This window comes from Streptomyces sp. NPDC036815 (genome assembly GCF_055609205.1).
Window position 1 is genome coordinate 283,236 of the sequence record NZ_JBVJPW010000002.1, and the last position, 55,883, is coordinate 339,118.

A 55,883-nucleotide genomic window follows, 5' to 3' on the forward strand; every position below is an offset into this window, starting at 1 on the left:
GCGCCATTTCATCGGCCAGATATGCGTGGTCGAAGTGCCGGATCCACACCGGGTCGTCGCCCGAAGCGGCCTGTGTGGACGCCCGGTCCATCGCCTCGACCGCCCGGCCCGCCACCACCTGCGTGGCGCGCGCGTCACCGAGCAGCGCGTGCCCGCGTGCCTCCGCCGCGTAGAACATCGCCTGCGCGCGGGGCGTGACCCGGCCGCGCGTCCCCTCCTGGGCGGCCCGCGCCAACTGGGCGATCTCGCGCGGGTTCCCGAGCTGGGCGGCGAGGTGGCTCATGGACGCGGCGAGCACGTATCCGCCGTACCCGCGGTCGCCCGCCGCCTGGGCGAGCCGGAGCGCCTGGATGTAGTAGCGCTGGGCGAGGCCCGGCTGCCCCGTGTCGACGGCCATGTATCCGGCGAGTTCGGTCAGCCGCGCCACCGCGGCGAAGAGCTCGCGCCCGACCGCTTCCCGGTAGGAGCCCGCGAGGAGCCCGGAGACCACGGAGTTGAGGTAGTGCACGACGACCGGTCGCACGTGGCCGCTGCCGAACTGGTGGTCCAGCTGCGTCAGCGCCTCCGTCATCGCCTTGACCGCCGCCACGTCCGACATGCCGACGCGCGGCCCCGCGGACCGCCCGACCTGCGAGTCCGGCGAGGAGATCAGCCAGTCGCGGCTGGGCTCGACGAGCGCGGACGCGGCCACGGACGAGCCGGAGAGGAAGTCGCGCCGGCCCACGTCGCTGCGCCACAGCTCGCAGACCTGCTCGATGGCGCCGAGAACGGTCGGCGAGAACTGCAGTCCCACGCCGGAGGCGAGGTTCTTGCCGTTCGCCATGCCGATCTCGTCGATGGTGACGGTGCGGCCCAGCTTGCGGCCGAGCGCCTCAGCGATGATGCCGGGCGCCCGCCCGCGCGGCTGCTGACCGCGCAGCCAGCGGGCCACGGACGTCTTGTCGTAGCGCAGGTCGAGACCGTGCTCCGCGCCGCACATGTTGACCCGGCGGGCGAGTCCGGCGTTGGAGCAGCCGGCCTCCTGGATGAGCGCCTGCAGCCTTTCGTTGGGCTGTCGCGCGACGAGCGGCCTTGCGGCCATGGCGTACCCCCTGTGTGCACCGTGGACCATCGGGACGGGCGGCCGCCGTGGACCGCCTCAGGATGATCAATGCCCTTGGGGCAAGGCGAAGATGCGCCACAAAAGAAGCAAAAGAAGCCATTAAGAACGACAAATGCGAATCTGTACGGACCTCCGTGCGGACCTGCCGGCCCGCGGGCTTCCTCCGAGGCGTCCTCTGATTGCCCTTGACCTGGCTACCCGCCCCCGGAAGCCAATCCCCATGCGCGCCCCCACCCGTGCACCCATGCGCCCCACTCGCAGGATCGATGCTCCTCCCCCGCCCTCGCGTGCGCCCGTAACCCGAGGTGGCACGGGGAGTTGAGAACTCCGTGGAAGAGACCATCGGAGTCACGTCAGCCGCGCAGATCCCGAAGCAGCGCGGAGAGGCCTTGCTGGACACGGCCGTGCGATACGCGGAGGAGCGGCACTGGGACGTGGTCCCCGGGACCTGGCTCGAGTCCGTCGACGGCGTCGAGCGGTGCTCCTGCGGGGAGACCACGTGTGACGCGCCCGGCGCGCACCCCGCCCGCGAGGACTGGGCGACCCAGGCGACCGGCAGCGCGACCGTGGCCCGACGGCTCTGGCAGAAGCAGGGCAACGCCTCGATCCTGCTCCCCACCGGGCGCACCTTCGACGCGATCGACGTGCCCGAGACCGCCGGGTTCCTCGCGCTCGCCCGCATGGAGCGGATGGAGCTCACGCTCGGCCCGGTGACCTGCACCCCCAACCGGCGCATGCAGTTCTTCGTGCTGCCCGGCGCCACCGCCAAGGTGCCCGACCTCGTCCGCAAGCTGGGCTGGCCCCCGGCCGCCATCGACCTGGTCTCCTTCGGCGAGGGCACCTACGTCGCCGCTCCCCCGACCCGCTTCGGCGCCATCGGCGCCGTCCAGTGGGCCTGCCGCCCCACCGCCGCCAACCGCTGGCTGCCGGACGCCGAGGAGATCATCTCGCCGCTGGCCTACGCGTGCGGCAGGGAAGCGCGCCGCTGAGAGCCCGTCCGGACCACGCCGTCGTATCGTGCGGAGACGACGAGAGCGGTGGAGGGCGGCACGGTGACCGAGGCGGCGGTACGGGTCCAGGGACTCTGGAAGAGATTCGGCGAACAGGTCGCGGTGGCCGGGATCGACCTCACCCTCCCCGCGGGCAAGTTCATCGGCCTGGTCGGCCCCAACGGCGCGGGCAAGACCACCACGCTCTCCATGGTCACCGGCCTGCTCAGGCCCGATCAGGGCACCGTCGAGGTCGTCGGCCACGACGTGTGGCGCGACCCCGTGGAGGTCAAGGCCCGCATCGGCGTGCTCCCCGAGGGCCTGCGCCTCTTCGAGCGGCTCTCCGGCCGCGAACTCCTCGCGTACACCGGCAGGCTGCGCGGACTGCCCGGCGCCGAGGTCGACAAGCGCGCCACCCAGCTCCTCGACGTACTCGGCCTCGCGGGCGCCCAGCACAAACTCGTCGTCGACTACTCGACCGGCATGCGCAAGAAGACCGGCCTCGCCGCAGCGCTCCTCCACAACCCCGAAGTCCTCTTCCTCGACGAGCCGTTCGAAGGCGTGGACCCCGTCTCCGCGCAGACCATCCGCGGCGTCCTGGAGCGCTACACCGCGTCCGGCGCCACCGTCGTCTTCTCCTCCCATGTCATGGAGCTCGTCGAGTCGCTCTGCGACTGGGTCGCCGTCATGGCCGCGGGCCGCATCCGCGCGCAGGGCACGCTCGCGGAGGTACGGGGTGCGGCGCCCTCCCTGCAGCAGGCGTTCCTCGAACTCGTCGGCGCCGGACGCCGCGACCCGGGCTCCCACCTCGACTGGCTGGGCGGCGGCGCCCGATGACCGCGCCCCTGCCGCTGCCGGGCACCCGGGCCACGTCGGCTTCGCCCGTTCCCCCGCCGACGGGCGTCACCCGGGTCTTCGTACGCCTGAAGCTGTCCCTCCTGCGCAACGGCCTGCGCCAGTCCGCGGGCCGCCGCGCCGCGTACATCGCCTCCGTCGTCCTCGCGCTCCTCCTCGCCGCGCTCCAGCTCCTCGGCCTCATCGCGCTGCGCGGCAACACCCACGCCGCGACCGTCTGCGTCCTGCTCACCGCGGTGCTCGCCCTCGGCTGGGCCGTCATGCCGCTCTTCTTCCCCAGCGGCGACGAGACCCTCGACGCGACGCGCCTGGTGATGCTGCCGCTGCGCCCCCGCCCCCTCGTCCGGGCCCTGCTCGTCGCCTCCCTCGTGGGCATCGGGCCGCTGTTCACGCTCTGCCTCGCGGCCGGCGCGGCGGTCGCGCTGGCCCACGGCGCGGCGGCGGCCGTCACCGGCGTCGTCGCCGTCGCCCTCACCCTCCTGGTCTGCGTGGCGCTGGCCCGCGCGGTCGCCGCCGCCAACATCCGCCTCCTCACCAGCCGCAAGGGGCGCGACCTCGCGGTCCTGAGCGGCCTGGTCATCGCCATCGGCGCGCAGGTCGTCAACTTCGGGGCGCAGCGGCTCGGTTCGGCCGGGCTCGGCACGCTCGACCCGGCGGCGGACGTGGTCCGCTGGATTCCGCCCGCCGCGGCGCTGGGCGCGGTGGACTCGGTGAGTGACGGCGCGTACGCCCGGGGCGCGGCCCAACTCGCGCTCTGCGCCGGGGTGCTCGCGGCCCTCCTCGCGCTCTGGCAGCGCAGCCTGACCCGCCTGATGACGACGCCGGACGGCTCGACGCTCGCGGCGGCCGCGCCGGACAAGGGCACCTCCCGCACCTCCGGCGCCCTCGCCGGTGTGCTGCCCGCCGGGCGCACCGGCACGGTCATGGAGCGCAGCCTGCGGTACGTCTGGCGCGACCCGAAGACCAAGGCGGCCTGGGTGACCTCGCTGGCCATCGGCCTGATCGTGCCGGTCTTCAACGCACTGCAGGGCACCGGGTCCGTGTACTTCGCGTGCTTCGCGGCGGGGATGCTCGGGGTCCTGATGTACAACCAGTTCGGTCAGGACACGTCGGCGTTCTGGATGGTGGCGATGACGATCTCGTCGCCGCGCGACGCGTACGTGGAGCTGCGCGGCCGGGCCCTGGCGCTGCTGCTCATCACCCTCCCGTACGCCACGCTGGTCACCGTCCTGACGACGGCGATGCTCGGTGACTGGCCCGCCCTGCCGGAGGTCCTCGGCCTCTCCTTCGCGCTGCTCGGCGCGATGCTGGCGACCGGCGCGTGGTCCTCGACCCGCTTCCCGTACTCGATCCCGCAGGAGGGCTACAAGAACGTGGCCCCCGGTCAGGCGGGGCTCGCCTGGATCTCGATCTTCGGCGGCATGGTCGCCGCGGCCCTGCTGTGCGCCCCGGTCCTGGCCGTCACGATCTGGCTGCACGCCTCGGGCGCGGCCTCCTGGACCTGGCTGCTGCTGCCCCTGGGCACGGCGTACGGGGCGGCGGTCACGGAGCTGGGCATGCGTCTTGCGGCCCCGCGCCTCGCGCGGCGCCTGCCGGAGATCCTCACGGCGGTGAGCAAGGGCTGAAGGGGCCACTGGCCCTCGCTCCTGCCTCCTGCTCCTGCTTCTGGAACGCAGGCGACCCGCGAGCCGTGGTTCCTGCCGCGCCGGGCGGACCGGGCGGAGGAAGCCGGCCGGACGTACCGGCGGCTCGCGGGTCGGGTGACTGCTTGGGTTTGGGCCGGCTGCACGCTCGTCTCACGCGCTGGTCCGGCACCGCACTGGGTGTGGTGGCAGGCCGCTAGCCCGCAGCCACCTCTCGCGTCCGCAATGAAATCACTGCCGGATCACCTCCATTCTTCGAGTGCTCACCACCCTAGGAAGAGGCGCTGGGTCGCTCAACCGGTTTTTCGGGAACCGGGCCCCCGCTACGTACGCGTCGCGCAACGATTTCTCTGTCACTTTCCGGGAACTACCTGTGGGGTGCGTCACGTTCCAGTTGAATGATCTGACGTGCGGTACAGGCGGACGGCGCAGCTCATGCAGTACAGGCAGCTCATGAGGACGAGGACACGGCCTGCAGGGGGTTCCAGGTGAGTGCTTCGCGACAGAGCGGAACTACCGACGAACTGGGTCCTGAAGAACCCGAACCGGGCAGTGCCGAGTTGCTCGCGGCGCTGCTCGACGGGATGGACGCGGCGTTGTGCGCGTTCGACGCCGACGGTGTCGTGACGCACTGGAACCGGGAGGCCGAGCGGATCCTCGGCTGGTCGGCGGCGGAGGCCGTCGGGCGGCGGGGCTTCACCGGCTGGGCGGTGCGGGCCGCGGACGCCGGGGACGTCGAGGAGCGGCTGCTCGCGGCGATGGACGCGGCGGGCCGTCAGGTGCACGAGTTCGCGCTGGTCACCAAGGACGGCGGCCGGGTGCTCGTGCGGATGCAGTCGGCGGCCGTGCGGGGCGGTGACGGCAAGACGGCGGGGATGTACTGCGCCTTCAGCGAGGTGCACGCCCAGATCGATCTGGAACGGTCCATCGCCCTGAGCGAGGCGCTCTTCGAGAACGCCACGTGGGGTGTCGTCCTCGTCGACGCGGACCTCCGGCCCGCCGTCGTGAACGAGTACGCCGCCCGTGCCTTCGGGGTCGGGCGCACCGCCGTCCTCGGACGCCCGCTGGCCGACCTGCTCGGGCAGGGCGTCGAAGAGCTGGAGAGCGCGCTGACCCACGTGCTCGCCGAGGGGGCGCCGCCCGCCCCCGCCGAGCTGTGGGTGTCGGTACGGGCGCCCGGGGCGGGCCGGGACGACGGGGTCGAACGGCGCTGCTGGCGCAGCGGATTCCTGCGCCTGGCGTCGCCGCTGGCCGAGGAGCCGGTACCGCTGGGCGTGGGCTGGCTCTTCCTCGACGTGACGGAGACCAAGCAGAACGAGCAGGTGGCCGCGCAGCTGCGGTTCCGCTCCCAGCAGCTGCACCGGGCCGCACGGGCCGCCGCCGAGTGCGAGGACCCGACGGAGGCGGCCACCGTCCAACTGGACTTCGCCCTCGCGGGCTTCGCGGACCACGCGCTGGTGGACCTGCTGGCCGGTGAGAAGCCGGTCCGTCTCGTACGGGTCGCCGCGACGCCCGCGGGTGCGCCGGGCCCCTGCCTGCCCGTCGCCATGGCGGGCATCCCCGTGCGCTACCCCGAGGGCCACCCCGCACCCCAGTCCGTGGAACGCACCGGTTCGGTGCGGGCCAGCGCGGGCACGGCGGCCACGCCGGAGCGGGTACGGGAGTGGGCGGCGGCCCGCCAGTGGCCGGAGGACTCCGTCCACGCCCTCTGCGTCGTGCTGCGCAGCCGGGCCCGGACGCTGGGTGTGGTGACGTTCCTGCGGGGGGCGGGGCGGGGGCAGTTCGACGGGGTGGACGCAGCGTACGCGGAGAGCGTGGCGGCGCGGGTCGCTGTGTCGCTGGACTTGGCGGAGTCTGTCGGGGGGCAGTGACGGGTCGCTCCCGCGTGGGGGGGGCGGGTGTGGGGGTGCGTTGTCCCCTGCGGGGCGCGACCGGAACCGCCGCTTCGCGGCGGAGTCGGCCCGCTCGTCCGCCCGTTCGCCCCGCGACGTATTGCGGGAGCAGGGGCCGTGGGATCCTCCTCACGTCGCGTGGAGCGCCAGGGTGGGGGACAGGCGTGCCGCCCGTACCGCGGGGTACAGCCCCGCCACCGTGCCGATCGCCAGCGTCGCTCCGAAGCCGCCCGCCATCGCCCAGGGCGGGACCACCCACGGCAGGTCGCCGGAGACCGCGTATGCCGCCGTCGCCGCCGCGCCGAGTGCGACGCCCGCCATGCCGCCGAGGCCCGACAGCATCAGGGACTCCGTCACGAACTGGACGCGGATCTGGCCGCGGGTCGCGCCCAGCGAGCGGCGCAGGCCGATCTCGTAGCGGCGTTCCAGGACCGAGATGATCATGGTGTTGGCTACGCCGACCCCGCCCACGAGCAGCGCGATGCCACCGAGGCCGAGCAGCAGCGTGGAGAAGGCGCCCTCCGTCGCCGCCTTCGCCCGGAGCGCCGACGACGGGTCGGTGACCTGGACGTTGCGCGGATTCTCCGGGTCGATGGACGGGGCGAGGAGCCTGCGTACGTCGTGCACGGAGGCGTCGGTGGAGCGTTCGTACACCGACGTCGGGTGGCCGTCGAAGCCGAGCAGCTTCTTCGACGCGTCCCAGCCGGTCAGCGCGGAGCGTTCGATGTCGGGCGCGAGCGGCAGCGGGTCGAGGACGCCGATGACGGTGAAGTACCGGTCGTCGATCCAGACCTGCTGTCCGGGCGAGGTGATGCCGAGCCGCTCCGCCGCGACGTGGCCGAGGACCACTGACGGGTAGCGGCTGTTCGCCGCGTTGAACCAGGTGCCGCGCGCCGTCTCGCCGCGCAGCACCTTCAGCAGCCCCTCCGTGGCGGCCCGCACCGCGATGCCACCGGTCTCGTCCTCGGGGATCTTCTCGCTGCGCCGCACGGACCGTTCCAGGTCGCCGGTCGCACCGACGTCCTCGACCCCCTCGACACGCCCGACCCGGCCCGCCGCGTCCTCGGGCAGGGTCACCTTCTCGCCGGAGAACATCGCCTCACCCGGCGAGGCGATGAGCATGTTGGTGCCCAACTCGTCGAGTTCGTGCATGAGGTGGGCCTTGCTGGAGGACGAGATGCCGACGACGGCGACCATCGTCGCGATGCCGATGGCGATGCCGAGCGCGGACAGGACGACCCGTACGGGACGGCTGCGCAGACCGGCGGAGCCGACGTGCAGGACGTCGCGGGGGCTCAGCCGCGCCGCCTTCAGGGCGCGCCCCGCCTTCGTACGCCTCCGGGCGCTCACGCCGCCACCTCCGCGCCCCGCGCGTCCGCGACGACCTGACCGTCCCGGATCCGCACCTGCCGGGGCAGCCGTTCGGCGATCTCCGTGTCGTGGGTGATGACGGCGATGGTCGCGCCCTCCGCGTTCAGGTCGTGCAGCAGGGCCATGACGGTCTCGCCGGATTCGGAGTCGAGCGCGCCGGTGGGTTCGTCGGCGAGCAGCAGGTCGGGTTCGCCGACGACCGCGCGGGCGATGGCGACGCGCTGTTTCTGGCCGCCGGACAGTTCGTGCGGGCAGTGTCCCATGCGGTCGGCGAGGCCGACGCGCTCCAGGGCGTACGCGGCCCTGCGGCGCCGTTCGGCCCGCGAGAGGCCGGAGTAGAGCAGGCCCTCGGCGACGTTGTCGCGGGCGCTGATGCCGGGGACCAGGTGGAACGCCTGGAAGACGAAGCCGATGTGCCGGGCCCGCAGCGCGGAGAGGCTGCGGTCGGTGAGCGCGGCGACGTCGTGCCCGGCGATGGCGACGGAGCCCGCGGTGGGCCGGTCGAGGGTGCCGACGATGTGCAGGAGGGTGGACTTGCCGGAGCCGGACGGGCCGACGATGGCCAGGAGTTCACCGGCGGCGACGCTGAGGTCGACACCGCGGAGGGCGGCGACTCCACCCGGGTACTCCTTGGTCACGCCGCGCAACTCGACGACGGGGTGCGGGACTTCGGGTAGGTCCGACGCGCCGTGTCCGTTCGAGGCGCCGGGGCTGCTCGGGACTTCGGGTCCGTTCGACGCGCCGGAACCGTAAGGGACTTCGATGCCGTTCATACCTTCGGCACCCCGACCTTCGCGCCCTCCCGCAGCCCGCCCCCGCTGACCTCGACCCGGCCCTGACCGAACATGCCGAGCCGGACCTTGACGTCGCGGGTGCGGCCGCCCTCGACGAGCTGGACGCCGAAACCGCCGCCGGGCAGCGCGAGCAGCGCGTTGACCGGTACGGACAGGACGTCCTCGTGCGTCTCGCCGGTGAGGTCGACGGTGACCGGGGACTGGTCGAAGCCGTCGACCTTGCCGGGGTCGTCGAAGGTGACGGTGACGGGGATCTTGGGCGTCTTGTCGTTCGGGTCGTCGCCGGGCTTGGCGGTCCTGCCGACGGAGGCGACCTTGCCGTCGGCCGTGGTGCCGTCCGGGAGCGTGACGGTGACCTTCGCGCCCTTCTTCGCCGAGCCGCCTTCCGCCACGTCGAGTTCGACCCGTACGACCCGTTCGGAGCCGGTCGTCGAGAGCACGGGCTTGCCCGGCGCGAGCTGGTCCCCCGCGCTCGCCCCGGCGGACTTCACCCGGACCGCGGACGGCTGGAAGGAGATCTGCTCCGGTCCGACGCGCCCGGTCCGCTTGCGGTCGTGCGCCTTCTGCCAGAGCTTGACGGCGGCCGCGGTGCCGTCGGTGTACGTGTCGTCGACGGCGAGCCCGGCCCCGTACCCGAGCGCCACCAGGTTCTCCTCGAGCTGGCGCACGTCGTTGCCCTTGTCGCCGGGCTTCAGCGTGCGGTACATGGGCTCGGTGCCGTACATGAGCCGGACGGGGGCGCCGTTCACCTCGTAGAGCCGCCCGTCGCGCCGGACGGTGGAGCCGGTCCCGGCGCACCACGTCAGGGTGCCGGTGGTGCCCGCGTTGACCTTGCGTTCCTTGGCGTAGCCGAGGGTGCCGTCGACCTGGGTGCCGCTGCTGAGGTCGCCGCGCTCGACGTCGGCGGTGGCGGGCGGCAGTCCCGCGTCCCGGTGGCTGGACTCCTCCGTGCCGCCCGCGTCGGCGAGTGCCGTGACGGCTATCCCGCCGCCGGTGACGGCGAGCAGGGCGACGACGGTGGAGACGATGGCGGTGCGGCGCCTCATCCGACGATGCCCTTGCACGCCCCGGCGGCCTTCTCCATCTTCTTGGCCTCGGCACCCTTGGGCATGGGCTGCGCCTGCATCGCGCCGCCGTCGAACTTGGGGTCGGGCATGTCGAAGCCGTTCTCGCGCATGCACCGGGCGTACTCGAGCATCTTGTCCTTGTCGGCCTGCGAGATCCCGCCGCCCTTGGAGCCGCCGCCCATGCCGCAGTCCTTCATGGCGGCCTGCATCTTCTCCTTGCTCATGTCGCCGCCGATGGTGATGCCCCGGGTGTCCTGGCCGGACTTCGGCTCGGCCACCTTCAGGCCGTGCTTGCGCAGGCACTCGCGCTCCTTGAACGCCTTGTCGGCGTCGGCGCCCTTGCCGCCGTCGGCGCTGTCGGACGAGCCCTTGCCGGAGCCGGAGTCCGAGCCGGAGTCGTTCGAGCAGGCCCCGGCGAACAGGGCGAGTGCGGCGAAGGCTGACGCGACGGCCACCGAGCGGGTTCGGGTCGTGCGGGCGGTCCTCATGTGGCTTCCCCTTACGTCTGGACAGCTGGCGTGACTGACGCGCACAGGCTCACGGGAAGCCGGGTTTCGTTTCTCTCAACGGGGACGCTTACACCGGCGAAAGGTCACTCTCGGGTACACAGGGCGGCATGCGCGTACTACTGGTGGAGGACGAGGAATTCCTGGCCGAGATGATCGCCGAGGGGCTGCGCCGCGCCGCGCTCGCCGTGGACGTCGCGGCCGACGGCCCGACCGCGCTGCGCAAACTCCAGCTCGGCGAGTACGACGTGCTGATCCTCGACCGCGACCTGCCGGGCGTGCACGGCGACGAGGTGTGCCGCCGCGTCGTCGAGCAGCGCCTCCTTACCCGGGTCCTGATGCTGACGGCGTCGGGCACGGTGCGTGACCGGGTGGCGGGTCTGGGGCTCGGCGCGGACGACTACCTCACCAAGCCGTTCGCGTACGACGAGCTGCTCGCCCGCGTCCTGGCCCTCGGCCGCCGCGCGCGCCCCGCACTGCCGCCGGTGATCGAGCGGGCGGGCCTGGTCCTGGACACCGCGCGCCGCCAGGCCAGCCGGGAGGGGCGGCATCTGTCGCTGTCCCGCAAGGAGTTCGCGGTCCTGGAGGCGCTGCTGCGGGCGGACGGCGCGGTGGTCAGCGGGGAGGACCTGATCGAGCAGGTCTGGGAGGAGGACACCAGCTACCGCACCAACGCGGTACGCGTCACCCTCTCCAAGCTCCGCGCGAAGCTGGGCGAGCCGCCGGTGGTGGAGACGGTGCCGGGCGCCGGGTACCGGATCGCGGGACGGTCGCTGTGACGCGGCGGCCCGTCCGTGCGCCGGTCGGGGCGCGGATGAGCGGCGAGCGGTCCCGCCTGACCGCGCTCTACGGGGGGCTGCTCGTGCTGGCCGGGGCGCTGCTCACCGGGCTCGTGTACCTGCTCGTGCAGCAGGGCCTGTACACGTCGATCAGCACGGCGGTGACCACGGCCGTGCCGCGCGGGCCCGTCCCGCCCTGGACCCCCGCGCCGATGCCGGTGAGCTCCGCGGTGCCCGCCCAGCGCCTGGACGGTGTGTCGGCGGACGCCGGTAAGGGGCTCGCCATCACGAAGATCAGCGATCTGGCGGGCGAGGCCGCGCTCAGCCGCCTCCTCACCGTCTCCGTGATCGTCTTCGCCGCGTACGCCATCCTGTCGATCGCCCTCGCGTGGTGGATGGCGGGCCGGGTGCTCCGCCCGGTGGCCGTGATCACCGGGACCGCGCGCCGTCTGTCGGGGGCCAATCTGCACGAGCGGATCGCGCTGGACGCGCCGCCGGGCGAGCTGAAGCAGCTCGCCGACACCTTCGACGCGATGCTCGACCGGATGGAGCGGCTCGTCGGCGCGCAGCAGCGGTTCGCGGCCGACGCGGCGCACGAGCTGCGCACTCCGCTCGCGGTGCAGCGGGCGGCGGCGGAGATCGGGCTCGCCGGGGAGCCGGATGCGGAGCGGGTGGCGAGGATCCGTACGAAGCTGATCTCCGTCGCCGACGACAGTGAGCACCTCATCGAGGGGCTGCTGCTGCTCGCCGCGTCGGAGCAGGGCCTGGAGCGGCGCGAGCCGGTCGCGGTGGACGTCCTCGCGCACGCCGTCGCCGACGGTCTCTCCGAAGAGGCCGCCCGGCGTGCGGTCACCGTGTCGGTGCGGGCGGATCCGCTGACGGTGGAGGGCGACGGCGTCCTGCTGGACCGGCTGGTCCACAACCTCGTGGCGAACGCGGTGCGCTACAACGCCCCGGAGGGCCGGGTGGGCGTCGTCGTCAGCGGCGACGGCACGCTGGAGGTCGCCAATACGGGGCCGCCGGTGCCGCCGGACACCGTCCCGCACCTCTTCGAACCCTTCCGGCGGCTGGCGGAGCGCACCCACGCGCGCGGGGAGGGCGCCGGGCTCGGCCTGTCCATCGTGGCGGCGATCGCGCGGGCGCACGGCGCGGAGGTCCTGGCGGAGGCGAACGGGGCGGGCGGCGGGCTCACGGTGCGGGTGCAGTTCGCGGGCCCTGACGGCTCCCGTGCGGGTGCGGCCGCCGGGCCCTGAGAGGGGCGCACGGCCGTGGCTCAGTGGCGGTAGAAGATCCGGTCGCCGTACTCCTGGAAGATGCGGCCGTTCCAGTCGTGTCCGCCGTCCACGTTCCCCGACCGCAGGACGGGCGGCTGGCCGCCGCGCGCGACGAGCTGCTCGATGGCGGCGGCGGTCATGGCCTGCATCAGCGCGTTGGTGACCACGCTGGAGGCGGGTCCGAACGGCGCATCGACCCCGTCGAGGCTCAGCTCGGCGTCCCCGACCTCGATCTTGGAGTCGACCACCACGTCGCAGTGGTCCCTCAGGAAGGTGCCGGAGACGTGCCGCGACCTCGTCTGCGACGCGTACGCCACCGAGGTCACGCCGATGACCTTCAGGCCGAGCGCGCGGGCGTTCATCGCCATCTCCACGGGCAGCGAGTTCCGCCCGGAGAGCGAGATGATCACGAGTACGTCGCCGGGGCGGGCCGGCGAGGAGTCGAGGACGGCGCCCGCGAGGCCGTCCACCCGCTCCAGGGCGGAGCCCAGCGTGGCGGGCATGACGTCGACGCCGACCACGCCGGGGACGGCGAGGAGGTTGATGAGGGCGAGGCCGCCCGCGCGGTAGACGACGTCCTGCGCGGCGAGCGAGGAGTGTCCGGCGCCGAAGGCGAAGAGGCGGTTGCCGGACTCCACCGCGTCGGCGAGCAGGGTGCCCGCTTCGGTGACGTTCCCGGACTCCTCGTCGCGGACCCGCTGCAGCAGACCGATGGCGGCGTCGAAATACTGACCTGCAAGCTTGCTCTCGCTCTTCGAGCTCATTCGCATCACGTTGCGGTCCGGACCAGTGCCGTGTCAACACCGTCGCAGGCCGGTCCTGGGCGGGAATTCCACCGGCGCGGCACGGTTGTCAGTGGTATGCGTCAGAATTGAGGGCAGGGCCAGCGCACGAGCGAATTCTGAGGGGCACCCATGTCGGGGCTGATTGACACCACTGAGATGTATTTGCGCACCATCCTCGAGCTCGAGGAGGAAGGTGTCGTCCCCATGCGCGCCCGGATCGCCGAGCGGCTCGACCAGAGCGGACCGACGGTGAGCCAGACCGTGGCGCGCATGGAGCGCGACGGCCTGGTGGCCGTCGCCAGCGACCGGCACCTGGAGCTCACCGAGGAGGGCCGCCGCCTGGCCACCCGCGTAATGCGCAAGCACCGCCTGGCGGAGTGCCTGCTCGTCGACGTGATCGGGCTGGAGTGGGAGCAGGTGCACGCCGAGGCCTGCCGCTGGGAGCACGTGATGAGCGAGGCGGTGGAGCGCCGCGTCCTGGAGCTCCTGCGCCACCCGACCGAGTCGCCGTACGGCAACCCGATCCCGGGCCTCGAGGAGCTGGGCGAGAAGGACGGCGCGGACCCGTTCCTGGACGAGGGCATGGTCTCCCTGACGGAGCTCGACCCGGGCTCCGAGGGCAAGACGGTCGTCGTGCGCCGCATCGGCGAGCCGATCCAGACGGACGCCCAGCTGATGTACACGCTGCGGCGGGCCGGCGTGCAGCCGGGCTCCGTGGTGAGCGTGACGGAGTCCGCGGGCGGCGTGCTCGTGGGGAGCAGCGGCGAGGCCGCGGAGCTCACCGCGGAGGTCGCGTCGCACGTCTTCGTCGCCAAGCGCTGAGCCGCGCGCCTGCCGTCGGCGCGTCCGGGTCCTTCCGGAGCGCCGACGGGGCGCTGCCGGAGCACTTCCGGAGCTCTGCCGGAGCACTGAGGTCAACTCCCGTTATTGGAGGGGTAGTTGACAAAGGCTCACGATCTCCATGAGATCTTGCGGAATCCAAGATTCAGTGTGCGGAATCGCAGCGCCCGAGCGTTTTGCGTGCGAGGCTGTCGCGAGAGGCATATGACCTGAGGGCTCTTGACCGTGTCGGCGCCAGGTCTGGCCGCACGGCCGGAGAGGGGGCTGGAGGATGTGCCCGTCTGGTGAGCGCGAACGTCCGCCCGGCCCGGGCCGGCGGGAAAGCGAGGGCCCCGGCGCCCTTGAGCGCCGGGGCCTGTCCTCCCCTGTACTGACCCGGAGCCCCGAGCTCCCAGGGTCATTCCCCGCGGACCGGTTTCCCCGAGCGGTCCGCCCCCCGTTGAAGATCTCCCCTCGGCCGCGCCGGTCAATCCTTGAGCGTGGTCACCCGAACGAGGGGTGTTGTCGGCGAATCGGCCGATTTCGAAAAAGAGTTCGATAGCGTGCGGGGGCGTGAGCAGGGCCAGGCGTGGAACCCGAGCGGAACCTAGGGGGGTGCCAGGAATCATGGTGCGGCGCATCGACGTGACGGGTACAGGTGGCGTACGCCTCGCCGCCTGGGAATACGCCGACCCTCCCAAGCTACGGGAGGCCGAGGGACTGCCGGGCGGGGTGCTGTTACTGCACGGCCTGATGGGCCGCGCCTCCCACTGGGCCGGCACGGCCCGCTGGCTCGCCGAGCGGCACCGCGCGGTCGCCCTCGACCAGCGCGGCCACGGCAGGAGCGAGAAGCCCGCCGAAGGCCCCTACACCCGCGACGCCTACGTGGACGACGCGGAAGCCGCCCTCGTCCAGCTCGACCTCGCGCCCGCCGTCCTCATCGGCCACTCCATGGGCGCGCTCACCGCCTGGCAGCTCGCCGCCCGCCGTCCCGACCTCGTCCGGGGCCTGATCATCTGCGACATGCGGGCGTCCGCGCTCGGGGCGGCCTCGCAGCGCGAGTGGGAGGACTGGTTCAAGTCCTGGCCGGTGCCGTTCGCGACCCTCGCCGACGTGCGCAAGTGGTTCGGGGAGGACGATCCCTGGGTGGAGCGGCCCAACCCCGCGCGCGGGGAGTTCTTCGCCGAGATCATGACGGAGGGCACGGACGGCTGGCGTCCCGTCTTCGACCGGGCGCAGATGCTGGAGTCCCGTGAGACGTGGGTGCACGACGCGCACTGGGAGGAGCTGATCCAGGTGCGCTGCCCCACGCTCGTCGTGCGCGGCCAGGACGGTGAGCTGGGCCGGGCGGAGTCCCAGGAGATGGTGCGGGTGCTGCCGCGGGGGGAGTACGCGGAGGTGGCCGATGCGGGGCACCTTGTGCACTATGACCAGCCCGGGGCGTGGCGGGCGGCGATCGAACCGTTTCTGGACGGGGTCCTGGCGGGGTAGGGGGCGCCGTCCTGTCGTGGCCTTCGGCCTACTCGTCCTCAATCGCCGGACGGGCTCGAAATGTCCCCACCGCCGCCGGTCGGGCTTGAAGTGTCCCCACCGCCGCCGGACGGGCTCGAAAATGTCCTCACCGTCGCCGGACGGGCTTGGAATGTCCCCACCGTCGCCGGTCGGGCTTGAAAATGTCCTCACCGTCGCCGGACGGGCTTGGAATGTCCCCACCGCCGCCGGACGGGTGCGGGATGGCTCCTCAGCCGCCGTTCTGCCCGGTTACGGGCTCAGGCGTTCGACCTGCCAGGGGGCGCCCGGATCCGGGCGTACGTACCGTAGGCGGTCGTGCAGGCGGTCCGGTCTGCCCTGCCAGAATTCCACCGTCAGGGGGTGGACGCGGAAGCCTCCCCAGTGCGGGGGGACCGGGACCTGTTCGCCCTCTTGGTAGCGGGCCGCCAAGTCGGCGTAGGCGCGGTCGAGTTCCGCTCGGGAGGCCAGTACGGAGGACTGCGCGCTGGCCCAGGCGCCGAGCTGGGAGCCGTGCGGGCGGGTCCGGAAGTAGGCCACCGTCTCCTCGCGGCCGACGCGCTCCGCGATGCCGGTGACGATCACCTGGCGGGCCACGGCGTGCCAGGGGAAGAGCAGGGAGACGTACGGGTTCACGGTGAGCTCGCGGGACTTGCGGGACTCGTAGTTGGTGAAGAAGACGAAGCCGCGCTCGTCGAAGCCCTTCAGGAGCACCGTGCGCGAGCTGGGGCGGCCCGCCGCGTCGGCCGTGGAGACCACCATGGCGTTCGGCTCGTGGACGGCGGCCCGGTCGCCCGCCGCCTCCTTGAACCAGAGCGCGAACTGGTCCATGGGCCCGTCCGGCAGATCCGCCTCGGCGAGGCCCGCGGTGACGTACTGCTCGCGCATGTCGGCCGGTTCGGGAAGGGGTTCGGGAAAGACTGCGCTGGCGTCGGTCACACAGTCATCCTGCCGTATGCGGGGCGGTCCCGGCGGGACACCCCGGAGAGGTGACATGTGGCACTGAGTGCCGCATCGCATCGCCAAAGGTGGCACCAGGGGATATCGTCCTGCTGCCGAATCGGTTGGGTGACCACCAGCCTCACTGGGCATCACCGGAGTGAACGTTCCGGACCGCGAGTCGACGAATTCGCCACAGATGGGCGGATTGGACCGCGTAACCGGGCCGTGTTCGCCCATTTTTGACCGATGGTCATGAGCTGATCGCCTTGCCTCACTCGAAAACCATCACGTCGAACCCATCACGAGGAGCCGCCTGATGTCCGACTTCGTACCCGGACTTGAAGGAGTCGTCGCGTTCGAGACGGAGATCGCCGAACCGGACAAGGAAGGTGGCGCGCTGCGCTACCGCGGCGTCGACATCGAGGACCTGGTCGGCCACGTCTCCTTCGGGAACGTGTGGGGCCTGCTCGTCGACGGCGCCTTCAACCCGGGCCTGCCGCCCGCCGAGCCGTTCCCGATCCCGGTGCACTCCGGCGACATCCGCGTCGACGTCCAGTCCGCGCTCGCCATGCTCGCCCCCGTCTGGGGGCTGCGGCCGCTGCTCGACATCAGCGAGGAGCGGGCCCGCGAGGACCTGGCGCGCGCCGCCGTCATGGCGCTCTCCTACGTCGCCCAGTCGGCCCGCGGCCAGGGCCTGCCGATGGTGCCGCAGCAGGAGATCGACAAGGCGGACACCGTCGTCGAACGGTTCATGAAGCGGTGGCGCGGCGAGCCCGACCCCAAGCACGTGCAGGCCGTCGACGCGTACTGGACGTCGGCCGCCGAGCACGGCATGAACGCCTCCACCTTCACCGCCCGCGTCATCGCCTCCACCGGCGCGGACGTCGCGGCGGCACTGAGCGGGGCCGTCGGCGCGATGTCGGGGCCGCTGCACGGCGGCGCCCCGTCCAGGGTCCTCGGCATGATCGAGGAGATCGAGCGGACGGGCGACGCGGTCGCGTACGTGAAGCAGGCCCTGGACAAGGGCGAGCGGCTGATGGGCTTCGGGCACCGGGTGTACCGGGCCGAGGACCCGCGCGCGCGAGTGCTCCGGCGCACCGCCCGTGAGCTGGGGGCGCCGCGCTACGAGGTCGCGGAGGCGCTGGAGAAGGCGGCGCTCGACGAGCTGCACGCCCGCAGGCCCGACCGGGTGCTCGCCACGAACGTGGAGTTCTGGGCGGCGATCGTCCTCGACTTCGCGGAGGTGCCGGCGCACATGTTCACGTCGATGTTCACGTGTGCGCGGACGGCGGGATGGTCGGCGCACATTCTCGAGCAGAAGCGGACGGGGCGGCTGGTCCGGCCCTCCGCGCGGTACACGGGGCCCGGCTCTCGCAGCCCCATGGAGATCGAGGGGTACGGGGAGATCGCCCGCTGAGGTCTCGGGGCTCCGCTCCTCAAACGCCGGAGGGGCTGTATCCAAGCCCGTCCGGCGATTGAGGACGCCGTCAGCCGAGCGCGGAGCTCACCAGCACCGTCCACTGCGCCACGACCCGTTCTCTGCGCACCCCGTCGTCCGTGAGCAGATTCGCAAGACCGAGCCCCCGCGCCATGTCCAGGAGGCCCTGGATCGTCTCCCGGACTCCGGGGACGGACTCGTCCGCGCCCAGCAACCCCACCGCGATGCGGTGGGTCTCGCGGCCCACGCGGGCCTCCAGCTCCGTGACCCGGCCCCCGAGCTGGGGCTCGTTGGAGGCGGCGACCCACAGATGGAGCGCCGCGCGGAAGAGCGGGCCCGTGTAGAGGTCGACCAGGGCCGCGACCACCGAGGCGCGGTCCTGGGCCGGGAGGGCCCGCAGGGCCGTGGAGCGCTGTTCGGCGACGTACTCCACGGCCGCCGTGAACAGGTCCTCCCGGGTCGGGAAGTGGTGCTGGGCCGCGCCCCGCGAGACGCCCGCCCGCTCGGCGACCACCGAGACCGTCGAGCCCGCCCAGCCGTGTTCGGCGAGGCAGGACACCGCGGCCTCCAGGAGTTTCTGGCGGGTCGCACGGCTGCGGTCCTGCTTGGGCGAGCGGTCCGCGGCGGTCACAGCACCCATGAGCGCTCCCGTCGTTCGAGGAACGCCGTCATTCCCTCGCGCGCCTCCGCGGCGGCGAAGAGTCGCGCGGACAGGGCCGTGACGGCGTCCGATTGGTCGTCGAATGCGTCGAGCACCCTAGCCGTGAGCAGCTTCTTCGTCTCGGCCAGGGCGCCCGGCGCCGCCGCGCGGAGCCCGTCGAGCATCGGCGCGAGGGCCGCGTCGACGTCCGCCGCGTACGCCGTGACCAGGCCGATCCTGGCCGCCTCCGCCGCGTCGAAGCGCTCCCCGGTGAGGAACCAGCGGGACGCGGCGCCCGGGTCGATGCGGGGCAGCAGGGGCAGGGAGATCACGGCGGGGGCGACGCCGATGTGCACCTCCGTGAACGCGAAGGACGCGGCCGGTCCCGCGACCGCCAGGTCGCAGGCGCCGAGCAGCCCGAGGCCGCCCGCCCGCACGTGGCCGTCGACCCGCGCGAGGACCGGCTTGGGGAGCTCGACGAGCTGACGCAGCAGCCGTACGAAGTCGAGCGGGTCGGGCGGCGCCTTCAGGTCGGCCCCGGAGCAGAACGTCGTCCCGGTGTGGGTGAGCAGGACGGCGCGGACGGCGGTGTCCTCGCCGAGGCTGCCCAGGGCCCGTGCGAGGGCGCCCACCAGCTCCGCCGAGAGCGCGTTGCGGCGGTCGGGGAAGTCCAGGGTGATGGTGGTGACGCCGCGTTCCGGCGAGGAGACGACGAGGCTCATGAACCGCTCCTCAGTAGGACTTGGGCAGGCCGAGCGTCTGGTGCGAGACGTAGTTGAGGATCATCTCCCGGCTCACCGGGGCGATCCGTGCCACGCGGGACGCGACAATCAGCGAGGCGAGGCCGAACTCCTTCGTCAGGCCGTTGCCGCCCAGGGTGTGCACGGACTGGTCGACGGCCTTCACACAGGCGTCGGCGGCGGCCAGTTTGGCCATGTTGGCGGCCTCGCCCGCGCCGGTGTCGTCGCCTTCGTCGTAGAGCCTGGCGGCCTTCTGCATCATGAGGCGGGCGAGCTCGATCTCGACGTGGGACTGGGCCAGGGGGTGCGCGATGGCCTGGTGGGCGCCGATCGGGGACTTCCACACGCTGCGTTCCCTGGCGTACTCGACGGCGCGGGACAGCGCGTAGCGGCCCATGCCGAGCGCGAACGCGGCCGTCATGATCCGCTCGGGGTTGAGCCCGGCGAAGAGCTGGAGCAGACCCGCGTCCTCGTCGCCCACCAGTGCGTCCGCCGGGAGCCGCACGTCGTCCAGGACGAGCTCGAACTGCTTCTCCGCGGCCTGCAGTTCCATGTCGATCCGGCGCCGCCCGAAACCGGGGGCGTCGCGCGGGACGATGAACAGGCACGGCTTGAGGTTGCCGGTGCGGGCGTCCGACGTGCGGCCGACGATGAGGGTCGCGTCGGCGATGTCGACGCCGGAGATGAAGACCTTGCGGCCGGTGAGGAGCCAGTCGCCGGAGTCCGGGTCGCGGCGGGCCGTGGTGGTGATGCGGTGGGAGTTGGAGCCCGCGTCGGGCTCGGTGATCCCGAAGGCCATGGTGCGCGAGCCGTCGGCGAGGCCGGGCAGCCAGGCCCGCTTCTGCTCCTCGGTGCCGAAGCGGGCGATGACCGTGCCGCAGATCGCGGGCGAGACGACCATCATGAGCAGCGGGCAGCCCGCCGCCCCCAACTCCTCGAGCACGATGGACAGTTCGGCTATTCCGCCACCCCCTCCCCCGTACTCCTCGGGCAGGTTCACGCCGAGGTAGCCGAGCTTGGCGGCGTCCGCCCAGAGCTCGTCGGGGTGGCCGCCGTCGGCGGCGACGCGGGCGAGGTAGTCGCGGCCGTACCGGCGGCCGAGTGCGGCGACGGCGGTGCGCAGGGCCTGGTGCTCCTCGGTTTCGAGGACGGTGCTGCGAGCGGTGCTCATACGGATTGCTCCTCCTGTACGACGTCTGCGACGTCTACGACTGCGAGCAGTGCGCCGACCTCGACCTGGCGGCCGGGGACGGCGTGCAGGGCGGTGAGCGTGCCGGAGGCGGGGGCGCTGATGCGGTGCTCCATCTTCATGGCCTCCAGCCAGACGAGGGGCTGCCCGGCCGTGACCGGCCGGCCCTCGGCGATGCCTTCGGCGACGCGGACGACGGTGCCGGGCATGGGGGCGAGCAGCGAACCGGGAGCGCGGCAGGTGGTGGGTTCGGGGAGCAGCGGGAGCGGGGTGAGGGCGGTGTCGCCCCGGGGGGTGGTGACATGCACGCGGTCGCCGTACCGCGTGACCGTGTACGTGCGGCGCACGCCGTCGGCTTCGAGCACGACGCGCCCGGCCGTCACGCTCACCACGGTGACGCCGTCGGCGGCCGGGCCCTGCCGGGTGTGGTGGTAGCGGACCTCGTGTTCGGTGCCGTCGGGCTCGGTGCGGTAGCGCTTGAGGTGGGGCTGCGAGCGGAGGTTGCGCCAGCCGCCGAAGCGGGAGCGGCCGTGCGCGTCGGCGAGCGCGGCGGCCAGCGGGGCGTGCGGGTCGGGCGCGGCGGCGGCGAGCGCGGCAGCGTGCCGGTCGTAGAAGCCGGTGTCCATGCGCGCGGCGGTGAACTCGGGGTGGCGCAGGGAACGTACGAGCAGGTCGCGGTTGGTGACCGGGCCGTGCACGGCGGCGCGCTCCAGGGCGCCCGCGAGTGTGCGCAGGGCCTCGGCGCGGGTCGGCGCGTGGGCGACGGCCTTGGCGAGCATCGCGTCGTAGTGCACGCCGATGGTGTCGCCCGCGGCGTAGCCGGTGTCCAGGCGCACCTCGCCGGGCACGTCGAGGCGGTGCAGGGTGCCGGTCTGCGGGGCCCAGCCGGCCGCCGGGTCCTCGGCGTAGAGGCGGGCCTCGACGGCGTGGCCGTGCGCGGTCGGCGGGTCCTCCGCCAGGGCGAGCCCCTCGGCGACGCGGATCTGCAGGGCCACGAGGTCGATCCCGAACACGGCCTCGGTGACGGGGTGTTCGACCTGGAGGCGGGTGTTCATCTCCAGGAAGTGCGCGCGCCCTTCGGCCACCAGGAACTCGACGGTGCCCGCGCCCCGGTAGTCGGTGACGCGGGCGGCGCGCACGGCCCGCTCGTGCAGTTCGGCGACGAGCCCGGGGGCGAGGCCGGGCGCCGGGGACTCCTCGATGACCTTCTGGTGGCGCCGCTGCAGGGTGCAGTCGCGGGTGCCGAGCGGCCATACGGTGCCGTGCGCGTCGGCCATGATCTGCACCTCGACGTGCCGGCCGCCCTCGACGTACGGCTCGACGAACACCTCCCCGTCCCCGAAGGCACTGACCGCCTCCGCGCGGGCGGCCGCCAACTCCTGCTCAAGCGAGGCCAGTTCGCGTACGACGCGCATGCCGCGTCCGCCGCCGCCCGCCGCCGCCTTCACGAGGACGGGCAGGTCGGCCTCGGTGACGTCGCCGAGCGGGGCGACGCCCATCAGTTCCTTGGCGCGCGTCTTGGACGCCATCGCCTCGATCGCCTCGGGCGGCGGGCCGATCCAGCAGAGCCCCGCGTCCAGGACGGCCCGTGCGAAGGCGGCGTTCTCGGAGAGGAAGCCGTAGCCGGGGTGGATCGCGTCGGCGCCCGCGGCGAGCGCGGCCTTCACGACGAGGTCGCCGCGCAGGTACGTGTCCGAGGGCGCCGCGCCCGGCAGCCGTACCGCCGCGTCGGCCTCGCGCACGTGCAGGGCGTCCGCGTCGGCGTCGGAGTGCACGGCGACGGTGGTGATGCCCAGGTCGCGGCAGGTGCGGAAGACGCGGCAGGCGATCTCGCCGCGGTTGGCCACAAGGATGGAGCTGATCATGGAGGGTTTCCTCACATCCGGAAGACGCCGAAGCCGCCGCGCGCGCCCTCGTAGGGGGCGGTGTGGATCGCGGACAGGCAGAGGCCGAGGACGGTGCGGGTGTCGCGCGGATCGATGACCCCGTCGTCGTAGAGCCGCCCGGACAGGAACATCGGGAGGGACTCGGACTCGATCTGCCGCTCCACCATGGCGCGCAGCCCGGCGTCCGCCTCGTCGTCGTAGGGGTGGCCCTTCGCCGCGGCGGAGGCGCGGGCGACGATCGACAGGACGCCCGCGAGCTGCTGCGGGCCCATGACCGCGGACTTGGCGCTGGGCCAGGCGAAGAGGAAGCGGGGGTCGTAGGCGCGCCCGCACATGCCGTAGTGCCCGGCGCCGTACGAGGCGCCCATCAGGACGCTGAGGTGCGGCACCCGCGAGTTGGAGACGGCGTTGATCATCATCGCGCCGTGTTTGATGATGCCGCCCTGCTCGTACTCCTTGCCCACCATGTAGCCGGTGGTGTTGTGCAGGAAGAGCAGCGGGATGTCGCGCTGGTTGGCCAGCTGGATGAACTGGGCGGCCTTCTGGGACTCCTCGCTGAACAGGACGCCCTGCGCGTTGGCGAGGATGCCGACCGGGTAGCCGTGCAGGGCGGCCCACCCGGTGACGAGCGAACTCCCGTACAGCGGCTTGAACTCGTCGAAGTCGGAGCCGTCGACGATGCGGGCGACGACCTCGCGCGGGTCGAAGGGCTTCTTCAGGTCGTCGGGGACGATGCCGAGGAGCTCGTCCTCGTCGTACCGGGGCGGCTCGACCGCGAGCGGGTCCGGATCGGCGTACGCCTTGCGCCGGTTGAGCCGCTTCACGACCCGCCTGGCCTGCCTGAGCGCGTCGCGCTCGTCCTCCGCGAGGTGGTCGGCGAGACCCGAGGTGCGGGCGTGCATCTCGGCGCCGCCGAGCGACTCGTCGTCGCTCTCCTCTCCGGTCGCCATCTTCACCAGGGGCGGGCCGCCCAGGAAGACCTTCGCGCGCTCCTTGACCATGATCACGTGGTCGCTCATGCCGGGCACGTAGGCGCCGCCCGCCGTGGAGTTGCCGAAGACGACGGCGATGGTGGGAATCCCGGCCGCCGAGGACTGCGTGAGGTGCTTGAAGAGGGCGCCGCCCGGGATGAAGATCTCCTTCTGGGAAGGGAGGTCCGCGCCGCCCGACTCCACCAGATGGATCGACGGCAGCCGGTTGGCGTGGCCGATCTCGTGGGCGCGGAACGCCTTCTTCAGCGTCCAGGGGTTGGACGCGCCACCCCGTACGGTCGGGTCGTTGGCGGTGATCAGGCACTCGACGCCCTCGACGACGCCGATGCCGGTCACCATGGAGGCGCCGACGGGGTAGTCGCTGCCCCAGGCGGCCAGCGGGGACAGTTCGAGGAAGGGCGTGTCCGGGTCCAGGAGCAGTTCGATCCGCTCCCGGGCGAGCAACTTGCCGCGCTCGCGGTGCCGTTGGACGTACTTCTCACCGCCCCCTTCCAGCGCCTTGGCCTGCTCGGTGCCGAGTTCGGCGAGCCGGTCCAGCATGGCCCGGCGGTGCTCGGCGTACTCGGCGCTCGCGGGGTCGAGCGCGGAGGCGAGGACGGTCACAGCAGTACCTCCGGTATGTCCAGGTGGCGGGCGCGCAGCCACTCCCCGAGCCCCTTGGCCTGCGGGTCGAAGCGGGCTCGTGCGGCGACGCCCTCGCCGAGCAGTCCCTCGACGACGAAGTTCAGGGCGCGCAGATTGGGCAGGTCATGACGTACGACGCGCAACCCGGCGGTCTCCGGCAGGAGGTGGCGCAGCCGCTCGACGGTCAGCTCGTGGGCGAGCCACCGCCAGGCGTCGTCGGTCCGCGCCCACACGCCGACGTTCGCGTCGCCGCCCTTGTCGCCGCTGCGGGCCCCGGCGACGAGGCCGAGGGGCGCGCGGCGGGTGGGTCCCGGCGGGAGCGGGGCGGGCAGCGGGGGCCGGGGCGGGTCTTCGAGTACGCGGGTGTCGGCGCCGGAGGCGACGGGTGCGCGCTCGCCGCCGGGCAGGACCGCCACGTGCTCGACGGTGTCCCGGTCGACGTACGCCGCCTCGAAGACGCCGTAGGGCGAGCCCCGGCCGGGCGGCGCGGTGACGTGGAAGCCGGGGTAGCTGGCGAGGGCCAGCTCGATGGCGGCGCCGCTGAGGGCGCGGCCCACCGTGTCCGCGTCGGCGTCCCGCACGACGAGGCGCAGCAGGGCGCTGGCGCTCTCCTCGGTGGGCGCGTCGGCGCGGTCGGTGCGGGCCTGCTCCCAACGCACCTCGCCGGGGCGTGACTCGGCGCGGTCGAGGGCGTCCTCCAGCTGGGCGCGGACGAGGGCGGCCTTGGCGTCGATGTCGAGGCCGGTGAGGACGAAGACGACCTCGTTGCGGAAGCCACCGACGCGGTTGAGGCCCACCTTGAGGGTCGGGGGCGGCGCCTCGCCGCGCACGCCGTCGACGCGGACGCGGTCGGGGCCTTCCTCGGTGAGGACGACCGTGTCGAGGCGGGCGGTGACGTCGGGGCCCGCGTACCGGGCGCCCTGCGTCTCGTAGAGGAGCTGCGCGGTGACGGTGCCGACGTCGACGAAGCCGCCGGTGCCGTCGTGCTTGGTGATGACGGACGAGCCGTCCTCATGGATCTCGGCGAGTGGGAAGCCGGGGTGGCGCAGGGCGTCCAGGCCCTTCTCGTGCCCGGCGAAGAAGGCGTAGTTGCCGCCGGTGGCCTGCGCGCCGCACTCCAGGACGTGCCCGGCGACGACGGCGCCCGCGAGCTTGTCGTACTCCGTCGGGCCCCACCCGAAGTGCGCGGCGGCGGGCCCGGTGACCAGGGCGGCGTCGGTGACGCGCCCGGTGACGACGACGTCGGCGCCCGCGGTCAGGCACGCGGCGATGCCGGCGCCGCCGAGGTAGGCGTTGGCGGTGAGGGCGCCGGGGAAGCGGCCGCCGAGGTCGTCGCCCTCGACGTGCGCGACCCTGACGTCGCCGAGCCCGAGGCGTCCGGCGAGCTCCCGCACGGCGTCGGCGAGCCCGGCCGGGTGGAGCCCGCCCGCGTTGGCGACGATGCGGACGCCCCGTTCCCTGGCGAGCCCGAGGCACTCCTCCAGCTGCCGCAGGAAGGTCTTGGCGTAGCCGCGCGAGGGGTCCTTGAGGCGGTCGCGGCCGAGGATGAGCAGGGTCAGCTCGGCGAGGTAGTCGCCGGTGAGGACGTCGAGGGGGCCGCCGGTGAGCATCTCGCGCATCGCGTCGAACCGGTCGCCGTAGAAGCCGGAGGCGTTGCCGATCCGCAGGGCGGGCACGGTCGTCGGCCGGGCGGGCACCGTCATGCGGCGCCCCCCTTCGGCGGGCGGCCCGCGCCCGGCGGCCCCGCGAACGCCTGCGCGACGTCCAGCCAGCGGTCCGCGTCGGAGCCCTGCGCGCGCAGGGCGAGGTCGGCGCGGTGGGCGCGCCGCGTCACCAGGAGGCAGAAGTCGAGGCCGGGTCCCGTGACGCGCTGGGCGGCGTCCTCGGGTCCGTACGCCCAGGTCTCCCCCGTGCCGGGCGCGGTCAGCTCGACCCGGAACTCCTCGCCGGGTGCGCCGAGGCCCCGTACGGCGAAGGCGAAGTCACGTGTCCGCACCCCGATCCGCGCCACGTGCCGCAGCCGGTCGGTCCCCTCCCGCGCGACGCCGAGCGCGTCCGCCACGTCCTGGCCGTGCGCCCAGGTCTCCATGAGCCGCGCGCTCGCCATGGAGGGGACGGCCATCGGCGGCCCGTACCAGGGCAGCCGGGTGCCGGCGGGGGCCTCGCTCAGGACCCGCCACAGCGCGTCGCGGGCGGTGCGCCAGCGGGCGAGCAGGTCGGCGGGCGGGAGCCCCGCACCCTCCGCGGCGCCCTCGTCCACGAACGAGCCGGGCGCCGCCGCGGCCTTCTCGACCTCGACGGCGAACGCGTCCGGGTCGGTGGCGGCGAGCAGGGCCGCCCGGTCCGTCCAGGCGAGGTGGGCGATCTGGTGGGCGACGGTCCAGCCGGGTGCGGGCGTCGGCAGGGACCACCGCTCCGGGCTCAACTCCGCTACGAGAGCGTCGAGTTCCTCGCTCTCGGTGCGCAGGTCGTCGAGCACGGGCAGGGCATCGGACACGGAACGCTCCCCTCGGGGCACGGGTCTCCCCTGCTCGAACGGGATCGAGAGCGTGGGGAAGTGCCTGGGAGCATGGCAGCGCTCGGAGAAACAAGCAAGCGTGCTTGCATTACTTTTCGGACGGCTCCGTGACGGGCTTCGCGGACGACTCCGTGGCGGTCACGGCGGCGGCCGCCACCGGGTCCCCCACCGCACCGGCCACCGCACCGGCCACCCCGCCGACCCCCGCACCGGCCACCGGATCCTCGTCCGCGCGCGCCCTGCGCCGCCCCACCTGCGTCCGCACCGCGCCCATGCTCGCCGCGATGACCAGGGCGATGGCCAGCGCCTCGGTGACGGACAGGGCCTGGCTCAGGACCAGGAACCCGGCGAGGGACGCGATGGCCGGTTCCAGACTCATCAGGACGGCGAAGGTGTGCGCGGGCAGCCGCCGCAGCGCGAGGAGTTCGAGGGTGTACGGCAGTACGGACGACATCACCGCGACGGCCGCGCCGAGCGCCAGCACGTCCGGCCTGACGAGGCGCGAACCGGCCCCGGCGATGCCGATCGGCAGGAAGAGCACCGCGGCGACCACCATCGCCAGGGCCAGGCCGTCGGCCTGCGGGAAGCGCCGTCCGGTGCGCGCGCTGAAGAGGATGTACACCGCCCACATCGCACCGGCGCCGAGGGCGTAGGCGACACCGACGGGGTCGAGGCCGTCGAAGCCGCCCCCGCCGCCGAGCAGGAAGACACCGGCCAGGGCGAGCCCCGCCCAGACCAGGTTCATCGCGCGGCGCGAGGCGAGGACGGAGAGCGCGAGCGGTCCGAGGACCTCCAGCGTGACGGCAGGGCCCATGGGGATACGGGCGACGGCCTGGTAGAAGAGCCCGTTCATACCCGCCATCGCGACGCCGAAGGCGACGACGGTGCCCCAGTCGGCGCGCGAGTGCCCGCGCACCTTCGGCCGGCACACGACGAGCAGCACGAGCGCGGCGAAGACGAGCCGCAGCGCGACGATGCCGACGGCGCCGACCCGCGGCATCACGCTCACCGCGACCGCGCCGCCGAACTGCACGGAGACGCCGCCCGCGAGGACGAGCCCGACGGGGCCGAGACGGCTGCGGAGACTGGGCTGCGGTGCCGCCGGGCCCGTCGGGGGCGCTGCCTGATCGCTGCGGGAGACGTTCACGGGCGAGCCTTTCCTGGTGCGTTGCCGCACTTCCCCGGGGTTCACCCTCGGTTCATGGTCCTGGACTCCACCGTCCAGGACAGTGCACTACGACAGGATTGTGGAGCTCTTTCACTGCTGTACGCAACCCTTATCCACATGTCGAAGCTACGGGGCCCCGGGGGAGGCAGGGGCCCCGTAGTCGGTGCCTGGCGGGCCCGGGGGCCTGGCGGACCTGGGTGCCTGGCGGGCCCGGGTGCCTGGCACGGCCCAGGTGCCTGGCACGGCCCAGGTGCCTAGCGGACCCGGCCGTACATGTTCGGCTCGTATCGGGAGAAGGACGAGACGCGGACGTTCTTGCCGGGGCGCGGGGCCTCCAGGTACTGGCCGCCGCCCAGGTAGATCGCCACGTGGTGGATGCCCGACGCGCTGCCGTCGCTGCTCCAGAACACCAGGTCGCCGCGGCGCAGCCGGTCCCGCGAGATCGGCTGGGCAGCGCGGTACTGGGCGTCGGCCACGCGCGGCAGCGCGATGCCCGCCCGTCGGTAGGCGGCCATCACCAGACCCGAGCAGTCCCAGCCGTGCGGGCCGTTGCCGCCCCATACGTAGGGGTCGCCGAGGTGGCTCATGGCGAACGAGACAGCGGCCTCCGTGCCGTACCGGTGGGGCGTGCCGGAGCCCGTTCCCGCACCGCGGCCGCGGCCGCCGCCGTGGCCGTGGCCGTGGCCGTGGCCGTGCCCACTTCCACTGCTACTGCTACCGCTACTGCCGCCCGAACGGCCCGTGCGCTGCTCGTACTTGTCCTTGTGGCTGGTCCAGTACCAGTGGCCCGCCTTCTGATACCAGTAGACGCGGTCGGTGGCGTCCCAGCCCTGCCGGCCCCGGAAGACGGGTTCGGCGGCGGACGGCCGGCGCGGGGTGGGCGCCGTGGCCTTCCCCGGTGAGGCCACGGCCCCCTTTCCGCTCCGCGCCAGGTACTTGGCGTGGTGCGAAGTCCACCGCCACCAGCCGGTGGCGTCCTTGTACCAGTACTTGGAGCCGTCCCAGCCCGCGTGGCTCGGCGCGGGTTCGGCCGCCGCGGTACCGGCCGCCGCGCCCACGAGCACGGCCGCGCCGACGGCGGCCACCACGGCCCCGCGCACGCCGGCGCACCGCGGCGGCCCGGCGGAGCCGTCAGCCGTCGCCGCTTCCGCGCACCGGCCGCATGCGCAGTCGACGGGTGTCTCTTCGACGAATCGGGGTGTCTGCACTTCCGTCCGCACTTCGTTCCGCACTTCGGTCCTCTCCCTCGGGTGTTCAGTGGGTGTTCAGTGGGTGTCGACGGCGTTCCCCCGTGCCGTGTAGAAGGCCACCGTCAAGTCCTTGACCAGGGCCTTCCGTTCGTAGTCGTCCAGTGCGACGAGCCCCCTCTCGGTGAGTCTGCGGACGGTGTCGTCCACGGCGTCGAGCACCGACGTCAGGACGCCGTCCCGGTGCTCGGCGTCGAGGGCGGCGAGCTGCTTGCGCCGCATCGCGGCGGCCACGTCGGGCGCGTACTCCACGCGCAGCGGGCGGGCCGAGAACACCTCGATGCCGACGGCCCTGCACTCCGCCGCCAGAGCCCTGCTGAGCGCGTCACCGACGGCCTCGGTGTCCCGCAGGGTCGGCGCGTCGTCGGACGGCTCGCGGTAGGGGTCCGCGGGCAGCCGGGACGCCACGCGCGCGGTGACCGCCTCCACCTGCTCGCGCAGGTACGCGGTGTGGTCGTCGACCGCGAGGAGCGCCCGCGCCGCGTCCTTGACCTGCCACACCACCAGGACGGCCACGCGCAGTTCCACGCCCCGCGCGTCGACGACCGGCAGCGGCTCGCTCCGCCAGTGCCGCAGCCGTACGTCGACGCGCCTGCGCAGCGTCAACGGGCTGATCCACAGCAGTCCGGTGCGGCGCACGGTGCCCCGGTACCGTCCGAGGAGCGACAGGGTCCACGCGGTGCCGGCCCGCCCGCGGGTGAGCCCCCCGAGCGCGAGGAGCGCGACGACCCCGCAGCCGCCGACCGCCGCCCAGCGCGCCGGGCCGAGGCCGCGCCGGGGCCGTGCGGGCAGCCGCAGCACGTCGGTGAGCCGCTCGGGAAGGAGCCCGCCGGACCAGACCAGCGCGCCCGCCCCGGCGACGGCGACCACCGCGACGAGCAGCGCCCACCAGCCGGAGCAGGCGGGCCCACGCCGTTCCGCGAGGTCGCGGTCGGGGCGGGGCGGGGCGAGGGGGTGAACCGGGGCCTGACCTCGGGCCCGGGTCCGCGCCTCCGCTGCCGCCGCGCGGTCGCGGCCGGACGGCTGCCCGGGGCGCGGCGTGCTCCCCGGCGCCGGTGGCTTCAGCGGCTTCGGCAGCCCGGCCGTGCCGTCACGGAAGAGCGGGTCCATCGGTATGGAGCCGCGCCGATTACGCACGACGAGCCCCCGCACGGCACGATCGCCACTCGGCGGGGCCAAGTTGTGCGCCTCGGAGCCGGACCCCGCGGGCACCGGCTCCGAGAGACCCCCCGTGTCCGGCTCCGAGGGCCCTGCCGCGTCCACCCTCGCGGGTCCCGCCGCGTCCAGCCCTGCGGGCCTCGTCGCATCCACCCCCGCAAGCCCCGTCCGCGCCCCCTCGGCAGACGGCTCCGGCTCAGCGGGCCCCGTCGGCGTCGGCTCGCCGGACCCCTCCGACCCCGCAACCCCTACCGACCCCGGAGCCCTCTCCGACCCCGTAACCCCCTCCGCCCCCGGAGCCCTCTCCGCCCCCGGAACCCCCTCCGACCCCGCAACCCCCTCCGACCCCGGAGCCCTCTCCGCCCCCGCAACCCCCTCCGACCCCGCAACCCCAACCGACCCCGGAGCCCCCTCCGACCCCGCCGCTTCCCTCGACTTCTCCCGCACGGTGGCTCACCAGACTTCTCGCGTACGCAAGGCAGCTGACGCCTCGGCAGATGATCATGAACCATCTCGATCCTGCCCGAACCGGACACCGCTCCCCAGCACCGAAAGTCACGACTGCCGGGGACTTTGGTCCCGTCGCTCGCCGTCCCGGGCCGCGATCCCCTCCGCCAGGACCTCCGCCAGGTGCCGCCCCCGTACCCCCGCCAACTGCGCCAGCTGGGTCCGGCAGGAGAAGCCGTCGGCCAGGACCACCGCGTCCGGGTCGGCCTCCGCCACCGACGGCAGCAGCTGTTCCTCCGCACAGGCCACCGATACGTCGTAATGGCCGCGCTCGAAGCCGAAGTTCCCGGCGAGCCCGCAGCAGCCACCGCTCAGGTCGCCCGTGAGGCCCGCCTTCGCCCGCAGCCGCCGCTCCGCCGCGTCGCCGAGTACCGCGTGCTGGTGGCAGTGGGTCTGGCCGACGGCGCTCCGGCCGATGTGCGGCGGTCGCCACGCCGGGGCCAGCTCCTCCAGGGCCTGCGCGAACGTACGGACGGCCGCGGCGAGCCGTCGCGCGCGCGGGTCGTCCCCGAGCAGTTCGGCGAGGTCGGTCCGGAGGGCGGCGGCGCAGCTGGGCTCCAGGACGACGACCGGCGTCCCGGCGTCCAGCAGGGGCTCCATGCGGTCGAGCGTGGCGCGCAGGACGGCGCGGGCGCGGTCGAGCTGGCCCGTCGAGACGTACGTCAGGCCGCAGCACACCCCGCGCGGCGGCACCGCGACGCCGAGGCCCGCGTCCTCCAGGACCGCCACCGCGGCCCGCCCCACCGAGGGCGAGAGGTGGTCGGTGAAGGTGTCGGGCCAGAGGATGACGTGCGGGGCGCCCACGGTTCGCCGCCGCCCGCGCCACCACCGCCGGAACGTACGCGGCGCCACCTCGGGCACGGCCCGCTCCGGTGCGATCCCGCCGATGCGCTTGCCCAGCGCCGCCAACGGGCCCACGCGCGCGAGGGCGTTGACGACGCGGGCGGTGCGCGTCGCGGAGACAGCCCGCAGCCAGCGCGGCAGCAGGCCCATCGAGTAGTGGGCGGCGGGCCTGCGGCGGCCCTCGTAGTGGTGGTGCAGGAACTCCGCCTTGTACGTGGCCATGTCGACGCCCACCGGGCAGTCCGAGCGGCAGCCCTTGCAGGAGAGACAGAGGTCGAGGGCATCCTTGACCTCGGTGGAGCGCCAGCCGTCCGTCACCACCTCGCCCGCGAGCATCTCGTGGAGCAGACGGGCGCGCCCGCGCGTGGAGTGCTCCTCCTCGCCCGTGACGCGGTAGGACGGGCACATCACGGAGGACGGTGAAGTGGGCGTCGCGGTACGGCATTTGGCCACACCGACACACCTCCGTACCGCCGCCGAGAAGTCGCCGCCGTCCTGCGGATAGCCGAAGACCACGTCGACCGGCTCGCGCGGGAGCGGGTCGAACCGCAGGTCGGCGTCGAGAGGCGCGGGCCGCACCAGCATGCCCGGGTTGAGCAGCCCCGCCGGGTCCCAGACGTCCTTGACGCGTGCGAAGAGGCCGACGAGTTCGGGGCCGTACATCTTCGGCAGGAGCTCCGCTCGGGCCTGCCCGTCGCCGTGTTCGCCGGAGAGCGAGCCGCCGTGGGCGACGACGACGTCGGCGAGGTCCTCGGAGAAGCGGCGGAAGCCCGCGATGCCCGCCGGGGTGAGCAGGTCGAAGTCGATGCGGACGTGGATGCAGCCGTCTCCGAAGTGCCCGTACGGGGTGCCGCGCAGCCCGTGCTCGGTGAGCAGCGCCCTGAAGTCGCGCAGGTAGGCGCCCAGTCGGGCGGGCGGCACCGCGCAGTCCTCCCAGCCGGGCCAGGCCTCGGAGCCGTCCGGCATCCGGGTCGCCGTGCCGCTGGCGTCCTCGCGCACCCGCCACAGGGCGCGCTGCCCCGCCGGATCGTCGACGACCAGGGCGTCCACGGTGTCCCCCGCGGCGGCCCGCACGATCGTGTCGGCACGCGCGCGTGCCTCGGCCGGGCTCTCGCCGCCGGTCTCCACGAAGAGCCAGGCGCCGCCCTCGGGAAGGCCGTTCGCCCCCTTCACGAGGTCGGCCGCCATGCCCTCGACGGTCAGCGGGCCGTGCGGCAGGAGCCCCGCCGCCGCTTCGGCCGCCGCGCTCTCGTCGGCGTAGCCGAGCACGGCGAGCGCTCGCGCGCGGGGCGCGTCGACGAGGCGTACGACGGCTTCGGTGAGGATGCCGAGCGTGCCCTCCGAGCCGCAGAAGGCGCGCGCGAGGTCCGTGCCGCGTTCGGGGAGCAGCGCGTCCAGGGCGTATCCGGAGATGCGGCGCGGCAGTTCGGGGAAACCGGTGCGCAGCAGCGCGAGGTTCCCGTCCACGAGGGGGCGCAGCCCTTCGGGGGCGCCGTCCCAGCCGCGGGCGAGGCGGCGGCGCGTCCCCGAGCCGTCGACCACGGAGAGGGCGTGCACGTTGTCGGCGGTCGTGCCCCAGGCCACCGAGTGCGAGCCGCAGGAGTTGTTGCCGATCATGCCGCCGAGGGTGCAGCGGCTGTGCGTGGAGGGGTCGGGGCCGAAGGTGAGCCCGTGCGGGGCCGCGGCCGAGCGCAGGTCGTCGAGGACGACGCCCGGCTGGACGACGGCGGTACGGGCGCCGGGGTCGAGGGAGACGATGCGGCGCATGTGCCGGGTGAAGTCGAGGACGACGCCGGTTCCGGTGGCCTGTCCGGCGATCGAGGTGCCCGCGCCGCGCGGTACGAGGGGCACGCCGTGCTCCCGGCAGACCGCGAGCGCCGCCGCCACGTCGTCGGCGTCCCTCGGGGCGACCACCGCGGTGGGGACGCGGCGGTAGTTGGAGGCGTCCATGGTGTGCAGGGCGCGGGCGGTGACGGAGAAATCCACCTCGCCGCGCACGGCGTCGCGCAACTCCCGCGCGAGACCGCCCCGCCCCACCGACGGGTTCCCCGAAGGCACCTGACGCCCCGAATCACGGCCGCCCCCGCCACGCGTCGAGCCATCTCCCCCGCCGCGCGCCAAACCGCCAGGTTCATCGTCACCGTCGCCGTCGCCGTCGAGATCGCTCATGTCGTCCAGGATGCCCCCGCACAGGCCCCTCCCGACCACCCCGCCTCACCCGTTTTTTCACCATCCGGACGGGAAGATTCCCAACTCGGTCGACAACTCTCCTATAGTGATCCCCTCTTGAGCAGAGTGTGCCGCTTCCGATCGAGGACCCCGATTGATGACCGCGCAACCCCCCATAGCGCGCCCCGGGACGGAGCACCCTCCGCTGCGTCCCACCGCTTTCGTCCTGCTGACCTGCGCCGTGCTCACCGCGGCGCTCGCCGGAGCCGCCGTGGCCCTCGCGCCCGCCTCCGTACGCACCCCCCTGGCCTGGGGATCGGGCGCCGCGGCCCTCGCGCTGACCGCCGCCGTGACCCTGGCCTTCCACACCCTCCGCACCAACTCCCTGCTGCGCCGCAGCGTCGAGGACGGGCGGCAGTACACCGCAGGCCTCGTCCAGGACCAGGCCGCCCGCGCCGAGGAGTCGGCCCGTGAGCGGACCGCGCTCACCGAGTACTTCGCCCGGGAGCGCAGCGAACTGACCGTGCGCGCCCGCCGCGCCGAGTCCGAGCGCGCCGCCGCCCTCGCCGCCTGCGCCAACGCCGCAGGGCGCATGCAGGCCCTGGCCACCGGCATGCTCGCCGACCTGCGCGACATGGAGGGCAGGCACGCCGACGAGGACGTCCTCACCGACCTCCTCCACCTCGACCACCGCACCGCGCAGGCCGGCCGCATCGCCGACTCCGTCGCGGTGCTCACCGGCGCCCGCTCGGGCCGCCGCTGGGCCCGGCCCATCGTCATGGAGTCGATCCTGCGCGGCGCGATGGGCCGCATCGGCGGCTACCAGCGGGTCCGCGTCCACTCGGCCAGCGAGGTCGCGGTCGCGGGCCACGCCGCCGAGGGCGTCATGCACGCCCTGGCCGAACTCCTGGACAACGCGACGAACTTCTCGCCGCCCACCTCCGAAGTGCACGTCTACATCGAAGAGGTGGCGGCGGGCGTCATCATCTCCGTCGAGGACAGCGGCCTGGTGATGGGCCCCGTGCAGCAGCGCCGCGCCGAGCACGCCGTGTCCGGCGAGACCAAGGGCCTCGGCGGCCTCTCGGGCACCCGGCTCGGGCTCGCGGTCGTCGGCCGTCTGGCCCGCAAGCACGGCCTGACGGTGTCGTTCCGGCCGTCGGCGCGCGGCGGTACGGGCGTCCTCCTGCTGATACCGCAGGAGCTGCTGTCCCGCCCCTCGGACGCGGCCCCGGTCGCCGCCCCGGCCCCGGCACTGACCCCGCCCCCGGCCCCCATCCCCGTCAGCGCGCCGCAACCGCAACCGCTGCCACAGCGCACCGGCGCGCACGGCACCGAGGCACCGCCCGTCTCCGACACCCCGTCAGCCGGTCTCGACCGCGTCGACCGCGACCCCGTACCCACCCACGAGGCCGCCCCCCTTCCCGCCGGTACCGACGCCGCGCCCCTGCCCAAGCGCCCGCGAGGCCGCACCCTCGCCGCCGCCGAGCGGGCCCGCGCCGACAGCGACACCGGCGAGACGCAGATCCGGCCGCGCGCCGCCACCGCGGCGAGCACCGCGGCCCGCTTCAGCAGCTTCCGTCAGGCCGTCCGCCCCGCACCGTCGGATCCCTCCGGTCCGGCCGAGGACACGGACGCCCCCGCAACTCCCCCGCACCCGGAAGGCGAGATCCCCCGATGACCACCGGCACCACCCCCGGCACCACCACCGACGAAAAGCTCACCTGGCTCCTCCAGGGCCTCCTGGAGCGCACCCCGGGCGCCCGCCACGCCCTCGTGCTCTCCCGGGACGGCCTGAAGCTGTGCCGCACCCCGGAACTCTCCGTCGACCAGGCCGACCAGCTCGCCGCGATAGCCGCCGGCATCCAGTCGCTCTCGCACGGCGCGTCCGCGGAGTTCGGCGACGGCAGCGGCGGGGTCCGCTCCGCGATGGCCGAGTTCTACGGCGGCATCCTCTTCATCGTCGAGGCGGGCGAGGGCGCGCACCTCGCCGTCATCGCCGCCGAGGACGCCGACGCGGGCCTCGTCGGGCACACCATGAGCGAGCTGGTCGAGCAGCTCGGCGAGCACCTGCGCGCCGCGCCACGCGCGGACGACGGCCCCCGCTCCCTGCCCGCCTCATGAGCCGCCCCGGCCGGGACGACTCCCCCGACCGGCTGTACACCCTCACCGGGGGACGCAGCCGGTCGGCGCCCGACACCCCCTTCGACCTGGTGACCCTCGTCGTCGCCGAATCGGGCCCGGTCCCCGGCATGCAGTCCGAGCACGCCGCGATCCTGCGCCTGTGCCACCTGCCGACGGCCATGGTCGAGGTCGCCGCCGAGCTCGGCCTGCCGGTGAGCATCACCCGCATCCTGCTGTCCGACCTGCTCGACGCGGGCCGGATCAGCGCCCGCCACCCGCGCGCGGCCGCCGACCACAGCCTTCCCGACCCCGACATCCTGGAGCAGGTGCTCGTTGGACTCCGCAATCTCTGAACGCAGCGCTACCGGGGCCACCCGAACCGAACTGACCGCCACCGCGGACAACGGCCTGAAGATCGTCGTGGTCGGCGGCTTCGGCGTCGGCAAGACGACGCTCGTCCGTTCCGTCAGCGAGATCCGTCCCCTCAACACCGAGGAGACGATGACGCAGGCCGGTCAGGGCATCGACGAGACGGGCGGCCTCGACGGGCTGCGCGGCAAGACGTCCACGACCGTCGCGTTCGACTTCGGCCGCATCACGCTCGACGCGCACAACATCCTCTACCTGTTCGGCGCCCCCGGCCAGGAACGCTTCTGGTTCCTGTGGGACCGCCTCTTCGCCGGCACGCTCGGCGCGGTCGTCCTCGTGGACCCGCGGCGCATCGAGGACTCCTGGTACGCGATCGACCGCCTGGAGCACCACGGCACGCCGTTCATCGTGGCCCGCAACGACTTCGGCGGCTCCCCGCACACCCCCGAGCAGCTGCGCGAGGCCCTCGACCTCGACCCCGGGGTGCCGCTCGTCGACTGCGACGCCCGGTCCCGGCAGTCCAGCAAGGACGTGCTGATCACCCTCGTGGAACACCTCCAGACGCTGTACGCGGCCCAGCGCAACGCCTCCCAGGAGAACACCCAGTGACCTGCCCCGTTACCGGCGCCGGCGGCGCGCCCGTACCGCTCTCCGGCCCGCGGTTCGCCACCGAACCCACCCAGCTGTACCGGGAGATGCGCCGCGACCACGGCCCCGTCGCCCCCGTCCTCCTGGACGGCGACATCCCGGCCTGGCTGGTGCTCGGCTACCGCGAGCTGCACCAGGTCACCGGCGACCCGGTCCTCTACAGCCGCGACTCCGAGCTGTGGAACCAGTGGCCGAACATCCCCGCCGACTGGCCGCTGCTCCCGATGATCGGCCACCGGCAGCCGTCGATCCTCTACACCGTCGGCGAGCGGCACACCCGGCGCGCCGCGATGATCGCGCACGCCCTCGAAGCGGTCGACCCCTTCGAACTCAAGGCGCACGCCGAGCAGTTCGCGGACGAGCTGATCGACCGCTTCTGCGGCAAGGGCGCCACGGAGATCGTCGCCGAGTACGCGATGCTGCTCCCCGTCCGCGTCCTCGCCCGCATCTACGGCTTCCCCGACGAGCAGGGCCCCGGCCTCGTCACCGCCATGAACGACATGATCGACGGCCGCGAGCGGGCCCTCGCGGGCCAGCAGCACCTGGCCGGGTCGATGATGCGGCTCATCGCCGACAAGCACGCGGCGCCGGGCGCCGACGTCGCCTCGTACATGCTGGAGACGCAGGCGGCCGACGGCGAAGCGGGCTTCTCCGACGAGGAGATCGCGCAGGACCTGATGGTGATGATGGCCGCGGGTCACCAGCCGACCGCCGACTGGATCGGCAACTCGCTGCGCCTGATGCTCACCGACGACCGGTTCGCCGCCTCCCTGTTCGGCGGCCGGCACAGCGTCGCCGAGGCCATGAACGAGGTCCTGTGGGAGGACACCCCCACGCAGAACGTCGCCGGGCGCTGGGCCTCGCGCGACACCCAGCTGGGCGGCCGCCGCGTCAACTCCGGCGACCTGCTGCTGCTCGGCCTCGCCGCCGCCAACTCCGACCCGCAGGTCCGCACCGACGGCTCGGCGCTGACCGGCGGCAACAGCGCCCACTTCTCCTTCGGGCACGGCGAGCACCGCTGTCCGTTCCCCGCCCAGGAGGTCGCCGAGGTCATCGCGCGGACCGCCATCGAGGTCCTCCTCGACCGCCTGCCCGACCTCGACCTGGCGGTGCGGGCCGAGGCCCTCACGCGCCGCCCGTCCCCCTGGCTGCGCGGCCTGACGGACCTGCCGGTGAGCTTCACCCCGACCCCGACCTCAGTGTTTGGAGATCTCAGATGACGCGCATCGCCCTGGATCCGTTCGTCACCGACCTCGACGCGGAGAGCGCACGGCTGCGCGCGGCGGGCCCGCTCGCCGAGGCGGAGCTGCCGGGCGGCGTACCGGTGTGGGCGGTCACGCACCACGCCGAGGCCCGCCAACTCCTCACCGACAAGCGGCTGGTGAAGGACATCGAGGTCTGGGGCGCCTGGCGGCGCGGCGAGATCCCCGCCGACTGGCCGCTGATCGGCCTCGCCAACCCCGGCCGCTCCATGCTGACGGTCGACGGCGAGGAGCACCGCAGGATGCGCACGCTGGTGGCGCAGGCGCTGACGCCGCGCCGGGTGGAGCGCATGCGGGAGCGCATAGCGGAGCTGACGTCGGCCCTCCTGGACAGACTCCCCACCGACTCCTCGACGGTCGACCTGAAGGCGGAGTTCGCCTACCCCCTGCCCATGTACGTCATCAGCGACCTGATGGGCATCGACGAGGCCGACCACCCGCGCCTGAAGGTCCTGTTCGACAAGTTCTTCTCCACGCAGACGCCCCCGGCGGAGGTCGTCGCGACGCTCGGCGAGCTCGCCGCGATGATGGGCAAGGTCGTCGCGGCCCGCCGCACCGAGCCCGGCGACGACCTGACCAGCGCCCTGGTCCAGGCCTCCGAGAACGGCGACCACCTCACCGACGAGGAGATCGTCTCCACGCTCCAGCTGATGGTCGCCGCGGGCCACGAGACGACGATCTCCCTCATCGTCAACGCCGTCGTCAACCTCGCCGCCCACCCCGACCAGCTCGCACTGGTCCTCGCGGGCGAGGTCGGCTGGGACGCGGTGATCGAGGAGACCCTGCGGTACGCGACCCCCACGTCGCACGTCCTGATCCGCTTCGCCGCGCAGGACGTCCCCGTCGGGGACAAGGTGATCCGGCAGGGCGACGCGCTGATCGTCTCGTACGGCGCGATAGGCCGCGACGAGGCCGCGCACGGCCCCACGGCGGGCGTCTTCGACATCACCCGCACGTCGCCGACCCGCCACATCTCCTTCGGCCACGGCCCGCACGTCTGCCCCGGCGCGGCCCTCTCCCGCCTGGAGGCGGGCGTGGCCCTCCCGGCCCTGTACGCGCGCTTCCCGAACCTGCGCCTGGCGGTCCCGCACGAGGCCCTCCGCAACAAGCCGGTGGTGACGCAGAACGACTTGTACGAGCTGCCGGTACGGCTGGTGGACAGCTCCTCCGGCAGGCATTCCAGCCCCTCCGGCGATTGAGGAGCGGGGTCCGGGGCAGAGCCCCGAGTCGTCCACGCCGGGTGGGCCCAACATCTCACCCGGCGGACACCACAAAGATCGCGCACCCCGAGCCGCTAGGCTCCCCCCGTGGCTGAGATCCAGATTCCCGCTGACATGAAGCCCGCCGACGGCCGTTTCGGCGCGGGCCCCTCCAAGGTGCGTACGGAGGCGCTGGACGCCCTGGCCGCCACCGGCACCTCCCTCCTCGGAACCTCCCACCGCCAGGCCCCGGTCAAGAACCTGGTCGGGCGCGTGCGCGAGGGCATCGCCGACCTCTTCTCCCTCCCCGAGGGGTACGAGGTGATCCTCGGCAACGGTGGCTCCACCGCGTTCTGGGACGTGGCGACGCACGGCCTGATCGAGAACAAGTCGCAGCACCTGAACTTCGGCGAGTTCTCCTCCAAGTTCGCGAAGGCGTCGAAGCTCGCCCCGTGGCTGGCCGAGCCGACCGTGATCGCGAGCGAGCCGGGCACGCACCCCGACCCGAAGGCGGAGGCGGGCGTCGACGTCTACGCCTTCACGCACAACGAGACCTCCACCGGCGTCGCCGCGCCGATCAAGCGCGTCCCGGGCGCCGACGAGGGCTCCCTCGTCCTCGTGGACGCCACGTCCGGCGCGGGCGGCCTGCCGGTCGACATCGCGGAGACGGACGTCTACTACTTCGCCCCGCAGAAGTCGTTCGCCTCGGACGGCGGCCTCTGGCTGGCCGCGTTCTCCCCGGCGGCGATCGAGCGCGCCGAGCGGATCCACGCCTCGGGCCGCCACGTCCCGGAGTTCTTCTCGCTCCCGACGGCGATCGACAACTCCCGCAAGAACCAGACGTACAACACCCCGGCCCTCGCCACGCTCTTCCTGCTCGCCGAGCAGCTGGACTGGATGAACTCGCAGGGCGGCCTGGAGTTCACGACCGGCCGCACGGCCGCGTCCTCGCGCACGCTGTACGGCTGGGCCGAGGAGTCCAAGTACGCGACGCCGTTCGTCACGGACCCGGCGAAGCGGTCGCAGGTCATCGGGACGATCGACTTCGCGGACGAGATCGACGCGGGCGCTGTCGCGAAGGCGTTGCGGGCGAACGGGATCGTGGACACGGAGCCGTACCGGAAGCTGGGCCGGAACCAGTTGCGCGTGGCGATGTTCCCGGCGATCGATCCGGCGGACGTCGAGGCGCTCACGAAGTGCATCGACTACGTCATCGAGAAGCTGTAGGGATTCGCTGCGCGACCAGCTGCGGGTTGGTTGTGGCTGGTCGCGCAGTTCCCCGCGCCCCTAAAAGGCGCCCCGAGCCTCAGCGGCTCAGGCCCCTGAACCTCCGTACCGCCAGCGGCAGGAACACCAGCGAGATCGCCACCGGCCAGGCCACCGCCATCAGGATCGCGTGCTGCTCGACCCAGGTGTCGCCGCCCGCGCCGGGGTTGCCGAAGAGCTCGCGGGTGGCCGTGCCCGTCGAGGAAACGGGGTTCCACGCGGCGACGGGTGCCAGCCAGTCCGGCATGAGCGACGGCGCCACGAACACGCTGGAGATCATCGTGAGCGGGAAGGCCACCGCGTAGAGGCCGCCCGCCGCCTCCGGGGTCGGCACGACCAGGCCGAGGAAGACCCCGACCCAGATCAGGCTGAACCGCAGGAACAGCAGCAGCCCGAAGGCGAGCAGGGTGTCGGCCACGCCCGCGCTGGAGCGCCAGCCGATGGCGAGCGCGGTCAGGGCGAGGATGGTCAACTCGGCGCAGGCCACGATGAGATCGGCCAGGCCGCGCCCCGACGCCACGGCGGAGGGCGCCATCGGCATCGAGCGGAAGCGGTCGATGACGCCCTTCGTCGCGTCCGTCACGACCCCCATCGCGGTGTTCATGAACCCGAAGGCCATGGTCATCACGAACATGCCGGGCATCAGGAACTGCTGGTAGTCGCCGTCCTCGCCGCCGCCCGGCACCTTCATCGCCTCGCCGAACACGAAGCCGTACAGCAGCACGCTGATGATGGGGAAGCCCAGCTGCCAGGCGATGGTCACGGGTTGGCGCCGGAAGTGGGTGAGGTAGCGGCGGGTGACGTTCCAGCTGTCGGCGAGGGCCCAGAAGAGGCGCCCGCGCGAGGGCGCGGTGGTGGAGAGGGCGCTCACGCGGCGGCCTCCGTCCCGTGGATCTCGCCGGTCAGGCGCAGGAACACGTCGTCCAGGCTCGGCCTGCGCAGCCCGATGTCCTCGACGGCGATGCCCTCGTCGCGCAGGGTCCGCGCCACGTCCGTGAGGGCGGCGACCCGGTCGGTCACGGCGCCCTGCACGCGGCGCTCCAGGTCGAAGGTGACGGGTTCGCCGTCGCAGACGCGGGCGACGGCCTTGGCCACCGCGGGCAGGTCGGCGGCCTCGCGCACGACGACGTCGAGGTGGCTGCCGCCCACCGTGTTCTTCAGGCCGTCGGGGGTGTCGTCGGCGATGGCCCGGCCCCGGTCGATGACGGTGATGCGGGAGGCGAGCCGGTCGGCCTCCTCCAGGTACTGGGTGGTGAGCAGGACGGTCGTGCCGCCCGCGACCAACTCCCGCACGCTCTCCCAGACTTCCTGCCGGCTGCGCGGGTCGAGGCCGGTGGTCGGCTCGTCGAGGAAGAGGACGGCGGGCGCGAGGATCATCGAGGCGGCCAGGTCGAGCCTGCGCCGCATGCCGCCGCTGTACTGGCCCGCCCCCTTCTCCGCCGCGTCCTGGAGGTGGAACTGTTCGAGGAGTTCCCGGGCGCGGGTGGCCGCGCGCCGGGCGCCCAGGTGGAAGAGGCGGCCGAACATCTCCAGGTTCTGCCGTCCGGTGAGGATCTCGTCGACCGCCGCGTACTGGCCGGTGAGCCCGATGCGGCCGCGGACCCGTGCCGGTTCGCGCGCCACGTCCGCGCCGGCCACCTCCGCGTGGCCGCCGTCGGGCCGGACGAGGGTGGCGAGGATGCGTACGGCGGTGGTCTTGCCCGCGCCGTTGGGCCCGAGGAGCCCGTGCACCGTGCCCCGTTGGACGTGCAGGTCGAAGCCGTTCAGGGCGTGTTTCTCCCCGTACCGCTTCACCAGCCCCTCGGCGACCACCGCACAGCCTTGCTCGTTCATCGCTTCCCCTTCCCGAACCGACCGCCGCACACGAACCCACTGAGTACGCCGTACCCAGTGGAGAGTACACCGTACCCAGTTGCGCGGGTACACCGTACTCAATTTCTGTCCGCACGATTAGGCTGAGCGCCATGACGAGCACCAACGGCGGCGACGACCGGCGCACCGGCAGCGACATCACCCGCAGCCTGGACCTGCTCTGGGGCGAGGGCGGGCGCCCGGCCCGTGGCCCCAAGCCGGGGCTCACCCTGGACCGGATCGTCACGGAGGCGGTGCGCCTGGCGGACGCCGAAGGGCTCGCGGCGGTCTCGATGCGCCGCCTCGCCACGGAACTGGGCACCGGCACGATGTCCCTGTACCGCTACGTCCCCGGCAAGGGCGATCTGGTCGACCTGATGCTGGACCGCGTGCACACGCCGCCCGAGGAGGACGGGCCCTGGACGGGCGGCTGGCGCGAGGGCGTCGAGGAGTACGCCCGCGAGACCCTCGTCCTCTACCGCCGCCACCCCTGGCTGCTCCACGCCAACCAGGCCCGCCCGGTGCTCGGCCCCGGCTCCGTGGGCGGCCTCGACCGCACCCTGTCCCGGATCAAGTCGATGGGCCTGACCGACCCCGAACTGGTCGGCGTGATCGTCATGACGGAGGGGTACGTCACCGGGGTCGCCCGCACCCAGGTGCACGAGGCGGAGGCGGCGCAGCGGACCGGCCTGACCGACGAGGCGTTCTGGGCGGCGCAGGCCCCGACCCTCGAGCGGATCATGCGCAGCGGCCGCTACCCGACCCTCGCGCAGCTCTCCGACGACTCGTTCGGCACGGACTTCGACCACTTCGAGTTCGGCCTGCAGCGGCTCCTGGACGGCCTGGACGTACTGGTGGCCGCCCGGCGCGCTCAGAAGTGAGCCGCCGGGCACTTCCCCCTACCCGCTACCTGCCGCCGCGCCGCCCGAGCCGCTTCAGGCCGAACACGGCGAGCAGCACGGCCCCGACGACGACGGCACCCGTCTTGAGGCTGCCGCTCAGGAACGGATCGTCGTCACCCTCACGGGCCGTACCCCCGTTCCCCGAAGAGGAGTCGGCGTTCCCGCTGCCCCCTCCGCCGGGCGCCTCGACCGGCTCCACCTCGCTCTGCGCGCCCTCGCTGCCGTACATCAGGGTCGTGCCGTCCAGGGTGTACGTGACGGACTCGCCCTGCCGCTGCAGTGGCACGCTCAGCCTGCCCTTGCGGTGCGGCTTCTTGCCGTCGCCCTGCCACGCGTACCAGACGCCGCCGAAGTACCCGCGCACGGCGAGCTGCTCGCCGTTCGGCGAGAAGGCGCCGTCGGTCACCCAGAGGTCGATGTCGGAGACGCGCTTGAAGACGTTCGTGCCGGAGGCGGACATCCGCTCCGGGCCCTCGTACAACCCGCCGCCGTCCTCGTTCTTGCTCACGATGTAGATCCGCCCGGTCTTCGGGTGGACCATCATCGCCTCCGCGTCCCGCGCCCCGTCGGCGTACTTGACGACGTACTGGGTGGCGCGGACCGTCTGGTTCCGCAGCCGCTCGGGCTCGGGGAGCTTGTAGATCCAGACGTTCTTCCAGGTGCCGTTGAGGTTGTCGCCGATGTCGCCGACGTAGATGTTGCCGTCGCTGCCGACCGAGATCGCCTCGACGTCGCGCGGGGCGCCGACGCCGGTCATGGTGAGGGTGGCGACCGTCTCCCCCGTCCTGGAGTCGACCGCGTACAGGTAGGCGCCCTTGTCCTGGTCGTTGTGCGTCCAGTAGATGCCGGGGTGGGCGCGGGAGGCGGCCAGACCGCTGGACTCGACGATCCGTGGATCCTTGATCGTGAACCCGTCGTGGTCGTCGGCCGCGGCGGGTGCGGCGGGCACGGCCACGGCGAAGGCCAGCACGGCACCGGCGAGAACTGACGGAACAGCCCGAAGCGAACGCATGGGCCCAAGCGTGCCATCCGCCCGCGCGGGCGGCGTGCGCAGCCTCACATCGCAGCCGGTACCCCCGATCCGCGATGATGAGCGGATGCTCAGGTTCATGTTCGTCGGCGACTCCATGACGATCGGAAGCGCCGGGGAACATACCTGGCGATACCGGATGTGGCAGCACCTGCGCGGCACCCTCGGCCCCGAGGGCTTCGCCGTGGTCGGCCCGCGCACCGCCCTCTACGACAAGGCGGCGGGCGAGCCCCTCTCCCACGACTACGCGGACGCGTCCCCCGACTTCCCCCGCAACCACCTCGCGGGCTGGGGCGAGGGCTGGCAGCACCTGGCCCCGCGGATCGCCGACGCGCTGACCCGCGACCCCGCCGACATCCTGCTCATCTCGCTCGGCCTGATCGACCTGGGCTTCTACACGAACGCGGAGCAGACGACGCGCAACGTCCGCGCCTTCGTCGAGGCGGCCCGCACGGCGAACCCGCACGTCCGGATGGTCCTGCTCCCGGTGATCCCCAACATCCGCGCCGAGTCGGACGCACCCTTCGCCACCGAGGTCGCCCGCTTCAACGAACTCCTCGCGAAAACGACCGCGGACCTGGCCACCCCCCTCTCCCCCCTCCTCCTGGCCTCGCCCCCGCCGTCGTACGACATCCACGCGGATACGTACGACGGCACCCACCCGAACGCGAGCGGCGAACACAAGCTGGCGGGGGCGTTCGCGGGGGCGATGGCGCAGGCATGGGGAACCACCCTTGAGGGCGATGGCGTACCGGCGACCTTCGAAGTACTTTCAAAGTCATGAGCTCCAAGAGCACAGCCGTCGGCGCCGCCGCCCCCACGGACGCGGTGAACTTCTCCGAGCTGGTGAACAAGAACAAGCAGACGATCGCCCGGCTCAACAAGACGCCCCGGCTCCTCCTGCACCGCAGGGACGGCGAAGACCTGGTCCTCACCACGGCGGCGCGGGCCGAGCAGGACCAGACGGTGGTCTCGGCGGCGACCCGCATGCTCGCCGCGATGGCCCGACGCGAGCCCGGCAGCATGGAACTCCTTCTCGACATACTGCCGGAGGCATTCCCCTGGGTCCGTTTCCTCCCCGAAGCGGATGTCCACGCCTTCGCCCTCGAACTGGTCGACACGATGCGCGCCGCCGACTCGATCTCCAACAGCGCGGCCGTGGCCCAACTCCTCACTGCCTGGCAGCACACAGCCGAGGCCCACTCGGACCCGGCCCTCCTCGCCGCGCTGACCAGGGACCACGACGCGGACTACGGCCCGGCGCCGGATCCCAGGAACGCGGAGTGACGGCGGGCCGCGGCGACCGGGCCGCGCCACCGGCCCCGGAAGGCCAGTGGGACGTCCGTTTCGCCGACGCGGCCGCAGCGAAGGGCTGGGAAAGCCTGTGCCGTCAGGCCCGCGAGAACACGTACCGCGCCTGGCTCACCATGCGTACGGACCCTGGACCCACCACCGAGACTCCACGCCACCACCGCCTCAAAGGCTCACTGGCACACGGCACTTACCGTGCGCAGACCTGCGAGCAGTGGCAGATCGAGGTGACGGGGGGCGGACGCCTCTGGTACCTCATCGACACGGCTCGCGACACGTGCTGGATCACGTACGCGGGCACGGCACATCCGCGTGCCACGGACCGGCGTAAGGGGTAACGCCCCTTGGCTCGCCGCCCGCGTCAGGCGGTTCGCCGGGGTCGACATCGTGTACATCCCGATGCCGTGTGCAGGACCACGCAGACGTGGCAGTCGTTGCGCACGGCGACCGTCATGATGACGACCTCGCGGGCGACGGGGAGACCTTCCCCGGTCTCGGGCCTTCCCCGGTCCCGGGCCCTCCCCGGAGTCCTTCGCCTGGTGATCCCGTGAGGGAGATACGGGCGGCGGCGCGCGTCGGCTAGCCGCCGACCGCGGCCGCCACCGCCACCACGATGAACATCAGCACGAGCACACCGGCCATGATCCGGTTCCTGGTTTTCGGGTCCACGTAGTCGAGGTTAACCGGCGCCGCCCGGCGCCCCCGAGCCGCCTCCCAGTGTCCAGCGCCCCACCGCCTCGTAACGCGGCCGCTCCCCCGCCACCCCGCTCCGCGGCAGATTGCTGCGGACCAGGGTCAGCTCCCGTACGGTCCACGCCGTGCCCTCGAAGGAGGCGAGCGCGTCCGCGAACGGTGCGAGGGCCGTCTCGCCCCGGCCGCGCGCCAGCGTGAGGTGCGGGCGGTAGTGCCGGTGCTCCTCCATCGTGACGCCCGCCCTGCGCGCCGCCGCGTCCGCCCGCTGGGCGAGCAGCCGCAGCGCGGCCACGTCCCCCGTCGCCCCGGCCCACAGCGCCCGGTCCCCGAAGTGCCCGCCGCCGCGCAGGGCGAGCCGGAAGGGCGGCGTGCGGTGCGCGGCCCGCTCCAGGCGGGCGGCCAGGTCGGGCACCGCCGCGTCGTCGACCTCCGCCATGAAGGCGAGCGTGAAGTGCCAGCCGTCCCGGGCCGTCCAGCGCAGCTCTCCGGCGCCGGAAAGCTGCTTCAAGGCGCCTGTGGCGGCGGCCAGTTCGGAGGTCACGGAGTCCGGCGGGAGGACCGCGGCGAAGAGTCTCATACGGGGTGACGCTAGCCTCCCTCCATGACAGCCATGACAGCCATGCCAGACACGGAGGCCATGAGGATCAGGCGGGGCGGAGCCGACGACATACCGGCGATCATCGCCCTCTTCGACGGCGCGGTGGAGTGGCTGGCCGCACGCGGCCGGACCGGACAGTGGGGCACGAAGCCCTGGTCGGCCAACCCGCGGGCCGTCGCGATGGTCGAGAAGTACGTGACGACGGGCGAACCGTGGATCGCCGAGATCGACGGCGCCGTTGCGGGCACGCTGACGCTCACCGACGGGCCCGGCGGCGACATCATCCCGCGGGCCGACGAGCCCGAGCGCTACGTCCACATCCTCGCCGCCGACCGCACCCGCCACGCCGGGCGCGGGGTCGGCCGCGCCCTCCTCGCGCACGCGACGGAGGAGACCCGCAGACAGGGAGTGTCCCTGCTCCGGGTCGACTGCTACGCGGGCGACGACGGCAAGCTCGTCGCGTACTACGAGTCCAACGGCTTCACGCCGACCGAGGCCTTCACGGGGCCGGACGGCACCTGGCCGGGCCAGGTCCTGGCCCGCCGCGTCTGACCGCCGCGCCCCGGCACCGGTCCACCTTCAGCCGGAGGCCGGCCGCGCGGGACGAGCGTGCGGCGGGCACCGGCCCCGTGGACCCGCTGCCCGCCGCACGGCGCACGGCGCTACGCCGCCGCCGCCAGCTCCCGTTCCCTGGGAACGAACCGCACGTGCTGGTGGCCCCGGCGCAGGTCCACCTTCAGCCGGAGGTTCGCCGCGCGGGCCAGCATCAGGCCGACGCCGACCGCGGCGAGCGCGCAGACGAGTCCGCCGGCGGCCATGCTGATCCGGACGCCGTAGGCGTCGGCGAGCCAGCCGAAGAGCGGGCCGCCCAGCGGTGTGCCGCCGGTGAAGACCATCATGAACAGCGACATGACGCGGCCCCGCATCTCGGGGTCGGTGGCCATCTGCACCGAGGAGTTGGCGGTGACGTTCACCGTCAGGCCGAGGATGCCGATCGGCACGATCAGCGCGACGAACATCCACAGCTCGGGCGCGAACGCGGCCACGATCTGCAGCACGCCGAAGGCGGTGGCCGCCCCGGCGAGGAGCCGCAGGCGCGAGGTGCCGCGGCGGGCCGCGAGCAGCGCGCCCGCCAGCGAGCCGATCGCCATCAGGGTGTTGAACAGCCCGTACATCCCCACGCCGCCGTGGAAGACGTCGTCCGCGAAGGCACTCAGCCAGATCGGGAAGTTGAAGCCGAACGTGCCGATGAAGCCGACGAGGACGATCGGCCAGATCAGCTCGGGGTTCTTCGACACGTAGTTCAGGCCTTCCCTCAGCTGCCCCTTGCCGCGCGGCTTGCGCGGCGTGTGGTGCAGCTCGCTCGTCCGCATGAGGAGCAGACCGGTGAGCGGCGCGAGGAAGGACAGGCCGTTGGCGAGGAACGCCCAGCCGGGCCCGACGGCGGCGGTCAGCGCGCTCGCCACGGCGGGGCCGACGAGCCGGGCGGACTGGAAGTTGGCGGAGTTCAGCGAGACGGCGTTGCGGAGCTGGTCGGGTCCCACCATCTCGGACACGAAGGACTGCCGCGTCGGGTTGTCGACGACGGTGACGAGGCCGGTGAAGAAGGCCGCGAAGTAGACGTGCCAGACCTGGACGTTGCCGGTCAGGGTGAGGGCCGCGAGGAAGAGCCCGCTGAGGCTCATCGCGCCCTGGGTAAGGAAGAGCAGGTTCCGCTTGGCGAAGCGGTCGGCGATCACTCCGCCGTACAGCCCGAGGAGCAGCATCGGCAGGAACTGCATGGCCGTGGTGATACCGACGGCCGCGGAGGATCCGGTCAGGCTCAGGACCAGCCAGTCCTGGGTGATGCGGGCCATCCAGGTGCCGGTGTTGGAGACGACCGCGCCGGTCGCGAAGAGCCGGTAGTTGCGGATCTTCAGCGAGCTGAACATCGAGGTCTTGCGGGGGCGGACGGTCGGGTCGAGGGCGGTTGGTGCGGGGGCGGAGTCTGCTCCGGATCCCGTACTCAAAGTGGCTTCGCCTCCTTGGCGTACGTAACGGCTCCCGCGGGTCCACGGGAGTGCCCGCGGGGTGCCGCGGGACTACAGATGCGCGAGCTTCTCCAGGACCGGAGCGGCGGCGCGCAGCCGCGCCCACTCGTCGTCGTCGAGGTGCTCGGTGAGCGACGCCAGCCAGGCGTTCCGCTTGCGGCGGCTCTCTTCGAGCATGGCCTCGGCGGTCTCCGTCTGGGTCACCACCTTCTGGCGGCGGTCCTCGGGGTGCGGCTCGAGCCGGACCAGTCCCTTCGCCTCGAGCAGGGCGACGATGCGGGTCATCGACGGGGGCTGCACGTGCTCCTTGCGGGCGAGTTCGCCCGGGGTGGCGGAGCCGCAGCGGGCAAGGGTGCCGAGCACCGACATCTCGGTGGGGCTCAGCGACTCGTCGACCCGCTGGTGCTTGAGTCGACGGGACAGGCGCATCACAGCGGAGCGCAAGGCGTTCACGGCGACGGCATCGTCACCATGGGAGAGGTCCGGCATGGTTGTTAGCGTAACTCATTACCCTAGCTAAAGACCACTCGGATTCCCCCACCGCGGGCGGCGAACCCTTTCGTCACCCGAACGAGTGAGGCGGCGCCGAAAAGCGACGCACCGGCCACCGGGTGCCCGGGACCCTGTCGGGCATGGGATCGCCAGTGCTCAGCCTGCGCATAGACGGTGAGCTGCTCGACCGGCTCCGCCGGCACGCGGCCAAAAGAGGAATGAGCGTCCAGGACTACGTGGTCCGGACGCTCATTCGCGACGACTTCGACGAGCGGTTCGCGACATCCGTCGAGGAGACGGAGAAGTTCTACGGGGCGGCGTGAGAGCCCGCACGTGTCCCCGGCGGGGTTCCGTGTCCTACGTCAGGTTCAGCGCCGGCATCAGGTAGTAGAAGGCGAACACGGCCGACACCACGTACATCGCGACCGGCACCTCCCGGGCGCGCCCGGCCGCGAGCCGCAGCACGGTGAAGCTGATGAAGCCCATGCCGATGCCGTTCGTGATCGAGTACGTGAACGGCATCATCAGCATCGTCACGAACGCCGGGATCGCGATCGTGTGGTCCGCCCAGTCGATCTGCCGGATCGACCCGGACAGGATCAGGAAGCCGACCGCGAGCAGCGCGGGCGTGGCCGCCTGGGACGGGACCATCGTGGCCAGCGGCGTGAGGAACAGGGCGACGGCGAAGAGCCCGCCGGTGACGACGTTCGCGAAGCCCGTGCGCGCCCCCTCGCCCACGCCCGCCGTGGACTCCACGAAGCAGGTGGTGGCGGAGGAGGACGAGGCGCCGCCGGCGGCGACCGCGATGCCGTCGACGAAGAGCACCTTGTTCATGCCGGGCATGTTGCCCTTGGAATCGGTCAGACCGGCCTCGTCGCCGATGCCCATGATCGTGCCCATCGCGTCGAAGAAGCACGAGAGCAGCACGGTGAAGACGAAGAGGACGCCGGTCAGGACGCCGACCTTGTCGAAGCCGCCGAAGAGGCTGATCTGGCCGACCAGCCCGAAGTCCGGCGTGGAGACGGGGTTGCCGGGCCACTCCGGGGTGGTCAGGCCCCAGGAGGGGATGTCCGCGACGGCGTTGATGATCATCGCGACGGCCGTCATGACGACGATGCTGATGAGGATGGCGCCCGGCACCTTGCGCACGAGCAGCGCCAGGGTGAGCAGCACGCCGAGCACGAAGACGAGGACGGGCCAGCCGTTGAGGTGGCCGTCGCCGCCGAGCTGGAGCGGGACGGTGGTGTGCGCGGCGTCCGGCATGCGCGAGACGAAACCGGAGTCGACGAGGCCGATCAGCATGATGAAGAGGCCGATGCCGATGGCGATGCCCTTGCGCAGGCCGAGCGGTACGGCGCTCATGACCCGCTCCCGCAGGCCTGTCGCGACGAGCAGCATGACGACGAAGCCCGCGAGGACGACCATGCCCATCGCGTCGGGCCACGACATGCGGGGCGCGAGCTGGAGGGCGACGACGGTGTTCACGCCGAGGCCGGCGGCCAGCGCGATCGGGACGTTGCCGATGACGCCCATCAGGAGCGTGGTGAAGGCGGCGGTCAGCACGGTCGCGGTGACCAGCTGCTTGTTGTCGAGCTGGTGCCCGTACATGTCCTTCGCGCTGCCCAGGATGATCGGGTTGAGCACGACGATGTAGGCCATCGCGAAGAAGGTGGCGAAGCCGCCGCGGACTTCCCTGGCGAGGGTCGAGCCGCGCTCCGAGATCTTGAAGAATGCGTCGAGGCCGTTCTGCGGGGCCTTCGGCGGCTCTTTGCGGGCGTCGACCGGAGCGCTGGCCGAGGAAGACATGGAAAACCTCATGACCTGTGAAAGAAGAAGGTGAAGTGCCGAGCTTCGCGAGCTTGTACCTTCATACGAAAGCAATCGGCCATTAACGAGCCGTTTCAGTATGAATACATGAAGCCGAAATCGCTATCTCCGCGCGTAGACCCATACGGAACAACGGGCGTACCGGCGCCCGGGAACGGGTGCACGCGCCCCTGACCCCGCCTCGTAAGCTGTAGCCATGGCGAAGTGGACCCCTAAGCACGAGGCGCCGGAGCCCCTTGAGGGCCCCGTGGTCGCCACCATCACGGGCGGCACGATCCTCTGGTTCGTCCTCTTCCTGGTCCAGCTCCCGTTCTACGGCTGGTTCGACGACCGCGACGCGACCTGGTGGGTGTGGACCTGCCTGGCCGGCGCGGGCCTCGGCCTCATCGGCATCTGGTACGTACGGGGACGCGACGCCGCGATCAAGCGGGCCGCGGCCGAGGCGGCACGGGCGGAGTAGGGCCCCGCGGCAGGAGCGGCGAGGGGCGGACCCGGCGCGCGCCAGGGCCGAAGGTCCCGCCCCCGCGGCCCGGACGTCCTGCGCCCGCGGTACGCCGTACGACCACAGGACCGACCACGTCCTACCGAGGTCGGATCTTCGGGACATTCAAGGGGTGAAGCCCCACATCCCCGCTTACCGTCGAATGCATGACGCATATCGACGCGGGCGCCGAACTCGACCCGGTCCACCCGGTGCCGCCCCCCGAGGGACGGGCCACCGGGCTGACCGCAGCGGAGGTCGCCGAGCGGGTGGCCCGCGGCGAGGTCAACGACGTACCCGTACGCAGCTCACGCTCCCTGGGCGAGATCGTCCGGGCCAACGTCTTCACCCGGTTCAACGCGATCATCGGCGTGCTCTGGGTGATCATGCTCTTCGTGGCGCCGATCCAGGACAGCCTCTTCGGCTTCGTGATCGTCGCCAACACCGGCATCGGCATCATCCAGGAGTGGCGCGCCAAGAAGACCCTGGACTCCCTCGCCGTCATCGGCGAGGCCAAGCCCACCGTCCGGCGCGACGGCGGCGCCGCCGAGATCTCCGCCTCCGAGATCGTCCTCGGCGACCTGGTGGAGCTGGGCCCCGGCGACAAGATCCCGGTGGACGGCGAGGCCGTCGAGACCGACAGCCTGGAGGTCGACGAGTCGCTCCTGACCGGCGAGGCCGACCCGGTCGTCAAGAAGCCCGGCGACAGGATGATGTCGGGCTCCTTCGTGGTCGCGGGCGGCGGCGCGTTCACCGCCACCAAGGTCGGCCGCGAGGCGTACGCGGCCCAGCTCGCCGAGGAGGCCAGCCGCTTCACGCTCGTCCACTCCGAGCTGCGCACCGGCATCTCCACCATCCTGAAGTACGTGACGTGGCTGATGGTCCCGACCTCCATCGGCCTGGTGATCTCCCAGCTCGTCGTCAAGGACGACAACTTCAAGGAGTCCATCGCGTACACGGTGGGCGGCATCGTCCCGATGATCCCCGAGGGTCTGGTCCTCCTCACCTCCGTGGCCTTCGCGATCGGCGTGATCCGGCTCGGCCGCCAGCAGTGCCTCGTCCAGGAACTCCCCGCCATCGAGGGACTCGCCCGCGTCGACACGGTCTGCCTCGACAAGACCGGCACCCTCACCGAGGGCGGCATGGACGTCACCGAGCTGCGCCCGCTGAACGGCGGCGACGAGACGTACGTACGCAAGGTCCTCGGCGCCCTCGGCGAATCCGACCCGCGGCCCAACGCCTCGCTCCAGGCGATCATCGACGCCTACCCCGACAGCGAGGAGTGGCGCTGCACGCAGTCCCTGCCCTTCTCCTCCGCCCGCAAGTACAGCGGCGCCTCCTTCAGCGAGGGCGACGGCACCGCGTCGACCTGGCTGCTCGGCGCCCCCGACGTACTGCTGCCCGACGGCGACCCGTCCCTCGCCGAGATCGAGGAGCTCAACCGGCAGGGCCTGCGCGTCCTGCTGCTCGCCCGCGCGGCCGGCGACGACCTCGACGACCCGGCCGCGGCCGAGCGGGCGGAGGCGAGCGCCCTGGTCGTCCTGGAGCAGCGACTGCGCCCCGACGCCGCCGACACCCTGCGCTACTTCGCTGAGCAGGACGTCGCCGCCAAGGTGATCTCCGGCGACAACGCGGTCTCGGTCGGCGCGGTCGCGGGCAAGCTCGGCCTGTCCGGCGCCGAGAACACGGTGGATGCCCGCAAGCTGCCCACCGAGCGGGACGGGATGGCGCAGGCCCTGGACGAGCACACCGTCTTCGGCCGGGTCACCCCGCAGCAGAAGCGCGACATGGTGGGCGCCCTGCAGTCGCACGGCCACACGGTCGCGATGACCGGTGACGGCGTGAACGACGTCCTGGCCCTCAAGGACGCCGACATCGGCGTCTCGATGGGCTCGGGCTCGGAGGCGACGCGGGCCGTCGCCCAGATCGTCCTGCTCAACAACAGCTTCGCGACGCTGCCCTCGGTGGTCGCGGAGGGCCGCCGGGTCATCGGCAACATCACGCGCGTCGCCACGCTGTTCCTGGTGAAGACCGTCTACTCGGTGATCATCGCGCTGCTCGTGGTCTGCTCACAGGTCGAGTACCTCTTCCTGCCGCGCCACCTGACGCTGCTCTCCACCCTCACCATCGGCATCCCGGCCTTCTTCCTCGCGCTGGCCCCCAACAAGGAGCGCGCGAAGCCACACTTCGTCCGCAGAGTCATGCGGTACGCGATCCCGGGCGGGGTGATCGCGGGTGTCGCCACCTTCGTGACGTACCTGCTCGCCCGGCACCACTACGCGGGCGCGGGCGCGCGGGAAGCCGAGACCAGCGCGGCCACGCTGGCGCTGTTCCTGATCGCCATGTGGGTGCTCGCCATCATCGCCCGCCCCTACACGTGGTGGCGGATCTGCCTGATCGGCGCGATGGGTCTCGGCTTCCTGCTCGTCCTGACCGTGCCCTGGCTCCAGGACTTCTTCCAGCTGAAGCTGGTGGGCACGACGATGCCGTGGGCGGCGGTCGCGATCGCGGCGGTGGCCTCGCTGGCCGTCGAGGTCGTCTACCGCTGGGTGGACCGCCGCTTCCCGGCGTGATCCCTTGCCGGGACCTAGCGGACGTCGACGAAGTCGCCGGCCGACGTCACGACCGGGGTGGTGGAGGTCCCCGCGAAGACGTAACGGAAGTAGCCGTCGGCCGAGGCCTTCACCGTGGTCTTGAGGTTGCCCTTGGTGTCGGACGTGACGGTCTTGAGGGTGGTGTAGCTGCCGGCACCCTTCTTCTTGTACTGGAGCTGCACCTTCTGCTTGGTGTAGCCGGCGTACTTCGAGGTCTCCCAGTTGGCGCGGGTGAGGGCACCGCTGACCGTCAGGGTCTTGCCCTTCTTGATGGGCTCCGGGGAGGCGTTGGTGGTCAGGCGCGCGGCGCGCAGGACGCGGGCGTCGGCCTTGGCCCCGTCGACGATGGCCTCGCCCTCGCCGTTGGCCGACACGGAGGCGTAGACCTTCCAGCCGCCGCCGGCCGCGGTGTTCGCGAAGATGTCGATCTTCGGGTCGGCGACGACGGTGACGGTGCAGGTCGAGGTGGTCTCGTCCACGGCCACGCACTTGCCCACGAAGTCGTCGGGGGTGATGACGGCGTCGGCGTGGTCCTCGTCGGGGCCGTGCCAGAGGAAGGCGCTGCCCGCCGCGATGCCCGTCGGGTCGGTCGCGGTGACGGAGACGGTGAACTTCTTCTTCTCGGTGGTGCCGAGCGTCACGTCCGTGCCGCCGTTGACGGAGACCTTGGTGATCTTGGTGTCGCCCACATCGGTGCGGGCGTCGGCGCCCTTCGCGACCTTGGCGACGGAAGCGGCGAGCTTCGGGGCGTCCGGGCCGTCGACGGCCTGGGCGGCCGGGACGACGAGTGCGGAAAGGGCCAGGGTGCCGGACAGTGCGGCCACGGTGGCACGGATGCGCATGTGTTTCCCCAGTTGGAGAAGGGGGCCCGCGGTGCGTTGCACGCCGTCACGCGGGGTCCCAGTGATCTAGGAGTCTGTTGACTCGCAAGATCAGACCCGCGACGTGGGCGACTGGTTGTACGGCCGGTGAAGATTTTGTGACCGAGTAATGGAATGTCAGGTTCCGCCCCCGTTGGGCAGGGAGGAACCCGACCTGCGCCTCCAGGCTCTCAGTCGAACCAGCGGTCCCGCGCCAACTCCGCCGTCCGTGAGGGATCTTCGAGCAGCGCCGCCACCTCGAAGCGGCGCGGCCACTGGCCCGCCGCCCAGGCCAGGCCCGCCGCCACGCCCTCCAGCGTCGCCGCGTGCACCGCGCCGTCCGGCGTGCGGCGCCAGTCCAGTTCCACGCCGCCCGCGATGAGTTCGTCGTGCTCGACGTACGTCTCCGGGGCCGTCGGCCCAAGGAGGGTCCGTACCGCGTCCGGCACCGCGTGCTCGACGCCCTCCCCCGACGGATCGGCCGCCGCCGTCTCGCTGAGCCGCCGCACCTGGAAGAGTTCGGCCAGATCGGCCGCCCTGCCGGGCTGTACGGGCAGCAGCGCCACGCCACCGGCCAGCGGGAGCAGGTCGGGGGCGTCGGCGACCACCGCGTCCGCCGCGTCGACGACCACGACCTCGCCGTCCACCACCGCACGCAACTCGTCCGGGAGCGTCACCTGATCCGGGTCGAGGTCGGCCAGCGCGCCGTACAGCGCGTGCAGTTGGGACGCGGAAACGGTCCTCTCCGGGTCCGCGAGCCGGTCGAGCAGCTCGGCCGCGCCGCCCGGCTCCTCCAGAAGGGCACCGACGGACGTCCGTACGCCCAGCGCCCGCAGCACCTGCTCGTCCCCGAAGCCGGTCGCGTCCGCCGCGTCGTACAGGCCCACGAGCAGCGGATCGCCG

Annotated in this window: 51 protein-coding genes (2 of these 51 cut by a window edge); 24 read left to right on the plus strand and 27 right to left on the minus strand. The window is 72.8% G+C overall.

From position 1 onward, the window contains the following. Positions 1–1,081 carry the 5' portion of a transcriptional regulator gene (locus ACZ69I_RS07500; protein WP_467672611.1) on the minus strand. 308 nt of this gene lie to the left of the window's left edge, so 1,081 of the gene's 1,389 nt are visible here — the first part of the coding sequence; the start codon lies at positions 1,079–1,081; the stop codon falls past the left edge of the window. 350 nt (positions 1,082–1,431) lie between these two features. Between ACZ69I_RS07500 and ACZ69I_RS07505 the strand changes: the two genes are divergently transcribed. The 4 genes from ACZ69I_RS07505 (at position 1,432) to ACZ69I_RS07520 (ending at position 6,460) form a co-directional block, all read left to right on the plus strand. After that, positions 1,432–2,091, plus strand: coding sequence for a bifunctional DNA primase/polymerase (locus tag ACZ69I_RS07505; RefSeq protein WP_467672613.1), 660 nt, complete (start codon positions 1,432–1,434; stop codon positions 2,089–2,091). Between the two features lie 63 nt (positions 2,092–2,154). Continuing rightward, on the plus strand, positions 2,155–2,928 hold the full coding sequence (locus tag ACZ69I_RS07510) for an ABC transporter ATP-binding protein (protein ID WP_470830902.1): 774 nt from the start codon (positions 2,155–2,157) through the stop codon (positions 2,926–2,928). Beyond that, entirely contained in the window at positions 2,925–4,571 is a 1,647-nt protein-coding gene (locus ACZ69I_RS07515; RefSeq protein WP_470830903.1) for a transporter, read from the plus strand. Before ACZ69I_RS07510 ends, ACZ69I_RS07515 begins: the two co-directional genes overlap by 4 nt. A 506-nt stretch (positions 4,572–5,077) precedes the next feature. Beyond that, positions 5,078–6,460: a PAS domain-containing protein gene (locus tag ACZ69I_RS07520; RefSeq protein ID WP_470830904.1), complete on the plus strand. Its 1,383-nt coding sequence runs from the start codon at positions 5,078–5,080 to the stop codon at positions 6,458–6,460. Positions 6,461–6,610: 150 nt separating this feature from the next. Here the strand turns inward: ACZ69I_RS07520 and ACZ69I_RS07525 are convergent, their stop codons facing one another. Genes ACZ69I_RS07525 through ACZ69I_RS07540 form a run of 4 tightly spaced genes read right to left on the minus strand, consistent with a single transcriptional unit; the run spans position 6,611 to position 10,201 of the window. Next, positions 6,611–7,831 carry an ABC transporter permease gene (locus tag ACZ69I_RS07525; RefSeq protein WP_470830905.1) on the minus strand — a complete coding sequence of 407 codons (1,221 nt, stop codon included), beginning with the start codon at positions 7,829–7,831 and terminating at the stop codon, positions 6,611–6,613. Next, complete coding sequence (locus ACZ69I_RS07530) at positions 7,828–8,625, minus strand: ABC transporter ATP-binding protein (protein WP_470830906.1); 798 nt, start codon at positions 8,623–8,625, stop codon at positions 7,828–7,830. Before ACZ69I_RS07530 ends, ACZ69I_RS07525 begins: the two co-directional genes overlap by 4 nt. Beyond that, the gene (locus ACZ69I_RS07535) at positions 8,622–9,692 is read right to left on the minus strand and encodes a peptidoglycan-binding protein (RefSeq protein WP_467672623.1); all 1,071 of its coding nucleotides are present in this window, start codon (positions 9,690–9,692) and stop codon (positions 8,622–8,624) included. The genes ACZ69I_RS07530 and ACZ69I_RS07535 overlap by 4 nt, the downstream gene beginning before the upstream one ends. Then, positions 9,689–10,201, minus strand: coding sequence for a hypothetical protein (locus tag ACZ69I_RS07540; RefSeq protein ID WP_467672625.1), 513 nt, complete (start codon positions 10,199–10,201; stop codon positions 9,689–9,691). The genes ACZ69I_RS07535 and ACZ69I_RS07540 overlap by 4 nt, the downstream gene beginning before the upstream one ends. Before the next feature lie 128 nt (positions 10,202–10,329). Here ACZ69I_RS07540 and ACZ69I_RS07545 point away from each other — a divergent pair, with 128 nt between their 5' ends. Then, positions 10,330–10,998 carry a response regulator transcription factor gene (locus ACZ69I_RS07545; protein ID WP_467672627.1) on the plus strand — a complete coding sequence of 223 codons (669 nt, stop codon included), beginning with the start codon at positions 10,330–10,332 and terminating at the stop codon, positions 10,996–10,998. A gap of 35 nt (positions 10,999–11,033) precedes the next feature. Further along, a complete protein-coding gene (locus ACZ69I_RS07550; protein WP_470831066.1) occupies positions 11,034–12,251 on the plus strand; it encodes a sensor histidine kinase in 1,218 nt (405 codons plus the stop codon). A 20-nt stretch (positions 12,252–12,271) separates the two neighbouring features. Here ACZ69I_RS07550 and ACZ69I_RS07555 read toward each other — a convergent pair whose 3' ends face one another. Further along, complete coding sequence (locus tag ACZ69I_RS07555) at positions 12,272–13,036, minus strand: SIS domain-containing protein (RefSeq protein ID WP_467672629.1); 765 nt, start codon at positions 13,034–13,036, stop codon at positions 12,272–12,274. Between the two features lie 150 nt (positions 13,037–13,186). Between ACZ69I_RS07555 and ACZ69I_RS07560 the strand changes: the two genes are divergently transcribed. After that, positions 13,187–13,879, plus strand: coding sequence for a metal-dependent transcriptional regulator (locus ACZ69I_RS07560; RefSeq protein WP_355807864.1), 693 nt, complete (start codon positions 13,187–13,189; stop codon positions 13,877–13,879). A 624-nt stretch (positions 13,880–14,503) separates the two neighbouring features. After that, on the plus strand, positions 14,504–15,367 hold the full coding sequence (locus tag ACZ69I_RS07565) for an alpha/beta fold hydrolase (RefSeq protein WP_467673045.1): 864 nt from the start codon (positions 14,504–14,506) through the stop codon (positions 15,365–15,367). 270 nt (positions 15,368–15,637) lie between these two features. Here the strand turns inward: ACZ69I_RS07565 and pdxH are convergent, their stop codons facing one another. After that, positions 15,638–16,324, minus strand: a complete 687-nt coding sequence (pdxH, locus tag ACZ69I_RS07570; RefSeq protein ID WP_470830907.1) for a pyridoxamine 5'-phosphate oxidase — start codon at positions 16,322–16,324, stop codon at positions 15,638–15,640. Between the two features lie 319 nt (positions 16,325–16,643). Between pdxH and ACZ69I_RS07575 the strand changes: the two genes are divergently transcribed. Continuing rightward, on the plus strand, positions 16,644–17,744 hold the full coding sequence (locus ACZ69I_RS07575; protein WP_470830908.1) for a citrate synthase 2: 1,101 nt from the start codon (positions 16,644–16,646) through the stop codon (positions 17,742–17,744). A 70-nt stretch (positions 17,745–17,814) separates the two neighbouring features. Here ACZ69I_RS07575 and ACZ69I_RS07580 read toward each other — a convergent pair whose 3' ends face one another. From ACZ69I_RS07580 to ACZ69I_RS07630, 11 genes are all read right to left on the minus strand, one after another. Continuing rightward, positions 17,815–18,405 (minus strand): TetR/AcrR family transcriptional regulator, encoded by a 591-nt coding sequence (locus ACZ69I_RS07580; protein WP_467672635.1) that lies wholly within the window; start codon positions 18,403–18,405, stop codon positions 17,815–17,817. Further along, positions 18,393–19,127 carry an enoyl-CoA hydratase family protein gene (locus tag ACZ69I_RS07585; protein ID WP_470830909.1) on the minus strand — a complete coding sequence of 245 codons (735 nt, stop codon included), beginning with the start codon at positions 19,125–19,127 and terminating at the stop codon, positions 18,393–18,395. The genes ACZ69I_RS07580 and ACZ69I_RS07585 overlap by 13 nt, the downstream gene beginning before the upstream one ends. A gap of 10 nt (positions 19,128–19,137) precedes the next feature. Continuing rightward, positions 19,138–20,316 (minus strand): acyl-CoA dehydrogenase family protein, encoded by a 1,179-nt coding sequence (locus tag ACZ69I_RS07590; protein ID WP_470830910.1) that lies wholly within the window; start codon positions 20,314–20,316, stop codon positions 19,138–19,140. Further along, on the minus strand, positions 20,313–22,199 hold the full coding sequence (locus ACZ69I_RS07595) for an acetyl/propionyl/methylcrotonyl-CoA carboxylase subunit alpha (protein ID WP_470830911.1): 1,887 nt from the start codon (positions 22,197–22,199) through the stop codon (positions 20,313–20,315). Before ACZ69I_RS07595 ends, ACZ69I_RS07590 begins: the two co-directional genes overlap by 4 nt. Before the next feature lie 11 nt (positions 22,200–22,210). Next, positions 22,211–23,815, minus strand: coding sequence for an acyl-CoA carboxylase subunit beta (locus tag ACZ69I_RS07600; RefSeq protein ID WP_470830912.1), 1,605 nt, complete (start codon positions 23,813–23,815; stop codon positions 22,211–22,213). Beyond that, on the minus strand, positions 23,812–25,539 hold the full coding sequence (locus ACZ69I_RS07605) for an acyclic terpene utilization AtuA family protein (RefSeq protein WP_470830913.1): 1,728 nt from the start codon (positions 25,537–25,539) through the stop codon (positions 23,812–23,814). Before ACZ69I_RS07605 ends, ACZ69I_RS07600 begins: the two co-directional genes overlap by 4 nt. Further along, a complete protein-coding gene (locus ACZ69I_RS07610) occupies positions 25,536–26,333 on the minus strand; it encodes a TIGR03084 family metal-binding protein (protein ID WP_470830914.1) in 798 nt (265 codons plus the stop codon). The genes ACZ69I_RS07605 and ACZ69I_RS07610 overlap by 4 nt, the downstream gene beginning before the upstream one ends. Positions 26,334–26,442: 109 nt before the next feature. Then, on the minus strand, positions 26,443–27,501 hold the full coding sequence (locus ACZ69I_RS07615; protein WP_470830915.1) for an EamA family transporter: 1,059 nt from the start codon (positions 27,499–27,501) through the stop codon (positions 26,443–26,445). Positions 27,502–27,776: 275 nt separating this feature from the next. Next, complete coding sequence (locus ACZ69I_RS07620; RefSeq protein ID WP_470830916.1) at positions 27,777–28,622, minus strand: C40 family peptidase; 846 nt, start codon at positions 28,620–28,622, stop codon at positions 27,777–27,779. Positions 28,623–28,787: 165 nt separating this feature from the next. Continuing rightward, the gene (locus ACZ69I_RS07625; protein WP_470830917.1) at positions 28,788–29,906 is read right to left on the minus strand and encodes an SPFH domain-containing protein; all 1,119 of its coding nucleotides are present in this window, start codon (positions 29,904–29,906) and stop codon (positions 28,788–28,790) included. Positions 29,907–30,482: 576 nt separating this feature from the next. Beyond that, positions 30,483–33,446, minus strand: a complete 2,964-nt coding sequence (locus ACZ69I_RS07630) for an FAD-binding and (Fe-S)-binding domain-containing protein (protein WP_470830918.1) — start codon at positions 33,444–33,446, stop codon at positions 30,483–30,485. Between the two features lie 157 nt (positions 33,447–33,603). Here ACZ69I_RS07630 and ACZ69I_RS07635 point away from each other — a divergent pair, with 157 nt between their 5' ends. From ACZ69I_RS07635 to serC, 7 genes are all read left to right on the plus strand, one after another. Then, positions 33,604–35,124, plus strand: coding sequence for an ATP-binding protein (locus ACZ69I_RS07635; RefSeq protein WP_470830919.1), 1,521 nt, complete (start codon positions 33,604–33,606; stop codon positions 35,122–35,124). Further along, positions 35,121–35,567: a roadblock/LC7 domain-containing protein gene (locus tag ACZ69I_RS07640; RefSeq protein ID WP_470830920.1), complete on the plus strand. Its 447-nt coding sequence runs from the start codon at positions 35,121–35,123 to the stop codon at positions 35,565–35,567. Before ACZ69I_RS07635 ends, ACZ69I_RS07640 begins: the two co-directional genes overlap by 4 nt. Beyond that, entirely contained in the window at positions 35,564–35,920 is a 357-nt protein-coding gene (locus ACZ69I_RS07645; RefSeq protein ID WP_389714265.1) for a DUF742 domain-containing protein, read from the plus strand. The genes ACZ69I_RS07640 and ACZ69I_RS07645 overlap by 4 nt, the downstream gene beginning before the upstream one ends. Then, the gene (locus ACZ69I_RS07650) at positions 35,901–36,545 is read left to right on the plus strand and encodes a GTP-binding protein (RefSeq protein ID WP_467672661.1); all 645 of its coding nucleotides are present in this window, start codon (positions 35,901–35,903) and stop codon (positions 36,543–36,545) included. The genes ACZ69I_RS07645 and ACZ69I_RS07650 overlap by 20 nt, the downstream gene beginning before the upstream one ends. After that, positions 36,542–37,804, plus strand: coding sequence for a cytochrome P450 (locus tag ACZ69I_RS07655; protein WP_470830921.1), 1,263 nt, complete (start codon positions 36,542–36,544; stop codon positions 37,802–37,804). Before ACZ69I_RS07650 ends, ACZ69I_RS07655 begins: the two co-directional genes overlap by 4 nt. After that, a complete protein-coding gene (locus ACZ69I_RS07660) occupies positions 37,801–39,045 on the plus strand; it encodes a cytochrome P450 family protein (protein ID WP_470830922.1) in 1,245 nt (414 codons plus the stop codon). The genes ACZ69I_RS07655 and ACZ69I_RS07660 overlap by 4 nt, the downstream gene beginning before the upstream one ends. A gap of 108 nt (positions 39,046–39,153) precedes the next feature. After that, positions 39,154–40,272, plus strand: coding sequence for a phosphoserine transaminase (gene serC / locus ACZ69I_RS07665; RefSeq protein ID WP_467672666.1), 1,119 nt, complete (start codon positions 39,154–39,156; stop codon positions 40,270–40,272). Positions 40,273–40,351: 79 nt separating this feature from the next. Here the strand turns inward: serC and ACZ69I_RS07670 are convergent, their stop codons facing one another. Next, a complete protein-coding gene (locus tag ACZ69I_RS07670; RefSeq protein ID WP_470830923.1) occupies positions 40,352–41,182 on the minus strand; it encodes an ABC transporter permease in 831 nt (276 codons plus the stop codon). Beyond that, positions 41,179–42,144: an ATP-binding cassette domain-containing protein gene (locus tag ACZ69I_RS07675; protein WP_470830924.1), complete on the minus strand. Its 966-nt coding sequence runs from the start codon at positions 42,142–42,144 to the stop codon at positions 41,179–41,181. The genes ACZ69I_RS07670 and ACZ69I_RS07675 overlap by 4 nt, the downstream gene beginning before the upstream one ends. A 131-nt stretch (positions 42,145–42,275) precedes the next feature. Here ACZ69I_RS07675 and ACZ69I_RS07680 point away from each other — a divergent pair, with 131 nt between their 5' ends. Beyond that, positions 42,276–43,043 (plus strand): TetR/AcrR family transcriptional regulator, encoded by a 768-nt coding sequence (locus ACZ69I_RS07680; protein WP_467672672.1) that lies wholly within the window; start codon positions 42,276–42,278, stop codon positions 43,041–43,043. Between the two features lie 25 nt (positions 43,044–43,068). On the opposite strand, the gene ACZ69I_RS07685 is transcribed toward ACZ69I_RS07680, so the two are convergent. Next, positions 43,069–44,076, minus strand: coding sequence for a TolB-like translocation protein (locus ACZ69I_RS07685; RefSeq protein WP_470830925.1), 1,008 nt, complete (start codon positions 44,074–44,076; stop codon positions 43,069–43,071). Positions 44,077–44,161: 85 nt separating this feature from the next. Here ACZ69I_RS07685 and ACZ69I_RS07690 point away from each other — a divergent pair, with 85 nt between their 5' ends. The 3 genes from ACZ69I_RS07690 to ACZ69I_RS07700 are packed head-to-tail and all read left to right on the plus strand — an operon-like array spanning position 44,162 to position 45,743. Next, entirely contained in the window at positions 44,162–44,878 is a 717-nt protein-coding gene (locus ACZ69I_RS07690; protein WP_470830926.1) for a GDSL-type esterase/lipase family protein, read from the plus strand. Next, positions 44,875–45,381: a hypothetical protein gene (locus ACZ69I_RS07695; protein ID WP_470830927.1), complete on the plus strand. Its 507-nt coding sequence runs from the start codon at positions 44,875–44,877 to the stop codon at positions 45,379–45,381. Before ACZ69I_RS07690 ends, ACZ69I_RS07695 begins: the two co-directional genes overlap by 4 nt. Then, positions 45,378–45,743, plus strand: a complete 366-nt coding sequence (locus tag ACZ69I_RS07700) for a hypothetical protein (protein WP_467672680.1) — start codon at positions 45,378–45,380, stop codon at positions 45,741–45,743. Before ACZ69I_RS07695 ends, ACZ69I_RS07700 begins: the two co-directional genes overlap by 4 nt. Positions 45,744–46,084: 341 nt before the next feature. Here the strand turns inward: ACZ69I_RS07700 and thpR are convergent, their stop codons facing one another. Then, positions 46,085–46,675 (minus strand): RNA 2',3'-cyclic phosphodiesterase, encoded by a 591-nt coding sequence (gene thpR, locus ACZ69I_RS07705; protein ID WP_470830928.1) that lies wholly within the window; start codon positions 46,673–46,675, stop codon positions 46,085–46,087. Between the two features lie 24 nt (positions 46,676–46,699). Between thpR and ACZ69I_RS07710 the strand changes: the two genes are divergently transcribed. Next, on the plus strand, positions 46,700–47,248 hold the full coding sequence (locus ACZ69I_RS07710) for a GNAT family N-acetyltransferase (protein WP_470830929.1): 549 nt from the start codon (positions 46,700–46,702) through the stop codon (positions 47,246–47,248). A gap of 110 nt (positions 47,249–47,358) precedes the next feature. Here the strand turns inward: ACZ69I_RS07710 and ACZ69I_RS07715 are convergent, their stop codons facing one another. Then, positions 47,359–48,705 (minus strand): MFS transporter, encoded by a 1,347-nt coding sequence (locus tag ACZ69I_RS07715; RefSeq protein WP_467672686.1) that lies wholly within the window; start codon positions 48,703–48,705, stop codon positions 47,359–47,361. Positions 48,706–48,777: 72 nt separating this feature from the next. Continuing rightward, positions 48,778–49,215, minus strand: a complete 438-nt coding sequence (locus tag ACZ69I_RS07720; RefSeq protein ID WP_361721338.1) for a MarR family winged helix-turn-helix transcriptional regulator — start codon at positions 49,213–49,215, stop codon at positions 48,778–48,780. Positions 49,216–49,358: 143 nt separating this feature from the next. On the opposite strand from ACZ69I_RS07720, the gene ACZ69I_RS07725 reads away from it, so the two are divergent. Beyond that, positions 49,359–49,541, plus strand: coding sequence for a ribbon-helix-helix protein, CopG family (locus ACZ69I_RS07725; protein ID WP_467672688.1), 183 nt, complete (start codon positions 49,359–49,361; stop codon positions 49,539–49,541). A 34-nt stretch (positions 49,542–49,575) separates the two neighbouring features. On the opposite strand, the gene ACZ69I_RS07730 is transcribed toward ACZ69I_RS07725, so the two are convergent. After that, positions 49,576–51,024, minus strand: a complete 1,449-nt coding sequence (locus tag ACZ69I_RS07730) for an NCS2 family permease (RefSeq protein ID WP_467672690.1) — start codon at positions 51,022–51,024, stop codon at positions 49,576–49,578. A gap of 217 nt (positions 51,025–51,241) precedes the next feature. Between ACZ69I_RS07730 and ACZ69I_RS07735 the strand changes: the two genes are divergently transcribed. Both ACZ69I_RS07735 and ACZ69I_RS07740 read left to right on the plus strand, forming a co-directional pair. Next, on the plus strand, positions 51,242–51,505 hold the full coding sequence (locus ACZ69I_RS07735; protein WP_467672692.1) for a DUF2530 domain-containing protein: 264 nt from the start codon (positions 51,242–51,244) through the stop codon (positions 51,503–51,505). Positions 51,506–51,693: 188 nt separating this feature from the next. Further along, a complete protein-coding gene (locus ACZ69I_RS07740; RefSeq protein WP_470830930.1) occupies positions 51,694–54,099 on the plus strand; it encodes a cation-translocating P-type ATPase in 2,406 nt (801 codons plus the stop codon). Between the two features lie 14 nt (positions 54,100–54,113). Here the strand turns inward: ACZ69I_RS07740 and ACZ69I_RS07745 are convergent, their stop codons facing one another. Both ACZ69I_RS07745 and ACZ69I_RS07750 read right to left on the minus strand, forming a co-directional pair. Further along, positions 54,114–54,962, minus strand: coding sequence for a calcium-binding protein (locus tag ACZ69I_RS07745; protein ID WP_470830931.1), 849 nt, complete (start codon positions 54,960–54,962; stop codon positions 54,114–54,116). A 209-nt stretch (positions 54,963–55,171) separates the two neighbouring features. Further along, positions 55,172–55,883: the 3' end of a sacsin N-terminal ATP-binding-like domain-containing protein gene (locus ACZ69I_RS07750; RefSeq protein WP_470830932.1), read on the minus strand. It continues 2,573 nt past the right edge of the window; the window shows 712 of its 3,285 coding nt (coding positions 2,574–3,285); the start codon falls outside the window, past its right edge; the stop codon is at positions 55,172–55,174.

What these genes read in the sequence shown, in the direction of transcription:
- ACZ69I_RS07515 (WP_470830903.1), top strand. Translation starts at nt 2,925, where the DNA reads ATGACCGCGCCCCTGCCGCTGCCGGGCACCCGGGCCACGTCGGCTTCG.
- ACZ69I_RS07530 (WP_470830906.1), bottom strand. Translation starts at nt 8,625, where the DNA reads ATGAACGGCATCGAAGTCCCTTACGGTTCCGGCGCGTCGAACGGACCC.
- ACZ69I_RS07535 (WP_467672623.1), bottom strand. Translation starts at nt 9,692, where the DNA reads ATGAGGCGCCGCACCGCCATCGTCTCCACCGTCGTCGCCCTGCTCGCC.
- ACZ69I_RS07540 (WP_467672625.1), bottom strand. Translation starts at nt 10,201, where the DNA reads ATGAGGACCGCCCGCACGACCCGAACCCGCTCGGTGGCCGTCGCGTCA.
- ACZ69I_RS07545 (WP_467672627.1), top strand. Translation starts at nt 10,330, where the DNA reads ATGCGCGTACTACTGGTGGAGGACGAGGAATTCCTGGCCGAGATGATC.
- ACZ69I_RS07550 (WP_470831066.1), top strand. Translation starts at nt 11,034, where the DNA reads ATGAGCGGCGAGCGGTCCCGCCTGACCGCGCTCTACGGGGGGCTGCTC.
- ACZ69I_RS07555 (WP_467672629.1), bottom strand. Translation starts at nt 13,036, where the DNA reads ATGAGCTCGAAGAGCGAGAGCAAGCTTGCAGGTCAGTATTTCGACGCC.
- ACZ69I_RS07560 (WP_355807864.1), top strand. Translation starts at nt 13,187, where the DNA reads ATGTCGGGGCTGATTGACACCACTGAGATGTATTTGCGCACCATCCTC.
- ACZ69I_RS07565 (WP_467673045.1), top strand. Translation starts at nt 14,504, where the DNA reads ATGGTGCGGCGCATCGACGTGACGGGTACAGGTGGCGTACGCCTCGCC.
- ACZ69I_RS07575 (WP_470830908.1), top strand. Translation starts at nt 16,644, where the DNA reads ATGTCCGACTTCGTACCCGGACTTGAAGGAGTCGTCGCGTTCGAGACG.
- ACZ69I_RS07580 (WP_467672635.1), bottom strand. Translation starts at nt 18,405, where the DNA reads ATGGGTGCTGTGACCGCCGCGGACCGCTCGCCCAAGCAGGACCGCAGC.
- ACZ69I_RS07585 (WP_470830909.1), bottom strand. Translation starts at nt 19,127, where the DNA reads ATGAGCCTCGTCGTCTCCTCGCCGGAACGCGGCGTCACCACCATCACC.
- ACZ69I_RS07590 (WP_470830910.1), bottom strand. Translation starts at nt 20,316, where the DNA reads ATGAGCACCGCTCGCAGCACCGTCCTCGAAACCGAGGAGCACCAGGCC.
- ACZ69I_RS07595 (WP_470830911.1), bottom strand. Translation starts at nt 22,199, where the DNA reads ATGATCAGCTCCATCCTTGTGGCCAACCGCGGCGAGATCGCCTGCCGC.
- ACZ69I_RS07605 (WP_470830913.1), bottom strand. Translation starts at nt 25,539, where the DNA reads ATGACGGTGCCCGCCCGGCCGACGACCGTGCCCGCCCTGCGGATCGGC.
- ACZ69I_RS07630 (WP_470830918.1), bottom strand. Translation starts at nt 33,446, where the DNA reads ATGAGCGATCTCGACGGCGACGGCGACGGTGACGATGAACCTGGCGGT.
- ACZ69I_RS07635 (WP_470830919.1), top strand. Translation starts at nt 33,604, where the DNA reads ATGACCGCGCAACCCCCCATAGCGCGCCCCGGGACGGAGCACCCTCCG.
- ACZ69I_RS07640 (WP_470830920.1), top strand. Translation starts at nt 35,121, where the DNA reads ATGACCACCGGCACCACCCCCGGCACCACCACCGACGAAAAGCTCACC.
- ACZ69I_RS07645 (WP_389714265.1), top strand. Translation starts at nt 35,564, where the DNA reads ATGAGCCGCCCCGGCCGGGACGACTCCCCCGACCGGCTGTACACCCTC.
- ACZ69I_RS07660 (WP_470830922.1), top strand. Translation starts at nt 37,801, where the DNA reads ATGACGCGCATCGCCCTGGATCCGTTCGTCACCGACCTCGACGCGGAG.
- ACZ69I_RS07675 (WP_470830924.1), bottom strand. Translation starts at nt 42,144, where the DNA reads ATGAACGAGCAAGGCTGTGCGGTGGTCGCCGAGGGGCTGGTGAAGCGG.
- ACZ69I_RS07680 (WP_467672672.1), top strand. Translation starts at nt 42,276, where the DNA reads ATGACGAGCACCAACGGCGGCGACGACCGGCGCACCGGCAGCGACATC.
- ACZ69I_RS07685 (WP_470830925.1), bottom strand. Translation starts at nt 44,076, where the DNA reads ATGCGTTCGCTTCGGGCTGTTCCGTCAGTTCTCGCCGGTGCCGTGCTG.
- ACZ69I_RS07690 (WP_470830926.1), top strand. Translation starts at nt 44,162, where the DNA reads ATGCTCAGGTTCATGTTCGTCGGCGACTCCATGACGATCGGAAGCGCC.
- ACZ69I_RS07695 (WP_470830927.1), top strand. Translation starts at nt 44,875, where the DNA reads ATGAGCTCCAAGAGCACAGCCGTCGGCGCCGCCGCCCCCACGGACGCG.
- thpR (WP_470830928.1), bottom strand. Translation starts at nt 46,675, where the DNA reads ATGAGACTCTTCGCCGCGGTCCTCCCGCCGGACTCCGTGACCTCCGAA.
- ACZ69I_RS07710 (WP_470830929.1), top strand. Translation starts at nt 46,700, where the DNA reads ATGACAGCCATGACAGCCATGCCAGACACGGAGGCCATGAGGATCAGG.
- ACZ69I_RS07720 (WP_361721338.1), bottom strand. Translation starts at nt 49,215, where the DNA reads ATGCCGGACCTCTCCCATGGTGACGATGCCGTCGCCGTGAACGCCTTG.
- ACZ69I_RS07725 (WP_467672688.1), top strand. Translation starts at nt 49,359, where the DNA reads ATGGGATCGCCAGTGCTCAGCCTGCGCATAGACGGTGAGCTGCTCGAC.
- ACZ69I_RS07730 (WP_467672690.1), bottom strand. Translation starts at nt 51,024, where the DNA reads ATGTCTTCCTCGGCCAGCGCTCCGGTCGACGCCCGCAAAGAGCCGCCG.
- ACZ69I_RS07735 (WP_467672692.1), top strand. Translation starts at nt 51,242, where the DNA reads ATGGCGAAGTGGACCCCTAAGCACGAGGCGCCGGAGCCCCTTGAGGGC.
- ACZ69I_RS07740 (WP_470830930.1), top strand. Translation starts at nt 51,694, where the DNA reads ATGACGCATATCGACGCGGGCGCCGAACTCGACCCGGTCCACCCGGTG.
- ACZ69I_RS07745 (WP_470830931.1), bottom strand. Translation starts at nt 54,962, where the DNA reads ATGCGCATCCGTGCCACCGTGGCCGCACTGTCCGGCACCCTGGCCCTT.